The sequence below is a fragment of the Leptotrichia sp. HMT-225 genome (genome assembly GCF_030644325.1).
Taxonomy (GTDB): domain Bacteria; phylum Fusobacteriota; class Fusobacteriia; order Fusobacteriales; family Leptotrichiaceae; genus Leptotrichia; species Leptotrichia massiliensis.
In genome coordinates this window covers 692,056-749,726 of record NZ_CP130323.1, presented here as the reverse complement: position 1 = coordinate 749,726, position 57,671 = coordinate 692,056, and the positions used below count along the sequence as shown (strand labels likewise).

The 57,671-nt window shown below is 30.2% G+C and carries 70 protein-coding genes (2 of these 70 only partly in view); 3 read left to right on the top strand and 67 right to left on the bottom strand.

What is annotated here, in order from left to right; genetic code table 11:
* The 18 genes from QU666_RS03760 to QU666_RS03675 all read right to left on the bottom strand — a co-directional run.
* Positions 1-581, bottom strand: partial view of a hypothetical protein gene (locus QU666_RS03760; RefSeq protein ID WP_021770023.1) — the 5' portion only. The gene continues 22 nt to the left of window position 1, outside the view; the window shows 581 of its 603 coding nt (coding positions 1-581); its start codon is at positions 579-581; its stop codon lies beyond the left edge, outside the window.
* Positions 582-610: 29 nt separating this feature from the next.
* Positions 611-1,300, bottom strand: coding sequence for a hypothetical protein (locus QU666_RS03755; RefSeq protein WP_021770022.1), 690 nt, complete (start codon positions 1,298-1,300; stop codon positions 611-613).
* Between the two features lie 130 nt (positions 1,301-1,430).
* Complete coding sequence (locus QU666_RS03750; protein WP_021770021.1) at positions 1,431-1,865, bottom strand: lysozyme inhibitor LprI family protein; 435 nt, start codon at positions 1,863-1,865, stop codon at positions 1,431-1,433.
* A gap of 101 nt (positions 1,866-1,966) precedes the next feature.
* The gene (locus tag QU666_RS03745; RefSeq protein ID WP_021770020.1) at positions 1,967-3,394 is read right to left on the bottom strand and encodes a hypothetical protein; all 1,428 of its coding nucleotides are present in this window, start codon (positions 3,392-3,394) and stop codon (positions 1,967-1,969) included.
* A gap of 51 nt (positions 3,395-3,445) precedes the next feature.
* On the bottom strand, positions 3,446-3,925 hold the full coding sequence (locus QU666_RS03740) for an S-ribosylhomocysteine lyase (RefSeq protein WP_021770019.1): 480 nt from the start codon (positions 3,923-3,925) through the stop codon (positions 3,446-3,448).
* Between the two features lie 57 nt (positions 3,926-3,982).
* Positions 3,983-4,909, bottom strand: coding sequence for a D-alanine--D-alanine ligase (locus QU666_RS03735; RefSeq protein WP_021770018.1), 927 nt, complete (start codon positions 4,907-4,909; stop codon positions 3,983-3,985).
* Positions 4,910-5,696: 787 nt separating this feature from the next.
* Positions 5,697-6,635, bottom strand: coding sequence for an Hsp33 family molecular chaperone HslO (locus QU666_RS03730; protein WP_021770017.1), 939 nt, complete (start codon positions 6,633-6,635; stop codon positions 5,697-5,699).
* A gap of 473 nt (positions 6,636-7,108) precedes the next feature.
* Positions 7,109-7,288 carry a hypothetical protein gene (locus QU666_RS03725; RefSeq protein WP_021770016.1) on the bottom strand — a complete coding sequence of 60 codons (180 nt, stop codon included), beginning with the start codon at positions 7,286-7,288 and terminating at the stop codon, positions 7,109-7,111.
* 235 nt (positions 7,289-7,523) lie between these two features.
* Positions 7,524-8,111: a GNAT family N-acetyltransferase gene (locus QU666_RS03720; protein ID WP_021770014.1), complete on the bottom strand. Its 588-nt coding sequence runs from the start codon at positions 8,109-8,111 to the stop codon at positions 7,524-7,526.
* Positions 8,108-8,275, bottom strand: coding sequence for a hypothetical protein (locus tag QU666_RS03715; RefSeq protein ID WP_169718713.1), 168 nt, complete (start codon positions 8,273-8,275; stop codon positions 8,108-8,110). Before QU666_RS03715 ends, QU666_RS03720 begins: the two co-directional genes overlap by 4 nt.
* A 176-nt stretch (positions 8,276-8,451) precedes the next feature.
* The gene (locus tag QU666_RS03710) at positions 8,452-9,096 is read right to left on the bottom strand and encodes a hypothetical protein (protein WP_021770012.1); all 645 of its coding nucleotides are present in this window, start codon (positions 9,094-9,096) and stop codon (positions 8,452-8,454) included.
* A 126-nt stretch (positions 9,097-9,222) separates the two neighbouring features.
* Positions 9,223-10,239, bottom strand: a complete 1,017-nt coding sequence (gene lpxD / locus QU666_RS03705) for a UDP-3-O-(3-hydroxymyristoyl)glucosamine N-acyltransferase (RefSeq protein WP_021770011.1) — start codon at positions 10,237-10,239, stop codon at positions 9,223-9,225.
* A gap of 118 nt (positions 10,240-10,357) precedes the next feature.
* Positions 10,358-12,685: an outer membrane protein assembly factor gene (locus tag QU666_RS03700; RefSeq protein ID WP_021770010.1), complete on the bottom strand. Its 2,328-nt coding sequence runs from the start codon at positions 12,683-12,685 to the stop codon at positions 10,358-10,360.
* 8 nt (positions 12,686-12,693) lie between these two features.
* Positions 12,694-17,292 carry a translocation/assembly module TamB domain-containing protein gene (locus QU666_RS03695; protein ID WP_036071750.1) on the bottom strand — a complete coding sequence of 1,533 codons (4,599 nt, stop codon included), beginning with the start codon at positions 17,290-17,292 and terminating at the stop codon, positions 12,694-12,696.
* 273 nt (positions 17,293-17,565) lie between these two features.
* Positions 17,566-17,982, bottom strand: a complete 417-nt coding sequence (gene accB, locus QU666_RS03690; protein WP_021770008.1) for an acetyl-CoA carboxylase biotin carboxyl carrier protein — start codon at positions 17,980-17,982, stop codon at positions 17,566-17,568.
* 95 nt (positions 17,983-18,077) lie between these two features.
* Complete coding sequence (locus tag QU666_RS03685) at positions 18,078-19,082, bottom strand: biotin-dependent carboxyltransferase family protein (RefSeq protein ID WP_021770007.1); 1,005 nt, start codon at positions 19,080-19,082, stop codon at positions 18,078-18,080.
* Positions 19,082-19,828: a 5-oxoprolinase subunit PxpB gene (pxpB, locus tag QU666_RS03680; protein WP_021770006.1), complete on the bottom strand. Its 747-nt coding sequence runs from the start codon at positions 19,826-19,828 to the stop codon at positions 19,082-19,084. Before pxpB ends, QU666_RS03685 begins: the two co-directional genes overlap by 1 nt.
* A 21-nt stretch (positions 19,829-19,849) precedes the next feature.
* Complete coding sequence (locus QU666_RS03675) at positions 19,850-21,067, bottom strand: NRAMP family divalent metal transporter (RefSeq protein ID WP_021770005.1); 1,218 nt, start codon at positions 21,065-21,067, stop codon at positions 19,850-19,852.
* Positions 21,068-21,729: 662 nt separating this feature from the next.
* Between QU666_RS03675 and QU666_RS03670 the strand changes: the two genes are divergently transcribed.
* Positions 21,730-23,022, top strand: a complete 1,293-nt coding sequence (locus QU666_RS03670; RefSeq protein WP_021769641.1) for an OmpP1/FadL family transporter — start codon at positions 21,730-21,732, stop codon at positions 23,020-23,022.
* Between the two features lie 771 nt (positions 23,023-23,793).
* The gene (locus QU666_RS03665; RefSeq protein WP_021769643.1) at positions 23,794-24,177 is read left to right on the top strand and encodes a hypothetical protein; all 384 of its coding nucleotides are present in this window, start codon (positions 23,794-23,796) and stop codon (positions 24,175-24,177) included.
* Between the two features lie 10 nt (positions 24,178-24,187).
* Here the strand turns inward: QU666_RS03665 and QU666_RS03660 are convergent, their stop codons facing one another.
* Together QU666_RS03660 and QU666_RS03655 are read right to left on the bottom strand one after the other, a co-directional pair.
* Positions 24,188-24,892 (bottom strand): hypothetical protein, encoded by a 705-nt coding sequence (locus tag QU666_RS03660; RefSeq protein WP_021769644.1) that lies wholly within the window; start codon positions 24,890-24,892, stop codon positions 24,188-24,190.
* A 15-nt stretch (positions 24,893-24,907) separates the two neighbouring features.
* Positions 24,908-25,627 (bottom strand): queuosine precursor transporter, encoded by a 720-nt coding sequence (locus QU666_RS03655; protein WP_051285849.1) that lies wholly within the window; start codon positions 25,625-25,627, stop codon positions 24,908-24,910.
* A 370-nt stretch (positions 25,628-25,997) separates the two neighbouring features.
* Between QU666_RS03655 and QU666_RS03650 the strand changes: the two genes are divergently transcribed.
* Positions 25,998-26,150, top strand: coding sequence for a hypothetical protein (locus QU666_RS03650; RefSeq protein ID WP_021770147.1), 153 nt, complete (start codon positions 25,998-26,000; stop codon positions 26,148-26,150).
* Between the two features lie 80 nt (positions 26,151-26,230).
* Here QU666_RS03650 and QU666_RS03645 read toward each other — a convergent pair whose 3' ends face one another.
* From QU666_RS03645 to QU666_RS03420, 47 genes are all read right to left on the bottom strand, one after another.
* Positions 26,231-26,584, bottom strand: coding sequence for a hypothetical protein (locus QU666_RS03645; protein ID WP_021770148.1), 354 nt, complete (start codon positions 26,582-26,584; stop codon positions 26,231-26,233).
* Positions 26,553-26,903 (bottom strand): hypothetical protein, encoded by a 351-nt coding sequence (locus QU666_RS03640; RefSeq protein WP_021770149.1) that lies wholly within the window; start codon positions 26,901-26,903, stop codon positions 26,553-26,555. The genes QU666_RS03645 and QU666_RS03640 overlap by 32 nt, the downstream gene beginning before the upstream one ends.
* 22 nt (positions 26,904-26,925) lie before the next feature.
* The gene (locus QU666_RS03635; protein WP_021770150.1) at positions 26,926-27,252 is read right to left on the bottom strand and encodes a hypothetical protein; all 327 of its coding nucleotides are present in this window, start codon (positions 27,250-27,252) and stop codon (positions 26,926-26,928) included.
* A gap of 147 nt (positions 27,253-27,399) precedes the next feature.
* On the bottom strand, positions 27,400-28,389 hold the full coding sequence (locus QU666_RS03630; RefSeq protein WP_021770151.1) for a glycosyl hydrolase 108 family protein: 990 nt from the start codon (positions 28,387-28,389) through the stop codon (positions 27,400-27,402).
* 2 nt (positions 28,390-28,391) lie between these two features.
* Positions 28,392-28,814, bottom strand: coding sequence for a cytoplasmic protein (locus QU666_RS03625; RefSeq protein WP_232218488.1), 423 nt, complete (start codon positions 28,812-28,814; stop codon positions 28,392-28,394).
* 72 nt (positions 28,815-28,886) lie between these two features.
* Entirely contained in the window at positions 28,887-29,678 is a 792-nt protein-coding gene (locus QU666_RS03620) for a hypothetical protein (RefSeq protein WP_021770153.1), read from the bottom strand.
* A gap of 18 nt (positions 29,679-29,696) precedes the next feature.
* Positions 29,697-30,698: a hypothetical protein gene (locus QU666_RS03615; protein WP_021770154.1), complete on the bottom strand. Its 1,002-nt coding sequence runs from the start codon at positions 30,696-30,698 to the stop codon at positions 29,697-29,699.
* Positions 30,699-31,439, bottom strand: coding sequence for a hypothetical protein (locus tag QU666_RS03610; protein ID WP_021770155.1), 741 nt, complete (start codon positions 31,437-31,439; stop codon positions 30,699-30,701).
* Positions 31,432-32,613 (bottom strand): baseplate J/gp47 family protein, encoded by a 1,182-nt coding sequence (locus tag QU666_RS03605; protein WP_036071902.1) that lies wholly within the window; start codon positions 32,611-32,613, stop codon positions 31,432-31,434. Before QU666_RS03605 ends, QU666_RS03610 begins: the two co-directional genes overlap by 8 nt.
* 13 nt (positions 32,614-32,626) lie before the next feature.
* Positions 32,627-33,004 carry a hypothetical protein gene (locus QU666_RS03600; protein ID WP_021770157.1) on the bottom strand — a complete coding sequence of 126 codons (378 nt, stop codon included), beginning with the start codon at positions 33,002-33,004 and terminating at the stop codon, positions 32,627-32,629.
* Positions 33,005-33,013: 9 nt separating this feature from the next.
* Positions 33,014-33,598, bottom strand: a complete 585-nt coding sequence (locus QU666_RS03595; RefSeq protein ID WP_021770158.1) for a hypothetical protein — start codon at positions 33,596-33,598, stop codon at positions 33,014-33,016.
* Positions 33,595-34,731: a hypothetical protein gene (locus QU666_RS03590; RefSeq protein WP_021770159.1), complete on the bottom strand. Its 1,137-nt coding sequence runs from the start codon at positions 34,729-34,731 to the stop codon at positions 33,595-33,597. The genes QU666_RS03595 and QU666_RS03590 overlap by 4 nt, the downstream gene beginning before the upstream one ends.
* The gene (locus QU666_RS03585) at positions 34,731-35,066 is read right to left on the bottom strand and encodes a hypothetical protein (RefSeq protein ID WP_021770160.1); all 336 of its coding nucleotides are present in this window, start codon (positions 35,064-35,066) and stop codon (positions 34,731-34,733) included. The genes QU666_RS03590 and QU666_RS03585 overlap by 1 nt, the downstream gene beginning before the upstream one ends.
* Positions 35,063-35,656, bottom strand: coding sequence for a phage baseplate protein (locus tag QU666_RS03580; RefSeq protein WP_021770161.1), 594 nt, complete (start codon positions 35,654-35,656; stop codon positions 35,063-35,065). The genes QU666_RS03585 and QU666_RS03580 overlap by 4 nt, the downstream gene beginning before the upstream one ends.
* 11 nt (positions 35,657-35,667) lie before the next feature.
* A complete protein-coding gene (locus tag QU666_RS03575; RefSeq protein ID WP_021770162.1) occupies positions 35,668-38,667 on the bottom strand; it encodes a phage tail tape measure protein in 3,000 nt (999 codons plus the stop codon).
* A 1-nt stretch (position 38,668) separates the two neighbouring features.
* Entirely contained in the window at positions 38,669-38,905 is a 237-nt protein-coding gene (locus QU666_RS03570) for a hypothetical protein (protein ID WP_021770163.1), read from the bottom strand.
* Positions 38,906-38,933: 28 nt separating this feature from the next.
* Entirely contained in the window at positions 38,934-39,446 is a 513-nt protein-coding gene (locus tag QU666_RS03565) for a hypothetical protein (protein WP_036071906.1), read from the bottom strand.
* Positions 39,447-39,531: 85 nt separating this feature from the next.
* Positions 39,532-40,101 carry a Rha family transcriptional regulator gene (locus tag QU666_RS03560; RefSeq protein WP_021770165.1) on the bottom strand — a complete coding sequence of 190 codons (570 nt, stop codon included), beginning with the start codon at positions 40,099-40,101 and terminating at the stop codon, positions 39,532-39,534.
* A 118-nt stretch (positions 40,102-40,219) separates the two neighbouring features.
* A complete protein-coding gene (locus QU666_RS03555; protein WP_021770166.1) occupies positions 40,220-40,393 on the bottom strand; it encodes a hypothetical protein in 174 nt (57 codons plus the stop codon).
* Positions 40,394-40,469: 76 nt separating this feature from the next.
* A complete protein-coding gene (locus QU666_RS03550; RefSeq protein ID WP_021770167.1) occupies positions 40,470-41,018 on the bottom strand; it encodes a hypothetical protein in 549 nt (182 codons plus the stop codon).
* A 195-nt stretch (positions 41,019-41,213) separates the two neighbouring features.
* On the bottom strand, positions 41,214-41,813 hold the full coding sequence (locus QU666_RS03545; protein ID WP_021769673.1) for an N-acetyltransferase: 600 nt from the start codon (positions 41,811-41,813) through the stop codon (positions 41,214-41,216).
* A 3-nt stretch (positions 41,814-41,816) separates the two neighbouring features.
* Complete coding sequence (locus QU666_RS03540) at positions 41,817-41,981, bottom strand: hypothetical protein (protein ID WP_198012133.1); 165 nt, start codon at positions 41,979-41,981, stop codon at positions 41,817-41,819.
* A gap of 186 nt (positions 41,982-42,167) precedes the next feature.
* Positions 42,168-42,599, bottom strand: coding sequence for a phage protein (locus QU666_RS03535; protein WP_021769675.1), 432 nt, complete (start codon positions 42,597-42,599; stop codon positions 42,168-42,170).
* 14 nt (positions 42,600-42,613) lie between these two features.
* Positions 42,614-43,762 carry a DUF3383 family protein gene (locus tag QU666_RS03530; RefSeq protein WP_021769676.1) on the bottom strand — a complete coding sequence of 383 codons (1,149 nt, stop codon included), beginning with the start codon at positions 43,760-43,762 and terminating at the stop codon, positions 42,614-42,616.
* Positions 43,762-44,226 carry a hypothetical protein gene (locus QU666_RS03525; protein WP_021769677.1) on the bottom strand — a complete coding sequence of 155 codons (465 nt, stop codon included), beginning with the start codon at positions 44,224-44,226 and terminating at the stop codon, positions 43,762-43,764. The genes QU666_RS03530 and QU666_RS03525 overlap by 1 nt, the downstream gene beginning before the upstream one ends.
* Positions 44,210-44,590, bottom strand: a complete 381-nt coding sequence (locus QU666_RS03520) for a hypothetical protein (protein WP_021769678.1) — start codon at positions 44,588-44,590, stop codon at positions 44,210-44,212. Before QU666_RS03520 ends, QU666_RS03525 begins: the two co-directional genes overlap by 17 nt.
* Positions 44,590-45,069 carry a hypothetical protein gene (locus tag QU666_RS03515; RefSeq protein WP_198012134.1) on the bottom strand — a complete coding sequence of 160 codons (480 nt, stop codon included), beginning with the start codon at positions 45,067-45,069 and terminating at the stop codon, positions 44,590-44,592. The genes QU666_RS03520 and QU666_RS03515 overlap by 1 nt, the downstream gene beginning before the upstream one ends.
* Complete coding sequence (locus QU666_RS03510; RefSeq protein ID WP_021769680.1) at positions 44,999-45,244, bottom strand: hypothetical protein; 246 nt, start codon at positions 45,242-45,244, stop codon at positions 44,999-45,001. The genes QU666_RS03515 and QU666_RS03510 overlap by 71 nt, the downstream gene beginning before the upstream one ends.
* Positions 45,245-45,254: 10 nt before the next feature.
* Positions 45,255-45,563, bottom strand: coding sequence for a hypothetical protein (locus QU666_RS03505; RefSeq protein WP_021769681.1), 309 nt, complete (start codon positions 45,561-45,563; stop codon positions 45,255-45,257).
* Positions 45,563-45,736 (bottom strand): hypothetical protein, encoded by a 174-nt coding sequence (locus tag QU666_RS03500; protein WP_021769682.1) that lies wholly within the window; start codon positions 45,734-45,736, stop codon positions 45,563-45,565. The genes QU666_RS03505 and QU666_RS03500 overlap by 1 nt, the downstream gene beginning before the upstream one ends.
* Before the next feature lie 9 nt (positions 45,737-45,745).
* Positions 45,746-46,801: a major capsid protein gene (locus QU666_RS03495; RefSeq protein ID WP_021769683.1), complete on the bottom strand. Its 1,056-nt coding sequence runs from the start codon at positions 46,799-46,801 to the stop codon at positions 45,746-45,748.
* A gap of 11 nt (positions 46,802-46,812) precedes the next feature.
* On the bottom strand, positions 46,813-47,205 hold the full coding sequence (locus tag QU666_RS03490) for a hypothetical protein (protein ID WP_021769684.1): 393 nt from the start codon (positions 47,203-47,205) through the stop codon (positions 46,813-46,815).
* A 9-nt stretch (positions 47,206-47,214) separates the two neighbouring features.
* Positions 47,215-47,811, bottom strand: coding sequence for a hypothetical protein (locus tag QU666_RS03485; protein ID WP_021769685.1), 597 nt, complete (start codon positions 47,809-47,811; stop codon positions 47,215-47,217).
* 124 nt (positions 47,812-47,935) lie between these two features.
* Entirely contained in the window at positions 47,936-48,511 is a 576-nt protein-coding gene (locus QU666_RS03480) for a minor capsid protein (protein ID WP_021769686.1), read from the bottom strand.
* A complete protein-coding gene (locus QU666_RS03475) occupies positions 48,504-49,736 on the bottom strand; it encodes a hypothetical protein (RefSeq protein WP_036071393.1) in 1,233 nt (410 codons plus the stop codon). Before QU666_RS03475 ends, QU666_RS03480 begins: the two co-directional genes overlap by 8 nt.
* 14 nt (positions 49,737-49,750) lie before the next feature.
* Positions 49,751-50,953 carry a PBSX family phage terminase large subunit gene (locus tag QU666_RS03470; protein WP_021769688.1) on the bottom strand — a complete coding sequence of 401 codons (1,203 nt, stop codon included), beginning with the start codon at positions 50,951-50,953 and terminating at the stop codon, positions 49,751-49,753.
* On the bottom strand, positions 50,946-51,683 hold the full coding sequence (locus QU666_RS03465; protein WP_021769689.1) for a hypothetical protein: 738 nt from the start codon (positions 51,681-51,683) through the stop codon (positions 50,946-50,948). Before QU666_RS03465 ends, QU666_RS03470 begins: the two co-directional genes overlap by 8 nt.
* Positions 51,676-53,241, bottom strand: a complete 1,566-nt coding sequence (locus tag QU666_RS03460) for a DNA methyltransferase (protein WP_021769690.1) — start codon at positions 53,239-53,241, stop codon at positions 51,676-51,678. The genes QU666_RS03465 and QU666_RS03460 overlap by 8 nt, the downstream gene beginning before the upstream one ends.
* Positions 53,242-53,336: 95 nt before the next feature.
* Positions 53,337-53,528, bottom strand: a complete 192-nt coding sequence (locus QU666_RS03455; RefSeq protein WP_021769691.1) for a hypothetical protein — start codon at positions 53,526-53,528, stop codon at positions 53,337-53,339.
* A gap of 38 nt (positions 53,529-53,566) precedes the next feature.
* Positions 53,567-53,986 carry a hypothetical protein gene (locus QU666_RS03450; RefSeq protein WP_021769692.1) on the bottom strand — a complete coding sequence of 140 codons (420 nt, stop codon included), beginning with the start codon at positions 53,984-53,986 and terminating at the stop codon, positions 53,567-53,569.
* Between the two features lie 2 nt (positions 53,987-53,988).
* Complete coding sequence (locus QU666_RS03445) at positions 53,989-54,222, bottom strand: hypothetical protein (RefSeq protein WP_021769693.1); 234 nt, start codon at positions 54,220-54,222, stop codon at positions 53,989-53,991.
* Between the two features lies 1 nt (position 54,223).
* Positions 54,224-54,496, bottom strand: coding sequence for a hypothetical protein (locus QU666_RS03440; RefSeq protein WP_021769694.1), 273 nt, complete (start codon positions 54,494-54,496; stop codon positions 54,224-54,226).
* A complete protein-coding gene (locus QU666_RS03435; protein ID WP_021769695.1) occupies positions 54,493-55,212 on the bottom strand; it encodes a putative HNHc nuclease in 720 nt (239 codons plus the stop codon). The genes QU666_RS03440 and QU666_RS03435 overlap by 4 nt, the downstream gene beginning before the upstream one ends.
* Positions 55,179-55,355, bottom strand: coding sequence for a hypothetical protein (locus tag QU666_RS03430; RefSeq protein ID WP_021769696.1), 177 nt, complete (start codon positions 55,353-55,355; stop codon positions 55,179-55,181). Before QU666_RS03430 ends, QU666_RS03435 begins: the two co-directional genes overlap by 34 nt.
* A gap of 59 nt (positions 55,356-55,414) precedes the next feature.
* Entirely contained in the window at positions 55,415-57,262 is a 1,848-nt protein-coding gene (locus QU666_RS03425; protein WP_021769697.1) for an AAA family ATPase, read from the bottom strand.
* A gap of 119 nt (positions 57,263-57,381) precedes the next feature.
* Positions 57,382-57,456, bottom strand: coding sequence for a hypothetical protein (locus QU666_RS11770; protein ID WP_370528902.1), 75 nt, complete (start codon positions 57,454-57,456; stop codon positions 57,382-57,384).
* A gap of 32 nt (positions 57,457-57,488) precedes the next feature.
* A protein-coding gene (locus QU666_RS03420) for a Rha family transcriptional regulator (RefSeq protein ID WP_021769698.1) crosses the window boundary here: on the bottom strand, positions 57,489-57,671 show its 3' end. It continues 330 nt past the right edge of the window; only the last 183 of its 513 coding nucleotides appear in the window; its start codon lies off the right edge, out of view — the gene reads right to left on this strand; its stop codon occupies positions 57,489-57,491.

Genomic DNA, 57,671 nt, shown 5'->3' with positions numbered 1-57,671 from the left:
AATGTCCATTCTTTATTTACTTTTTTCAAACTTATTGTTGCATTTTGATAAGTAAATATTTTTGTAGTCTTAACTTTTTCTATTGTAAAATCACTCATTAGTTGGAATAATGTTGAAACCCATTCAGGTTTTATATTTTTCTTTGGTGTAGTTTTTAAAATTTCTATTGGTTTCCCAGTTTTTTCTTTAAACCTTTTAGAAACTACTCTCATCATTTCATCTTCACTAAAGTTTCTACTATCTAATTCAGGAATCTTTATTTCAAGATCTAAATTAACAATGTCACTTGAAATATATTCAATTTTTTTTATAGAATATTGTGTATCATAAACAAGCTGTTTTGCCATCCCATCAGTTAACGCTATTCCAAGTCTTTGACTGCTTTGTGTAGTCAATTCTGCCTCTCTAATACCCGCAGCCTTCTGTTTTTCCACAAATTTTTCAAAAGCCTTTTCTATCCCTGCATTATTTTTTTCAATTTCTTCTTTTTGAATTTTCACATTTGGCTTAACTTCCACCTTATAATTCGCAGAAAATCCAAGACTTGCTGTTAGTAAAAATAATATTAATATCTTCTTCATTTACTCATACCTCTTCTAATTTATTCACATTATTTTCCAAAATTTTCAAACATAGAATCAAAAATATCAAAACCATCACTTTCTAATGTTTCTTCGTCTTTATATTCCCATTCTTTCTGATTTCTTTCCAAAATCATTTTTCTCTTTTCAGTTTCATATTCAAATTCATTATTATCCAATCTTTTTATCATTTCATTTTGAGATTCAGACAAAATTATTACATTTGCTTTCAATTTTTCTTCATTGGACAATTTTTTGATTTTTTCCTTATCCAATTTATATCCCAATTCTTTTGAAACTTTATCTTCAAGTTTTTTGTTAAATTCTTCAGAGAACATAATTTCAAAAATATTCGGAGATTTTTCAATATAAATTATTTCCACTTTGTTTTTTGAAATAAAATTAATTTTTTCAATTTCATAAATTGTTTTTTCATAAACTTTGTTATTCATCAAAACATTAGGTACATTCACTTTAAAATTTTTTTCACCTGTTTCCAAATTAGTATTTTCCGAATATCCAATACCCTTATTTTTACTTTCTATCCTATCTGAAATTTCTTTATTAAAAACTTCAACAACTTTTTCACTTTGATTTTTCATTTCCTCTTCTGATAATTTTAAACTCTTATTTTTTACAATTTCAAAATTTTCTTTTTTCAATTCAAATGAAAAACTTAACGAAAAAACAACCAAAAATAAAATCAGTATTTTTTTCATAAAACTCCTTTTTTACAAACAATAAAAAATAATAAAAAAGTAAACTCAAGAATTATATTTTTTATGTTGTGTATTTTAACTAATTAATCTGAATAAAAATTTCAGTATATCTAAATTTTCTTATCCAAACTTATTTCAATTTTTCATATCTTTTAGATAATTCAATCGCTCTGCCTTTAGTCGAGTTAATCAATGATTGTGTATATTCCAAACCATAACCTGTTCCACAAAGTTTTTGTCCATTTACAGTTCCACAAAATTTATCTGCGGCATCTTTTGCCACTCTTTCTTTTCTTTTTATCCATGCTCTTTCTTCATTTCTAAGTTTTTCTTGTTCTTTTTTTGACAATTTTGACATTAATAATTTATAAACTTTATTTAATTCATCATTCCAGCCGTCCAAAATAACCGAAGATGCTTCTTTCATTTCAGCGTTACTTCCTCCAAAAGAATCCTCTACACTTTTCTCTTTAGTTTCCATCCTATTAATCATATCACTCGTATAACCAGCAAAACTACTAATTACAACCATCAAACTTGCAACCAAAATCATTACTTTTTTCATAAAAAATCTCTCCTTTTCACTTTTGAAATCAAACTTAAAAATTATAATTTTTCAATTCCTCAACAAGAGTGGTCTTTTTTCACTTCATTTAATTTAGAAAATTAAATTTTAGTTTTATAGCTTTCAATCAACTTTTGATATTCATTAACAACCCACTCACCAAATCCCAAATGAATCGCATCACTTATCCCATAATTTTTTATCTCTGATTTTTGAAAATACAACTTTCCATCTGGACAATGTTTTTCATGATACACTTGTATAGAAGTAGTTGTATACGTCACAATTTCTCCATCTATAACTTTTCGTTCTAATGTATCAAAATCTAGTAGTGGCAATATATACCAATTATTTTCATAATCATAAATCCATAAAATATCTTTTTCCGTTTTTAGTTTATATGGTGAATGCGTATTAAAAAATCTCTCCTTATTACTTATAATTTCAACATCATAACCCAATCCTATCATTTTCTTTAATAATTCTTCTGATATACTAAATCCAAGGTCATCATCATCCCAGTCTCTAGGAATATAAACTATATCAAAAATGTTATTTTCTACTTTTTTAAAAACAGGTGGAAATACATTTTTATGCTCTATTTCAGGCATTATCTGGAATTTTGGCAATTTTTTCCATTTTTCATCATTAAGCTCTATATTTAGAATAAATATTTTTTGCTTTCGGCTTTTCATAATCTCACATTTTTTCCAAGAATTCACTGTATCTCTAAAATATATTTCAGGATAACTTTCCAAAGGATGCATATTTGAATCATTTTTAGTAATATAAATATCCATTTCATCATCTAAAAATTGCATTTTATTATTTGTAATTGGATATTTATCAACTAATATTTTAATTTCATAATTTTCAGCTGTATCCGATAATTCCTTTTTCAATAAAGGAGATATATTTTTCAAAAATTCATTATATTGAATTTTATCATACAAAGGTTCTATTTTTAATTTTTCCAAAAGAATATCATCATACAATGTTTCTTCTGTATCCAAATAATAATCTTTAATGTATGAAGTTTTTATATTTTCATATATAATTAATTTCCATTTATTTTCAACTTTCAATTTTTCCATTTTTAAATTTATATTTTCAAAATCTAATAATGAAACATAAAAATCTAATTTCCCAATTTTTATCCATCTACTTAACAAATATTCTGCTCTTTCTTTTACACAATCAAAAGAAGAAGAATTTTCTATTATTTTATCAATTACTCCATTTGGAAATAACTTTTCATGAAAAATTTTTATAATATAACCATAACAATCGCCTACTTTTTTTGAACTAACTAAAAAATAATATTCTGTTGAACTTTCATAAACATATTCAAGTCCATTAATCTTTTTTATTTCTGCACTTTTTCCATTTTTCTGCATTAATTCTAAAAAAATAACTGCTAAACTAATTTTTTTCAAACTATTTTTTTCTAAACTCACGAATTGCTTCAATTTAATTAGAAAATCCAATTTATCTGGTAAAGTTTTTTCAAATGTATTTAATTCTTCCATCCTTTTATCACCTTATTTTTAAATACTTATTAAAAATGGTCATAGTGTTTTTTACTCAGGATAATTTAAATTTTCCTCTCCCAAATGCTCCAACGTTTCCTCCAAATATTTCTTAGCCTCATAATTAGCCATTGGCAAGTTTTGATCCAAGTAATTTCCACATTCTATAGCAGTCGCTCCTGGGATTGCTCCTTTAAATTCTGCCATAAATTTGTAAAGTTCCTTCATTAAATCAACAATGTCCTTTGATTCCAGTTTTCCTTTTAAGATAAGATAAAATCCTGTTCTGCATCCCATAGGCCCAAAATATACAATTTCATCTTTCCAAGTTGGATGATTTCTTAAAAATGTTGCTCCCAAATGCTCCATTGTATGAAGTTCAGCAATATTTATTACTGGCTCTCTGTTTGGTAATTTCATTCTTATATCAAAACTTGTCAAATAATTTCCATTAACTTCGTCTATTCTTGATACATAAATTCCTCTGTTCAATCTGATGTGATCTACTGTAAAACTTGCTATTCTTTCCATATTTTCCACTTCCTTTTTATATTTTTATTTTCTATATTTTTCAAATTTTTAAGCTATTTATCTTTCCACTTTTATTGAAGATTCTATTAATAAGTCCAATGTCTGTGAGTAATCATAACCTTTTGAAGCTGTACTTTTTGGCAATAGACTTGCAGATGTCATTCCAGGCGATGTGTTTACTTCCATAAAATACGGTGTTTCTTCATTTACCACCATAAAATCTATTCTTGCAAATCCTTCACATTTTAGCCCGTAATAACTGTCTTTTGCAAATTTATTAATTTCAGCCTGCACTTTTTCAGGAAATTCAAACACATATTCATTTGCTCCGCCTTTTGCATATTTTGATTCATAGTCAAAGTAATCTCCTGCAAGAGCCTCTATTCTTAGTGTTGGAAAAACTTCCCCATCAATCACAGGTACGCTTATTTCCACACCATGCAGAACTTCCTCAATCAATGCCTCCTTATCCATTCCAAAAACAAGTTCCAGCCCTTTTTCAAGTTCTTCCTGATTTTCCACAAAACTTACTCCAATACTTGAACCACCGTTATTTGGCTTTACTACAACACGATTTCCCAATTCTTTTTTTATTGTTTCAAAGTCAACAGTTTCGCCTGCACGTACACTTTTCCATTTTGCAATTCTAACTCCGTATCCAGCCACAATTCTTTTTGAAAATTCCTTATCCATACAAACCGCACTTGACATCACTCCAGGTCCGCTATATGCCACTCCCAAACTTTGCAAAATCGCCTGTATTCTCCCATCTTCCCCAAATACACCGTGCAAAGCGATATAAACAAAATCCAGATTCAAGTCTTTTACCTTCTCAAAAACTTCCTTTTCTGAATCAATCACAATATCAAAAACCTCATATTTATCTCTATTCAAGTTTGCTACAATTTCACTTCCTGTCTTTAAAGAAACTTCCCTTTCAGTTGAAACTCCCCCACGTATTACTCCTACTCTTAATTTTGACATTTTCTCTTCCTTTCCAGTTTTTTTTATTATTATTTTTACAATTATCTAAAATCATTTAAACTTACACTAAACCCCACTTAAAAAATAGCGATAAAATTCTATAATAATTAATTTAATAGCCTTGTTAAAAAAATCAAATCTAATTTTTAAGTATTCATATAGGAAATTTTTATTTAGATTATGAAAAACTTCTTGTTGCTAATAAATATTTTTTCTTTTTATAAAGCAAGGGAAATCATTCGCCATTTCCCCTCATTTCGCAATAATAGTTATTTTAACATATTTAACTAATGGAATATTAAAGAGAATGGCGAAAGTGCTACGCACTAACCCTGGCTCGTTTAAGCATTTTTTTGAAATATTCCCAAATTTCATTTGGGAAAGTAGCCTAAACATTTATTATTTGGATAAACCTAAATTACTACGAAAACGAAACTCGCTAACACTCACTTTCGCAAATAAATATTAGAAAAACTCTATAAAATATATTTGCTATAAAGGTTATGGCGAAAGAAACACATAAATGTGTTTAGTCGTTTTCATTCCAAAAAAATCACGACATTCTATATTAAATTATAAAGATTATTATATTTAAATTTTAGGTTTTAACATTTTGAAAATATTAAATAAGCGAAAAAGGGCATGGCGTCTGATGTCCTTACGTCAGAAAACATTTATTAATCATAACGTTTATAAATAAAATTACAAAAGACTTTGATTCCATGAATTTTCTAATTTCTACTATTTAAATGGGAAATAGTACTATATAATTCCAAGCAAATCTATTTTATAAATTTTTAAAATCTTCTTTTCCAAAATCATATTTTTTACCGCAAAAATGGCATTCTACTTGAATTTTGTCTTCCTCTTCCAGAATTTTATCAATTTCTTCTTTTCCAAGCGTGATTAATCCCTTGTAAAACTTCTCTTTAGTGCAATTACATTTATACTCCAGCTCTGATTTTTCCAAAATTTCAAAATCTTCCACATAAACCTTTTTATGAGCGCCATCAACATCAGTTTCTTCCTCAAATACCGAAATATCTTCATAAAGCAGTTCCACAATCTGCTCAAGGCTCATTCCACCTTCCAGAAGTTCAGTAATCGTCCTAATCTGCTGTAATTTATTTTCCAGTTTATCAATAAATCCGTCTTCCACACCTGGCAACAGCTGTATCAAATAACCTCCAGCCCTTTTTACTTCTCCATTTTCATCCAGTTTTACACCGAGTGCAATAACTGATTTTATCTGCTCTGACAAAAGAAAATAATGAGCAATTATATCTGCAATATCCTCTTCATTTATTTTTGTAACTCCAGAAAATGGATCACGCAGTCCCAAGTCCTTTATAACTTGCATTGTGCCGTTTCCAATAAATCTCACTTGCCCAGTTTCATCTTTTATAAAATTTCCATTTTCGTCAATTATCTGATGAAATTTATCTTCAGGATTTCCAATATAACCTTTTACTTCCCCTTTCATATTACCAGTTGCAAGCATATTTCCATAAGGTCCATCTCCATTTACTTTAACTGTCACTAAATCTTTCTCGTTTTTCAAATCTTTCCCCATCATAGCTGTCGCTGTCAATAGTTTCCCAAAAACAGTTGTCGCTACCGGATCAAGCCCATGAATCTTTTTTGCCTCTTTTACAATATCTGTCGTATCACAGACAAAAAATCTTGCACATTTACTTGTCCCTCTAATTATTTCTGATTTTCCCATATTTTTTCTAACATCCTTCTTTATTTTAAAATTATAATTATTCTACTCAAATCCAAATTCACTTAATTTTCATCAGCCAAATTTCAATTTGATTCAAGTATATTTTTAAAAATTACATTACTAGAATATCACATTCTATACAAAAAAACAAGATAATTCATTAAACGTATAGTTAGTCAATGTTATTAATCTTGAAAATATACTCGAACCCATTTAAAATTAAACTATTAAAAATTATACAACCTTAAGATTTGAGTAAATAGTCATAGCCTTTGAGTTCTATTTTAAAGTAGGTTTACTATAAAATTGATTTTCATCAAAAAATTAATGATGAAATGAAATTTGGATAGAATAGAGATACAATATTTGCCTAAAAGAAAAAACAGGAAAACATCCCTATATGGGAAGCCCCTGTTCTTTGCATATATTTATAGCTTATTTAACCGTCATTATCTGTCTCAATACCTTTACAGCTAATAAATCCTGTTTCCATATCTATCCTTGCAATAAAAATATCCATTTTCATTTTCATAACATTTTACACCTCTTTCAGCATCTTCTCGATTTATTCTATCCCATCTTTTTGCATCAAACAGTTCACACCCCACAACAGACATAACAAGTATAACCATCAATAAAATTTTCTTAAACATTAAATACCATCTCCTTTTATTTTAAATATCTATAACCAAATATATTTATTCCATTTTATATATTAACTATTTGTGTTCTTTTTATATTTTAATTATACAATATTTTAAGTTGGAATACAAATTTTTTATATTTCTTCCAAAAAATTTTAATTCCTTCCTAATAAAATATATAATTCAAATAAAAAAAGCAAAAAAATATCACCTTCCAAATCAACAGCAGTATTTTTCATCCAAATCAATTTTTCCTATCTAATTTCATCATCATAACAACCAATCCATCTTTAGAAATAAAATTATCTATCTTCTCAAAGCCAAATTTTTTATAAAAATCTACAAGTTTCTCTGAATTTCTACATTCCAGCCAGACATATTTTGCATTTATCAATTCCTTTGCTTCCAGCAATAACTCAAAAGCAAGAGATAATAAAAAATTTCCTTTTATTTGTTCACTTTCTGATAAATTAAAATTTTTCCCTAATTGTCCTAATAAATAACTGTTTACTAAGTAAAATCCATTACCAACCTTCTGTCCACTTTGCATTAATTTCTTTTGTTTACTATTACTTAAATTTTCAAATCTTTCATTCGGTAATATTAAACTTTTATTTGCTACTGAAAAATAACCTAACAAAGTATCATTATTATCAAAAATTAAATGTGTTGTTGAAATAGAACTTTTCTCAAAAAATATTGCTTTATTATGTAAAAAATCTTCTACATTATTATTTTTTCTACTACTAAATGTATTCAAAATATTTTCTTTTACATACTCTTCTGTATCATACTTCAACAAATCATTTATCGACAATCTTGATATTTTCATCTTTTCTTATCCAATATTCTTCTAATTCTTTTTTCATCTGTTATTTTTTCAGCCTTTACACCTGTTAATTCTGGTTTTCTATCATTCTCCAATGCCTTTATTAAGCCATCTATCTCCTTATCAGTCTTAAACTCTGGCAATCTTAAAAAACTTGATGTAGCCATTTTTATTCCTCCCTTTTTTATTTTTACACTACAATTATACAATAAAAATCTTTAAAAATCAAATTTTTTTAATTCTATTTTAATTAATACAAAAAATTTTTGTAAATAAAAAACAATCAGACTCACTTATAAAAGTAAAAGAATGATTGTTTTATTTAATAATTAAATTATTTTATTTATTTATTTTGATTTCTAAGTTCTTCGGGTTTTTGTGTTAATCCAGTTGATGGTCCTGTCTCTGGTAATTCTACCGCTGTTTCTTCTTCAGCTCCACCAAGTGTGTTTAAGTTTGATAATGTTGTGTTTAATTTACCAAGTAACACATCAATATTTTCTGCTGTTAAAACTATTTTTTCTCCATTAGCTGTTTTCTTAACTACAAATTTTGTGACATTTTTTGATTTTGGCTTATCTTTTGCTTCAAGTTCTTCTTTAAATCTGTCATCAACTGACATTAAATGAGAACCGTTTCCTGAAAAAGTTTCTTGTGTCATTTTTTTGAAAACTTGTAAAAATATTTTTTCAACATCCACATTTGTTACTTCTACTGTTACAATTGTTGTTTCATTATCTTGTTTTTCTGTCTTGACAATTTTATATTCAAGATTTTTTAATAATGTCTTGAAAAGTAATTCTTGAATTTTATTGTTGTACTTAACATCCAAGTTCCCCTCAAAACTATCATCAATTGCATATTTTGCCGCTTCTTTCATCTTTTCATCTTTTACACTCTCAATAAATTTTGACACTGTTTTGTCAGGTCCTGACCCACAGCTAACTATGCACAAAAGCATAAAGATACCTAAAAGTATTTTTTTCATCTATAACTCCCTTCTCTCTCTATTTATAATATTTTTTATTATCTGTTATTTATTCTACATCATTTGAATTAATAAGTCAAGGAAGTTTTCAAATTTCACAACTTTGATGTGCAAAATTTTATATTTTTATTTTTTTGCTTCCGTTTTTTCCAATTCTTTTTCCAACTTTTTCATTCGTTTTACAAGTTCAGGAACTTTTCCCATCGCCATTTTTATTCTCAAGTCTTCTATATGTTCACGAAGCGGATAACCTGACATTTGCTTACCATTCGGCACATCATTAGTTACTCCAGATTTTGCGGCAATCACTACATTGCTTCCAATTTTCAAGTGTCCTGCTACTCCAACCTGTCCTGCAAGAGTCGAATTATCTCCCACTTCCACACTTCCAGAAATACCAGTCTGAGCCACAATTAGACAATTTTCTCCAATTATGTCATTATGGGCAATATGAACAAGATTATCAATTTTTGTACCTTTTTTTATAATTGTATCTCCAATTGCTCCTCTGTCAACACACGAATTTGCTCCAATTTCAACTTCTTCTCCCAATATTACGTGTCCAATTTGCTCAATTTTTACATTGTTTCCGTTAATTTTTACAAATCCAAACCCGTCAGATCCTATCACAGCTCCCGGCTGCAAGATTGTACCTCTTCCAACTTTTGTAAATTCCCGTATTGTTACATTTGAATAAATTATACAGTCATCACCTATTTCAGTTCCTTCAAAAATTGAAACATTTGGATAGATAACAACATTTTTTCCAATTTTTACATTATGTCCAATATAAGTGTTTATTTTTGATACATTTGCACTTTCATCAATTTTTGCAGAATTTTCTATCTGATTTTCAAACGGCTGTAATTTAGGCTTGAAATAATTTAGCAATATCGGCATGAGTTCCCTAGGATTGCCTTTTACAACAATAAAAGTCTTATTTGCAGGTAAATTTGGCAAATCAGGAACAATCACAGCTCCTGCACTGCATTTATCCATATTTTTTAACATCTTTTCATCTGCAGCAAACGTTAATTCCTTCTCAGTTGAATGAAAAAATGGAGCAATTCTTGTAAAACTTAACTCAGCATTTCCTCTTATTTCTCCATTTATCAATTTTGCAATTTCTTTTATATCATACATTTTGAATCTCTCCTTGCTTTGATTGTTAACAGTTATGAAATTTTTATAAAATTATAGGGATGAAATTAATCACCCCCTATAATTATTTTTAGTTTATATTTTAGTTAGTCTGAAAAAACTAGAATGATTGTCCAAAGCTAAAGTAGAATTTACCTTTATCTTTTTTCTCACCTTTTTTCTCAGGATCCATTGGCCAACCATAGTCAAATCTTAATGGCCCAATTGGAGTATTCAATCTTACCCCAACTCCATAACCTTTTTTAAGATCTTTAAAGTCATGAGCATCTTTTCTGTTTGGTTTATAGATTTTTTTACCTGTAATTGGATCTCTTGAATCTTTTTGCCAAGCATTTCCTATATCAAAGAACGCTACTAACTGTAATGTATCATTAATTTTTGTTCTATTTTCAATAGTTGCATGGAATTTATCAAATCCATCAAACGCACTGTAATCGTATCCACGTACAGATTCAGCTCCACCTATGCTAAATCTTAATGCTTCTGGAGTTCCACTTCCTGTTGTTCCCCAAGCTGCTCTATACGCCATTATATTTTTTTCACCAAAGAATGTTGGATGATAAGCTCTTAAATCTGTTTCAAACTGATCATATTTTCTAGGATCTTTTATAAGTTCTCCTCTTTCATACGACATTGTTGCATAAAATCCTTTTGTAGGACTGAACTTATTATCTCTTGTATCTAAAGTAACTGTTGGTCCCATTGCAAACAATTTATATTTATCATTTACTTTTTTATTTCCAAACAATTCTTTATAATTATCATATCTTGCAGAGAAACTTACTCCAATATCTTTATTAAGACCTTTACCAATTGTCCAACGAGTTCCGTATTTCTTAACTTTTTCTACTTCATCAGCTTCAGCATTGTCATCTACTGATTGAGTCCAATAAACTGCTCCTCCAAGTTGAACTTGTTCAGTTCCTTTTAACCAAGGATCAAACCAGCTAAGTTCAAATGTCTTATCTCCTTTATTTGAAGCTGAAAGTGTAAGTGAAGCATCTTGTCCTCTTCCTAAGAAGTTTGAATCTGATAATTTAAGTTCTCCTACTAATCCAACTGAAGTTCCGTAAGAAATAGTTCCATTAATTGACGTAGTTGGACGTTCTTCCACAAGTAATTTTATAACTCTTGCATTTGGATCATCTTCTTTTCCTTCAATTGACGGTACTATCTTAGTAAACATTCCTGTTCTATAAAGTTCTTTTACTGTACTTTCAATATTTTTCTCTTGGAAAATTTGCCCTGGTTTTAATTCTTGATATCTTTCAAATACATAAGGTTTTGTTCTTAAAGTCGAACGTTTTGAGGATTGTCTTTCGTTATCATTTTTTTCTGGTGCTTTTTCAAATGTAACAGAATCAACAACTCCTTCTGTCAATCCGATATTTACAACTCCTTCATTTGAAACATTTATTGTTTCAACTCTCGCTAAAGAATATCCATCTTTAGCATACAATTTAAGAATTCCATTATCATCTGGATTCAATAAATTACCATTTAAGATTTCTCCTCTTTTTATACCTAATGCTTTTTCTAGCTCTTCATCTTTATAAAGAGTATTTCCTTCAAAATTTATACTTTGTACATCTGGATTTTCTTGAACTTGGTAAACTATAGAAACTGTATTATCAGCTTTTCTGTCAATTTTTGGTTCAACTGTTGCAAAATATCCTGATTTGAATATTTTTTGTGCTCCATCCACTGCTCTTTGCGGTATAAAAATATCTCCCGCTTTAATTGGTAAATCTTTTAAATGTTCTGCCTTATCACGTTTGTTTGTACCTTCAATATCTACATTTGCTACTGTATATTCTGTTTCTTTTTGCATTTCTTCTTGCATTCTTTGTCTTTGCAGAACTGTTCCAGCATTTTCTACTTCTGCAACTTGAACTTCTATATTTACCACATTTCCACGAATTCTTGGAATAACATTAGCTTCTGCTACATATCCCAATCTTTTAAGTGCTAAATAAATATCACTTAAAGTTTTATTTGAATAAGTATCTCCTGTTTTTACAGGCATTTCAGGTATTAAAACATCTGGTGTAATTTCATTCAATTTTGTAAATTGAATTGCTCCAATTGTTAAATCTTCTCTTGCCTGTTCCTGAGCTTCAAAGATGTTGTTATTTTTTCGATTTCTTCTTGCTTCTTTTCTTTTTTCTTTTTTTCTTTTTTTCTTCACTTTTTCTGATAATTGATTAGCCATATCAATTTCGTCTTGACTATATCTAATTTTAACATCTGATATCTCATCATTTTGCTCTTCAGTTCCAGTAGTACTTGTTGTTGTACTGCTATCGGCTAACTCTTTTCCAATTATCCCGCTTTTTTCTTCAGCTTGCGACAAATTATTTACAGATACAAATAATGTTACCGCAATAATCAAAGCATAAATTTTATTTTTTACTTTTTGTTTTGACATTTTTCCTCCTATTTTTTTAATGTATCAAGTTTTTTCTTCCTAAATATTTTTCTTAAAATATCTCCGAATGTATTACCTCTAGTTGAAAAATCAATTCCAAAATAATAATTTACTCTTGCTCCATTGCTCATATTAGTGCTGGCTCTACTTCTATTAATACTCTCTCCTCCAAGCCGTAAATCTAAGTTGTTTGTAACACTATAGCTTAACCATGCGTTATATCCCATTGGTTTTTTTTCCTCAGATTTTGAAGTCTGGTATGGAAATTTAAATGAAGCATTCCAGAATAACTTGTCTTTATAAATATTATCCTGAAGTGTAACTGTTGTTGCAGCACTGTATTCTCCTGTTCTGTTCGAATGATCCACATTTGTTGAAACAGAAAATTTTGATATTCCAAGTGCCTCACTAATTTTACCAGTTACTGACGAAAAAATCAACTCATTTAATGCACTATTAACAAGAGAACCTGCAACTACTAATCCGTCAGCTGAATTTTCTTCAGTAGCTCCTCCTTTTTTTTCGCCATTTCCAACTACAGTATTAAATGCGAGCAATGACACAATTTCTTCTTTTGATTTCCCTGATGATGATGAAAATTTAATATCAGGTTTACTTACATTTCCACTTACATTTATTTCTATTCTATCTCCGTTTATTACTGTACTTGCATCAAATATTACAAATGGATCCGATACGGAGCTCGCTGCACCGTTAGTAGATGGAGCAAATCTTATTTGTGCACCATCTATTTTGAAATCATTTCCATTTACAGAAAATGATCCTCTTGTAATAGAGTAATCTCCATCTATTCCAACTTCACCACCAGAATATGAAACTTCTGAAGAACCTCTTATCGTTCCTTTTATATTTCGTACAATACTTACATTTGGAATTTTTAGTTTAACATTATTTCCAGCTATTACATTCAAACTAACTGTATACTGTTTTAATATTTTATCAATAACTTCTTCTACAATTCCCTCAACAATTGTCTTATCTTGAGCTTTCTTAGTTTTAGCTTCCTCTGATAAGTTTTCTGTTTCAGATTTTGAATTAAAGTCTGGTAATTCTCTTATTTCGGCATCATCTACAACCAAATCTCCAAACAATCTATTTTCTGTAAATATCAAGTTTCCTGTAAGTGCAAAGTCAATTCCTTTTCCGTAATGAAGTCCAACTTTATTAAGTGCAGCATTTAATTCAAATTTTCCTAATTCTAGACGTTTTGTCTGCATAAAATCAGCAGGAATCGTTGGAACATCTAAATCTCCTGTCACTTTAAAAGTTCCTCCATTGTATCCACCATCAAGACGATTTACAACAAATTTATTATTTTGTAAATCAATATTGGCATTTACATTATCCACAAGTGTTAATTTATCTTTTGTCTTATAATTAAAATTATCTAGTAAAATATGCCCTGTTGTAGAATTATTTGAGAAAATTGCATCTATATTTGCAATCCCTCTCGCCTGCTCAACATCTTTATTAACTCCTAAGAAGTCCAAATTAAAGTCTTTAGCAAGCATCGAAACATTATACTGTATAGGTGTAAATTGAATATATCCGTTTAACAATAATGGATTGTGTTCATATTCCAAATAAAACTGCCCAATGTTTAAAGCCTTTTCATTGGCTTGTAAATCAATATCCACTTTATTCACTGGAAAACCACTAAGTTTTATTTCATCTGACTGTATTTGAAGACCTGTTGTAAAGTTCTCAAAATTTCCACGATACATAAATCCGATGTCTATATCTCCACTGTATCCCTTATTTTTCAAATCCTGCACTGAATCAAGCGAAAACTTCTGTTTTTCCAACTTATAATCAATATCTACATTTGCCAAATCAAATTTAGTCTGTGTTTCAAATAATGTTTCTTCATTATCTCCAACAAATCTAAGTTTTTGCAAATCGAATGTCCCATATTTGAATAACTTGTCTACATTTCCATTAGAATATTCAAGTTCTGCAACAATCTGCGGAATTTTATAAGTTTTAAAACTCATATTCCCAAGAATTACTTGTCCTGCCAGATTAAAATTATTCAAATCTCCTTTTAAACTAAGATTTGATTTTGTTCCAAAAGTCAATTCCTTCATTTCCAAAAGTTTTGGAATATCAGGTTCGTTTAAACTAAGTCCAATATCTGAAATTCCAGTTTTCAAATCATATGTTCCATACAGGCTATTTTCACGTAAAGTTACATTTTCGAAATTTACAACCCCATCCTTTATTCTAAGATATGCATTTGTGTCACCTATATAATTTGAATTTATTGATGTTATTGCAGATGGCATTGTTATTTCTCCTGAAAGTTTATCAATTGTTCCCGATAAATTAGCATCCAATGTTCCAACTTTCAAATTAACCTTAGGCCCTGCAGTATTATAAATCATATAATCTCTTAATCCTGCATTTACATCCATTTTCCCAGTTTTCATATCAAATTTTCCACTAGCATTCAAATTTTCATTTTGGATACTTGTAATATTTACAACGTTATCTTTTATTCTCAAGTTTCCACTGACATTTTTAAGTCGCTGGTAACCAAACCACAGTTCATCCATATTTGTATTAACTGTTATATCCATATTTGCCAAATCATTGATTTTTCCACTTGCATGAAGATTTTCATATTCTCCAATATATTCTCCATACGGACTGTAAAGTTGATATGATCCAGAAATTTTATCTCCACTTCCACTAATTCTAGCTGTAAGTGTTGCAGGCAATTTCGCTTTATCTAATCCTTTGAAATTATAACCATTTGCTCTTAACAATTTTGCAATATCTATATTTTTAGGTAATTTCAATGAATAAGAATGTTTCATATTCGAACTTGTAGTTCCCGAAATATTTACTATTCCACCACCTTTTATTCCAGCTGTTCCACTTATATTGTAATTTCCGTTATGAATTTTTACATTGGCATTAATAGTATTTACAAACGGCATTGACAAATCCTTTATTTTCGCATTAATTTGTCCTGAACGAAGCATATTTTTTTCATTAAACTTCACAATTAAATTACTAACATCAGGATTAACTGTATAAGTCTTTCCACCATAATTTACAGTGAAATAACCACTACTATTGGCATTTACCACAACTGTCTGTGTATGTGGATTTACTGTATATCTTCCATTTAAAACATTGGATCTTACTGTTCCTGTTACAATATTTTTAGAAGATATATCAACCCTTCCAGTAACTTTCTTGATACTAAAATCTGATCCTAGATTATTTAAAACATAATCTCCTGTTCCAGTTTTCTTTTTCAAATCATACACAAATTTTGAAACTTTAACATCTTCATTCACTTTAAATCCTGAAAAATTTTCATTAAATACAAATGATGTATCAGTTAAAGTCAATTTTTCATCAGCAATTTTCATAGCAGTTTTTATATTCTGAAAATTATAGTTTGAAATTTTTATGTTATCTGAAGAAAATTTTCCATCAAGTGTAGCTTTCTTACTTTTGGTATTAACATTTACTTCAAGATTTCCAGTAACATTACCTTGTGCTGTAAACTTACTATCTTTAATTATCTTATATCTTGCAACTTCTTCAAAAGGTAAATTCTCAGTAACAAGTTTTAAATTTATCTTCTGATCTTGAACGAGATAATTTAGTACTAGAGATACTGGGCTTCCGCTTAATTTTGTGTCAGCATTTACCGTAATTTTGTCTTTTTTCAAATCAATTAAGGCATTTACCCCTTCAATATCGCCATCCAAGTCAACATATTTTAGTTTTCCATTTCGGATTTTCAGATTTCCTAAAGCGTTCATTGTCTTTTTAGCTTTATCATTTTCCAGTTTCAGTACACCATTTAATATTCCAGATTTTGCACTAATCATATCAAGTGGCACATACTGCCCCAGTTCCTCTGTTATTGCGACATTTTCAAAACCAAAATTCAGACGAAATTCCTTTCTTCTCTCATCACTGTTCTTCATCTTATCAAACATCGAATAAATCGACTGTTTTGACTTGATAAGCTGTTTTAATTCAATCTTTAATGTTTCCACTGTTCCATCTTCATTTTTATTTCCCAAACCTTTTGCAAAAAGTGAAAAACCACGAGATTTTGTAGCTTCCAGCCGTCCATTTACTTTTGTCAATTTTTTTGATATTTTTTTATTAAAACTTATATCTGTATAATTTAAAGTTGCATTATGAATATGAAGCTTTCCAATTCTACTCGTAGGATCAAATGTTTTTGGTTTTTTCGGTTGTGGCTTTATAACGTGAAAAATATTAAAATCATTATCTTTTCTACGCTCCAAATTTACAGTTCCATTGTAAATATCAATCCTATTAAGCCGTGTTGGCATAAGAAGACTTATTCCCGCAGTAGTTTTTTTCCCGTCAATAACAACATTTCCAGCCATATCTTTAACTTTAAGATCATTAACCTGAAGTTTATTAAATCCTATCAGTTTAACATCTTTAAACTCAACATTTAATCCGCTACTTTTCAAAATCGAAGTCAGCATACCCTTAAAGTTTTTGGTAGAGATATAAAACTTTAATGCAAATAAAGACAATAGAAGAAAAATAAATATAATTAAAGATTTCTTTATGTATTTCATCTCACGTTTTTTTACCTCCTCTTCTAGTATTTTGAAAAGGATAATTATTTTCATTGTCCTAATTTTCCATTTTTTTTAACATTTCTTTCTAATTTTTATAATCAAAAGAAACTATCCTTTTTATTTTACCACAATTTTACATAAAAATCTATTATTATATGTGTTTTTTTAACTTAGAGTTGTTTTTTTAATTTTATTAAAAAACAAAAGAGCTATCTCAAACTTAAAGATAACTCTAAAATTGTTACTTTTTTATAATATTCTTATTCTAAATTATATTTTTTTTACTCTAAATAACGGCTGACCGTATTCCACTTTCTGTTCATTGCTCACGAGTACAGCTTCTATTTCACAGTCAAAATCACAGTTTATTTCATTCATTAGTTTCATTGCTTCTACAATACATACTGGTTGCCCTTTTTTTACAGTATCGCCTACTCGCACGAAAGCTGGAGTTTCTGGAGAAGCTGCTGAATAAAAAGTTCCTACTATTGGTGAAGTGATAAAACTTTCCTCATCTGGCTCTTCCACAATTTCGACTTTTTTTTCTATATTTTTTGAAATACTTTGAATTTCTATATTATTTTCACGCTTTAAATTGATTTTTAAATTTCCTTCTTCAACTGTAATTTCTTTAAGCGTTGATTTTTCTATAATTTCTACTAATTTTTCAATTTGTTCTAAATCCATTTTTATTTTCCTTTCTGAAAATACGCTCAATTCCTTTAACAGAATAATAAATAAAACAGGATATTGAGCTAAATTTTTAACTTTTAAACAATAAATTAATCAAATAAAGTCTCAAGTCTTTTGGACACAAATCTCACATCCAGCACTTCCTTACAAGGTGCATGAATTTTTTTTCTAAATTGTGTAAATTCATTCATTTCTTCAATTAAAAGATTTTGTGCTTCTTCTACACTGATTGCTTTGAAACGAATTTTATGATCTGCTTTTCTTTGTACCAATTTTGGCAAATCCACTGTTACAACTGTCGCTATTTTGGGATATCCTCCTGTTGTCTGTCTATCTGCTAGTAAAATAATTGGTTTTCCATGCGCAGGAACTTGTATTGCTCCTAATGCTATTCCATCTGATATTATGTCAGCCGATTCTTTATGTGCAATATAAGGCCCTTCTATTCTACAACCCATTCTATCAAAATCATTTGTAATTGTAAATTCACTGTTTAAAAATGTTTTTTTCCCTTCTTTTGTAAAAAGATTATCTTGCGGTCCCATTATTACACGAAGCACTTCATCTTCCTGATTAAATTCATCCAGATCAAGCGTTCTTGAAAGAAAATATGGCAAATACCGCCTTCTTATTCTAAAAGAAATATAATCTCCTTCTTTTAAATTACGTCCTTTAAATCCACCAATCCTGCATTTCATATTTGTAGAACGACTTCCCATTATTACTGGGATATTTAAGTAGCACGAAAAAGCTATATAACCTCTTACACCTGTTCTTGCACCTTGAAATTCAAGCACATCGCCTTTGTTAATATAAATCGCAGTGTACATTGGGGCAGGCTTTTTATTAATTAATGGCTGAAAATCACCACCTGTTATTGCAATTATTGTTTCGCTTGTAAATTCAAGTGTCGGTCCAATCATTGTAAATTCAAGAACAGCCTCATTTTCAGGATTGTCAATAAGCATATTTGCAATTTTAAAGGAACGTACATCCATAACTCCAGATGTTCCAAAACCTTGACTCTGATACCCTGTTCTTCCAATGTCCTGAACAGTTGTTAAAAGTCCGCCTTTTAAAACTCTAAAACCCATTATTTCACCTCCTCTATATACACAACACACTCATACTTATCCTCATTTACTTCTTTTTCAATTTTTTCAAATTCTTCTTGTGAAATTGGTACAAAACGTATGTAATCTCCTGCTTCAAATAAAATTGGAACTTTCCTGTCAGGATTATATGTTTTTACTGGGGTTTTACCTATTAATTGCCAGCCTCCTGGTGATTCCAGGGGATAAATTCCAGTTTGAGCTCCACCAATTCCCACGCTTCCAGCAGGAATTTTTATTCTTGGATTAGCCAGACGCGGAGTATGAATTTTCTCATCAAGTCCACCTAAATAGGAAAATCCCGGTAAAAATCCAAGCATATAAATCAAATAATCTTTTGAACTATGGATTTTTATAACTTCCTCAACCGAAATATCTGCGTTTTTTGCTACAAACTCCAAATCAGGTCCGTGTTCTCCACCATAGCAAACTGGTATTTCATATATTTTTTTAGTTTTTACCTTTGTATCTACGTTTAATTTCATTATTTTATTCACTCTATTCAATAATTTTGCATATGTAATAACACGTGGGTCATAATGTATAAGAAGTGAACAAAATGCTGGTATCATATCCATTACCCCTTCTATATGCTGTTCCTTTATCAAATACGCAAGTGATGTAATTTTTCTATTAATTTCAGGCGATATAGCTTTTGGAAATTCAATTAAAATAGCTGAATCTCCTTCGGGAAGTATTTTTACTTCTTCCACCTGTTTTCCTGTCATTCCTATACCTTCTTTCTGTTTTTAACTAAATAATTTTGCTAAATTTCCTAACGAGGCTATTCCTAAATATGCTGTAATTAATACAACGATAATTCCCAATATTAAAAGTACTTTCGGATGTTTATAATTTTCTCCCATAATTGATTTTTTTTGTGAAGCAATTAAGCAAATTCCCAAAGTTACAGGCAAAATAAGTCCATTTAATGAACCTGCCAAAATTAACAATGTTGTAGGATTTCCCGCAATTGCCATTATAATTGTTGAAATTATAATAAATCCTATTATTACCCATTTTTCATGTTTTTCAATATTTTTATTAAATGTTTTTAAAAAAGATACTGAAGTATATGCTGCTCCAACAATTGAAGTAATTGCCGCACTTAATAGAACTAAACCAAAAAATCTATATCCAATTTCTCCAGCTCCTTGACGAAATGCATCTGCTGCAGGATTTTCAGCCGCCAAAGTTACACCCTTAATTACTACTCCCAACACTGCTAAAAATAATAGAACCCTTACAAGTGTTGCAATTCCTATTCCCATAATTGAGCTTCTATTTATTTCAGCCAGATTCTCTTCTTTTGTGATTTTTGCATCAATCAATCTATGTGCTCCTGAAAAAGTAATGTATCCTCCAACAGTACCACCAAGCAACGTCAAAATCGCAGGAATTAAGTTTGAAATACTTTCACTTGGTACAAAAGTATCTTTAACAGCCAGGCCTATTGGCGGTTTAACAATTAAAATAACAATAAATATTACAACTATCATACATCCACCGAGCACTTTTGTAAGCATATCCATAGCTTTTGTTGCATTTTTTAATAAAAATATTGTTATCGCAACACCACCAGAAATAAAATATCCAGCCATTTTAGGAATACCAAGCAAAGCATTAAAACCTAACGCACTTCCACCTACATTTCCAATATTAAACACAAGCCCTCCTAACGCTACAAGAAATGCTACAAAATATCCAAGTCCTGGAAGTAATTTATTTGCCACATCCTGTCCACGCAGTTCGCTCACACACAAAACACGCCACACATTAAGCTGCACGATCATCGCAAGTAAAACAGATACCAATATTACAAACCCAAAATTTGCCTTCACATCATTCGTAAATTTAGCTGTTTGTACTAAAAATCCTGGTCCAATAGCAGATGTTGCCATAATAAATGCTGCTCCCAGTAGTACACTGCTATTTTTTGACTTTTTCTCTACATTGTTTTTACTCATAGTCTTTACCACCTTTACTAAAATTTTTCCTTCAACCTAATTTTCACATTGATTCGTTCTAAAATTTAAGTTTTTATTGTGAAATTGGTTTTAGAATACTTATCTATGCTATAATTATAGTATATAAATTATATATTGTCAAAGGTTTAATCATATATTTTTTTTATGTTTCAATATTTTTTTATAATGCTTAATTTATTTTACAAAAAATTTTATTTATGTATAAAATCCATTTAAAAATAAACTTATACTAAATCCCATTTAAATAACGAACTTAATTACAAACTTTTTTAATAAAGGATATAAAACTAGTATTTGCAAATAGTTAAAATCTTAAAAATTCTATAATAAATATACAAAAAATAATAAAAATCAATTTAGTTGAATAAATATGAATTAGCTATTATACAACCCTATTATAAAAATTTATTCCTATGTTTAACAGGGTTTAGTATTATAAATTACAACTATTCTTTTAATCTTAAATTTGACTAATTTTTATAAATTCAACGTAAAAAAATAGAATATATTTATATAACTTATATACTAAATAATTTTGTTGACTTTTTATATAACGCATGTTATATTATTATGTACTTAGATTTTTATTATTATAATTTAAAGTATAAAAATAAATTATTAATACAAAAAGGAGAACTTTTATGAAATTAAAAATAGCAATTATGTCAATTTTATTTACAATTTTTGCAAATGCAGCAAGTATTGACTATTTATCAAATAACTCAGCATCATACTTTCAAAATCCATCTCAAACTGGACAAATTTCTGTAGAAGGTGTATTTTACAATCCAGCAGGAACTGTATTTTTAGACGATGGAACTTATATTAATGCAAATTTACAAAATTCATTAATTGAAGAATCAATGACATTAAAAGGAAAAAAATTTAAATCAGACAGATATGCAGGAGCACCATCATTTAACCTTTTACACAAAAAAGATAACTACTCTCTTTTTGGAAACTTAAGTGTTATTGCAGGGGGAGCTACTCTTCGTTATAAAAGCGGTGTAGCAGGAATTGAACTCGCTGGTGAAACTTTTAATAACTTAACAGGTGGTAAACTTGGAGCAACTGTTGTAAAAAATCGTTTTACTGGACAAAACCGTTACTATCAGCTAATGCTTGGAGGAGCATATAAAATTAATGACAATTTCTCTATGTCAGGAGGATTAAAATATGTTTATGCTCACAGAAAACTTGATGGAGAAGCTCAATATGACTACAATACTCGTGTAGGTGCAGCAATTGGACTTAGCAAAAACTATTTATCAATGAATTCAAAACGTAATGCCAAGGGTATTGGAGCAGTTATTGGATTTGACTACAAACCAACTGACACATTAAACTTTGCCATAAAATACGAAACTCCTGTAAAATTAAAATTTAAATCAAAAGCACAGGAAGACAACAAAATGTTACTTGCAAGACGTTCTCTTGGAATTTCATTCTTTTATCCTGAATATGCAGACGGTGTACATTCAAGACGTGATTTACCAGGAGTATTGGCTTTAGGAGTATCAAAGGATATAAATAAATGGACTCTTTCCAGCGGATATACACATTACTTTAACAAAGCCGCAAAAATGGATAGATTCAAGTACAACGACGGATATGAACTAAACTTCGGAGTAGATTACAGAATAAACGACAAATTCACTTGGCACGCTGGATTCAATTACGCAAATACAGGAGCCAAAAGAGAATCATTCTCTGATGTAGAATTTGCAATAAACTCGCAGATTTACGCAACAGGAATAACTTATAAACCAACAGAAGCTTCAGAATGGAAATTCGGAATTGCCCATGTAAACTACAATGCTGCCAATGGAAAACGTGAACAAACTTCACTTCCAGGAATCTACATTGATAAATCAAAAGTAAAATATGACAAAAATATAAATGTATTTACAGTTGGTTACACACATAAATTCTAATTTAAAAAATTATCAATTTTATAAAAACTTTAAAGACAATCTAAAAAATTTGTTTTTAAAGTTTTTTTATTGTATAATCTATTTAAAACCTATTTTTTTAAAATCAACAATTAAGTTATTTTCTAAATTTTTTTAATTATTTTAGTTAATAATGGTTTTTCCTTTATTTTTATGTTTTTTATCTTTTTAAAGCAAGGGAAATCAATCGCCATTTCCCTTGTAACCCTGGCTCGTCTAAGCATTTTTTCGAAATGAAATTGAAACTCGCTTTTTAATAAAAGTTATTATCAACTCTTAAACTAATTATAACTTAAATTTTTTGAAAAAGCTCAAACAATCAATTTCATTCCAAAAAAATCACGACACTTTTTAGTTTAATTATAATGGTTAATTTAACTAAAACAAAAATCTCGGAAATTTATAACAAATATTATTTTTAACAAATTTTGATTAATTTTCATTAAAAAATTTTAAATTATAACAAAATAAACTTTTTTAATTTTAATAAATTGACGGAGCTTTTATTTGTTCAACTACGACTGTTTGACGACTATAAGGAGGAGTTTCGGAGTTGGGCAAATAAAAGTCGTAGTCTAGCCATAGGTGCAGGATTTGCGGCAATGAGCAATCCTGCGAAAATATAAAGAGAAGGAACATAATAAAAATAGTAAAAATCGTTATTAACTAAAATAATTAAAAAAATTTAGAAAATAACTTAATTGAATATTTAGAAAAAATTTATATAATTAAATAAAGAAAGAAGGAAAAAAGATGATTTTTTTAGATAAGGCTATTTTATATTTAACACAAAATATTGAAAAACCACGTGAAATAATTGAAGAAGAACTTGAATTTGTAATAAAGCAAAGTATTTTGAACTATTTAGTGAATGAAAAAGGGATAGATATTAGTGAACTTTCTGATTTGAATGTGACACTTGTTATAGATTTTGAAGATGATTTAACTAACAATCGGAAAAAGATGATTGTGGAAGAATATATGTTTGAAATAAATCATAAAAATAACCCGCTAGTTCGTACTTTTAGACTTGGAACTGACAATGAGCATTATGTCCGAAGTGATTTAAAGGAACTGGAAAATGAAATTGATATGTTTGAAAACGGAATTGGAGTTTCAAAAAATAAAGGGGAATAATACCCCTTTTTTATTGTACATACACTCCAAAATCTTTATTATCAACTAAAATTTCAATATTCTGATTTTTATTCAATTCTGGATAAATTTCTGTCAAGAACCATTTTACAAGTTCTTCATCCCGCTCCACTTTTGTATCATTATTCACAAATACACTTAAGGCTATTTCATCAAAATACTCCTGAGCAAGTTCTATATCTCGTAAAATCATTTCTTTTGTCTGCCCTTTTATACAAATCATAAAAAGTCCCATCTTATATTCTTTTTTTATTTTTTCCAAAACTTTATCATTTGTAATAAAATTTTTGGTAAGTACTTTTGTTCTAAATTCATTATCAAAAGTTTCCATTCCAATAGCAAACCGCACTTCCTGCTCACTAAAATATTCCCTTATTTCATTAAGCCTGTTTATATACCCAAAATACGCTTCAAAATACAATATTTTTATATTTTTCTCACGACAAACTTCCTTAATTTTAGAAAGCGTAAAATCATTCAGTTCAAAAACAGAGCCAGAGTTTATAACCTGTAAAACTCCTTTTTCACCAGTAATCTGATTAATCGCCTCTAAATTTACTCTGTTCATTTCCTCTTCATTATCTGTATTATCCAAAATATAATTACAAAATGCACATTTTCCATATGCACAGCTGAATCCTTTTAAAAGTACTATTTCTCTAGGATTTTTTTCTTTTATTACACTATATCTTATCATTTTTATTCCTTTTCATTAATCTTCACTTACTTTTCCGTTATTTTTCCAAATTGTCGCAATATATACAAACGGTGTATCCAATAATGCAATTACTACTTTTAGGAAATAAGTTGAAAATATAATTATAATTATTTCTTTCATTGAATAAACTCCTAAAAATGCCATAAACGAGAATACTATATTATCAAGTATTTGACTTAACATAGTGCTTGCATTATTTCTAATCCAAATATCTTTAAAGCCTGGACGCAATTTTCTGATTGCCTGATAAGACCAGATGTCAAATGCCTGTGAAGCCGCAAATCCAGTTACACTTGCTATTGCCAGTCTTGGCATAAATCCAAACACTTGACTCAAAGCCCCTTGCATAGTGTCAGACGGTGCTACCTGTATTTTTAGGACAATTTGCATAATAAAAGTTGTAAACAGCATTGAGGCAAATCCTAGTGAAACCACTTTTCTAGCATACTTCTTTCCTTCATTTTCAGAAAGAATGTCTGATGCCAAATAAATCCCGCCAAATGCAATATTTCCCATTGTCGTATCCACACCAAATAAGGTCATCATCTTCCCAACCTGAATATTTGCAATAACTATTGAAAGCGGTACAATTGAAAGTAACCCTGCCTTTCCCCAAAATCTATAAGCCAAGATAACCGCTGTAAAATTAAGCAATAGGTATCCTAACCACATTAATTCATTTACTCCAAACTGAAAGTTTCTAAAAAATTCCAAAATTTTCCTCCTTATAATTTTTATTTTTTATTTAATTAAATTTTCCCTATTTTTTTAGACAAATAAAAAACACACACTATCCTTTTGAATAATATGTGTTTCCAAAAGGTTTTTTTTAGAGATGGATTTTCCCAAACATCATTATATTTTTTATTACTATTATTTACAGTTATTTTTACTGGCTTTTATTATACAAGCATTTAGCAAAAAATGCAAGAAAATAATAATTTTTAAAAAATTTGCCCCTTTTTTGCCCCCTAATTGATAAAATAAAAATTCTCTACCAATACCACAAATATCAATAGAGAATAACATAATCCTTTGTAAATTTATTTTATCAAATCCTTACTAAAAAATCAAGGAGTGATAAATGAAAAATTTAAAAATCAAAAACTTAGATGAAAAAGACATTCAAAATTTGAAACAAATTAAAATTATAGAGCTGGAAGAGATGGAAATTCAGGATTTGAAAATTCTGAAAGTTAAAATTGAAACAGCCATAAAAACAAAAGAGAGTGATTAGGCTCTCTTTTTATTCTATTTCTTACTACAAAATTCCTATTTTTCAAAAAAAAGATAGCCATTTCTGGCTACCTCTATAATTTATTTTCCTTTGTTTGTGTCACTCATCTTTTTGTTATAGTAATACAGTATAATTAATGATATTACTATGCTCAACATAACTATTATAATATTTTCTATCAAAGATTTTTCCCTTAACGACTCTATTAAAGATATTTTTTGTGTCTTGTTTTCCAGTATCAATTTTTCTATATTTCTTTTGTACTGCCAATCTCTCTGGGCTACAGACAAAATTGAACTGATAGTATAAAGCACAATTAATTTCACTATTCCTTTGTTTGCAAAGTTTATTTTTTGGCTTTCCTGAAAATCTTTATGCTTTTTATCTTTAAATATCAAATCCCTAATCGTCTTTTTTGTCCCAGCTATCGCCATTATTCCCACCACCTAACCATTTATCAATAAGCCTATCCAATGCCTTAGGCACTTTATCCTCAAGAACTTCAATTATCAATTCTACAAAATAACCTACAACAATTATCAGTAACATCACTACAATATCTATTTCAGGAATCTTCTTTAAGAAACCCAAATACATCAAAACATATAAAGCTAATGCCATTATTCCGTATAGAATCCTAATTGCTATTGGATTTATTTTCAAATGGTTGTTTACTCTGTATAATAAATTTCCTAGCGTTCCTAAAATCAATCCGTACACTATGAATACCAAATCGACTAAATAATTTTCCATTTCTGCTCCTTATTTCTGAATTTTAAAGTATGTTTTTGTTTCCTGCTTTTTCTACATCGAAAATTTGTTGTAATATAACTTTTAAGTCAAATGTTTTTCTAGCTTCTTTTAAAACTTCTGTCAAAACTTCTTCGCCAATCTCTTCAGCAAAGTTAGGAATAAATTTTCTGTCAATTGATTTTTCTTTTTCCAATAATTCTTCTAATTTATCCCAAAAGCCTTCATACACCTGATTAAATTTTTCTGCTCCAGCTTTTCCTTTTGCAACTATCTCTGTTTTATAGATTAAAGTTTTTCCTAATTCCAATATTTTACCTGTCAAATATATTTTTGCTGCTAATTTATCCATTTTTATCTCTCCCTTTTCTTATTTTATTAAGTATCAATTTTAAGCTAGCCAACAAGCCCTACAATCAATTTTATCTTGCTAGCTAACCATTTATACCAAAATTATTTTTAACGTTGAAATTCAGCTTGTATTCAAGCCATTTGTACATTACTTTAGTTCAAAATGTGGCGTATCGTTCATTTTCCAATTTCCTCCCCACTCAATGTTAATATTTTTGCTTTTTGCTACTGCCAAGATGTGATTTGCTATTAATTTCAATTTCTTCTCATCATACCCTTCTTCAGATGTGAATTTTCTATATACACCATTTTCAATAACTCCGCAAGGAAATATGTCAACTGCGTGTCCATATCCATCAGCTTTGATTTGATGGTTTGATTTTGCTTTTTTCCCATCGCAATTTGTTACAATTCTGCCTGGCTTATTTCTTCCGATTTGATATAAAGCAAACTGTTCTTCCGTTGTCCTAGCTCCGTCTGTAATTCTAAAATCATAAGGGCTATCTGTAATCGCGGTTTTCATAACTTCAACCAGCTTTGGATGTACTTTTTCCATTTTATCTAGACTTGACTGGGCAAAAGAATATTTTTTATTCTCTGTTACTGTATTTTCCTTATCCCAATCTTTCAAATACTCCTCCTTTCTCTGAACTCTGTTTAACCAGCCTGTCAAAAATCTTTCTTGCGTTCTATCAGCTTCAACTTTTCCTTTGTAATAAATTCTCTGCAAGTTGTGATAAACTTCCAAAAATTTTTCAGGATCTGCTGCATTCAATGCTTCCAATGTTTTATTTCCAATTATTCCGTCTACATCAAGATTTGCATTTGTCAATTGATTTATGGCAATCTGTGCGTTTTTTGTTCCATTTCTGCCGCTATTTACAGCCCAATCGCATATAGATAATGCCACTTTATCATTTACAACTTTATCCAGCTTGTTTCCTAAGTAATATTTTTTCAGATATATATTTTTTGCAAAATCTATTGTTAAATCTTGCATATCTCCCTTATACCCAAAGTCTCTTGCTTCTTCTTCAATGATTCCGTATTTTGTTTTTCCTCCCTTATCATTCTTATCATTTGAATATCCGCCCTCAACTTTTAGTAGATAGTCAAAAATCTTTTCAAATCTGTTCATTTTTATTCCACCTTTCTTCCTAATAATTCCATATCTTTTAAATACTTATACAACTTTGCAGGGCTGAACTGATAGCCAACTCTATCCTTTAATGATTTACCTTTATAGGTCAACGTGAACTGCAAAGCATAATCGATAGCGTTCAGGCAAAACTCACTGCAAAAAAATCGATTATCGTCCTGCACCTTGTCAGCATAGAAAAATTGCCCTAAAATTCCTAAATAATCATAGCCCTTACCTTGAGCTGTTCTAAAAAATTCAATCACATCTTTGGGATCGATATTTTTATCAAGCTCGTAAATTTCCATATTTTTCTGATACTCAAATTTCCTTGTTCTAACTCCTCCAGGATTAGATAAAAAAATTTGACCATTGTAAATAAATTCAACATGTGAATATTTTCCAAGCGTCCACAAGGCTATCAAATGCCCTATTAATCTCCTAGGTTTATGGAAACATATATATAACTTGTCTTTTTCTAACTGCATAAATACCTCCTAACCTTGCTTTATTTCACTTTCAAACAATTTGTTATATTCAACTTCAGCATTAAATGTTTTCAGATCCTCAACCGTCTTGTTTTCCAAACTGTGCGACAATGTTGTCTCGGCAACCATTGAAACGGTTGTGTGCTTTCTCATTATTTCCGACATCTCTATGAACTTCTGCACCGAAACATTTACGTACTTTTCAGAACCGTCTTCTGTATAAAATTTCCAATTATTATACTCTGAATTCATCAAATCACCCATTACTTGAGTGAAGTCCAGTTTCTGACCCTTAGCAATTTTACCCATAAGTCCGAGAACAAACCTAAGAACTAAACTGAATAATATTTTGGTTATATTACTTTGGTCTATTGTCCTGTTATGTTGTAAATACTTAGTTCCTTTCACTTCAAACTCAAAGGGCTTTTTTTCCCTTTCAAGCCTTAATTCATAAAGCTCCTGTTTTAATTTTTCAATCTTCTCTTCCTTCTTATACTTGATCTGATTATTTTCGATATACTCAAATTCAGATAACTCAACTGTTTTGATTTTTCCGTCCTCTACTAGTTCATTTTCGGCTAAAATATATTTTCCAGCCTTGTAAAGTTCCTCTTTTGTAGATTCTCTTAATTTCCCTTTTTCTAAAACTGGATTTTGATATTCAATTTCTGAAAAAATATGATTTTCTTTGTTAAAATCTGGGAAAAATAAAGTTGACTCTTTTTTGAAATCTTCTAAGTTTGAAATAATTGGTCTTCCGATTATCTCCAATGTATTTTTATCGTATATATTTATTATCATTTTCCCTCCTATTTTTTATTATTTAGTTAAATAAGTAACATTGAAGTATAGAGCTCCCTTGATACTCTGATGCCCACGATAAATTACTCTGCCGTCAGTTTCGATTTGAACACCAGCATTTTCAGTTGTTCCCAATTGTCCAAGCGGGGCAACTGTGTAATGCAAAGGTCTGAATTTTTCGGGAAGATTAAAAAGCACTGTACCCGCAGTGACACCTTTCCAAGCATCATTACTATCCATTGACAATATACACAAACGCCCGATTTTAAAAACTTTTGCTTGGGTCAAGTGTCCGAAAATCACATGTGTTTCAATTGTGTACAAATTTTCCACTCTATCTGAAAGTGGTTTGTTGGAGATAGCTCTGAATTTAGAACTTTCGTTGTAAGTCAGGTTAGTATTTTCTATACATTCGTAATAAAATTTTGTAACGTTATCAAAGTAAAATTTCCCTTTAACTTTTGCTCCTGTATCTTGAATGTTTCCACCAAATTCTATCCCTAGAATTTCGGCTAATCGATTGCCTTCTAGGGATGTTCCTAATGTTGTGCCATACAATGTACTGTCTGATAAAACAAAAGAATTATTGCTATAATTTAACAAATATTCTTTTTTATCTTTCAAAACTCCTTTATCCAATTTTTTCGCTGAATTTTCTTTAACTCTGTAAATCGGATATTCTACGCCACCCAATTTTAAAAATACATCATCGTATTGATTTTCTTTGTCTATTCTGATTAATAATTTTAATCCATCGAATACTCCAAATTCTTCAATTCCAACCAACATTACCTCATAAATATCTTTATTTGTACCTGATGTTCTTGTTGCGTTTAAAGTGTGTACCAGTCCTTTTTGTAAATCGTTCATAATTTGAGCCGTTAAAGTTGTACCGATTTGGCTCGCGGTCTCCTCGCCTTTCCAAATGTGTCTCACTAATCCTGCTCCGACATCATTGGCGTTTTCAACTTTGTAAACATCCAAATTAGATCCTATCCAGTCTTTTATTTTTTTTAACATCTATCTTACCCCTTCCTGTGTAATTACGTTCATTTTAGCCAAATTACTTTCATAATTTTTTTGCTGCAAAATTTCATCATAAAAACTATCTTCAATATTTAACATTCTTTTTACCCCTATAAGTGCTCCATTTGAAATATAATTTGCTGTCTGCACTCTATATTTAAAATCAATTGTTATTTCAACTCCTTTTGCTCTTATTTCAAGCAAAATACTTAAAACGCTTTTTTTAACATATGTTGGCAATCTTTTGTTCAAAACTATATAAATGCTTCCTGCTTTTTCCTTGTAAAACTGCGTTTCAAATTTTCCTTTAAAACTTCCATTTTTTATATTGAGATCAATATCTTTATTATTAGTTTTTACAATTCCTTCTTTAAAAATAAATATATTCTGCTCATAATTTTCAATTATAATTTTTAATACACTTATTATTGTTTCAAAAGTAGCGTTTCGGCTTTTTCTTGAAATTTCAGCAAGTATTCTTTTCCTGTATTCCTCATCATTTTCTCTTGTATTTCTTTTCAAATTAAACGATATTCCAAACTTATCCAAAACATATCCAGTTGCCTTCATAATATCCAGAGACTTTAGCAGCTCATATATTCCTTTACTCACTTGCCTTATTTCTTCTAAATAAAGCTCCAGCAAAAAATAATTGTTGCTTTCCTTGTCCCTTTTATACATATGTGGAAACTTGCTGATTATCTCATCTGTATATTCTTTGCTATCTTTATACATAAAGCACCTCGATATTATTTTCATTTATTTGAAATTTTTGACCCACAGGAACATTGAAAACTTTATCAAAATTTTGAATTGCTACACTGGATTCTGTTAATCCCATTTTTAGATTAATTTTTCTTATATCGTCAATTCCTAAAATTTCTGAATACGTTTTTAAATAGCTGATAGATTCCCCTGTCCTGAGATTATTAATATAGTTTAATATCTCTTGCTTGATTTGTGGTGTCCAACGGTTATCTCTTTCATCAGAATTTTTTGTTTCTAATACTTCAACTTTAATTAATAGCGTACTGTATTTAATAATGTTGTACGTTATTTTTCTTTCAAACATATCCCTTTTTATTTTTTTTTCAAACGTTTGCGCATTAGAATCTGCGAGTGTTAATATTCCATCCGCTTTCAAATCCAGTATAGTTTCAAAAATTTTGTTATCAGGAGTTCCTTCAAGAAATATCTTAATAGTTCCAGCTTCTGTTGCTGGCTCTGTTTCGGGATCTAGTATTAATACATTTTTTACATTCTCCAATGCCATAAGTCCGTTATACAGTGCTGAATGTGTTGCAGTCTGTTCGATTGTTTGCTTTCTTTTTAACCTTGCTCTGTAAAGGCTATCACTTTCATCATCTGCTCCACCAATTACATCAACATCATTTGTAATCTTAGCAACCCCACCGTATTCGGTTGTAAATGAAACATCACTCGTGATATTACTCTCGTTTCCAATTTCAACCGCTTGAATAAATCCTACTCCATAATATTCGTTATTATCCAATTTATCCAATGTAACATTGGATAATAATCTGTATTCTTTTTCAGCATATTTTATAATAGTTTGTGCTGGTATAACTCTATTCTTTTCTCCTGTTATTTTTACCTGTCCAGTTGCGTACGCCCCTGGATTTCGTGGAGTTCTTAATAAAGTTCCAAAGTAATCCAAATATACACCTGTTGCCGTATTTAAATTCGTTTGATTATTGAGTTCCAAAAGTTCTTCCCATAATTTTGATAACTCGAACCCTATCGCCTCTGAATGAATCCCCTCAGGAGTGTTAAAATCCAAAGTATATTCATTGTCCTGCAATCTTGCTTTGTACCGTTTTTCTACATCTTTCATAATATCTGAAAAACTTTTTAATACAAACCCTGTATCCGTTACTCCAAAATCCATTATTCCTCCTTTCCTAAATTGCCAAAGTCTTTCCATTTTTCAACAATATTTCTACATCAAAATTATAATTTCCAGTTCCATTTTTAAAATCGCTTTCAAATTTTATTATTTCTGCTACATCTTCATCTGCCAAAATAGTTTCTTTTACTTGAGTTTCAATATTGAACTTTTCCAACAAGTTTCCTATCTGTCCGTTATTTTCATTTCTTTTAATCCAGTAAATACCTTCGTTCTTGTGCAAAAACCACTCATTAAAGAATAATCTCAACTTATTCTCAAGCCTTAGCCTTATTTTTTCTATTTCAGAACTCAATATTATATTTTTACCCATTACAACATCAATTTCTTTGTTGTCGTCTTTTTCAGTTTGCCAACTTTCAACACTTTTCATTTTTACCTCCTAATCCAACGGCATACCACCGTTAGTATGAGTTAAGAATGATTTGCCGCCAATCGTAGCGTCTCCGCTCACTTTCAAATCCCCTTCAATGCTTACCGCTCCACTTATATTTATAGAGCCGCCTTTTATACTAACTCCACCATCATTTATTGTTACAAGTGTTCCACCGTAAGCAATGAAAAAGTCATTTGATATATTTTTTTCTGCATCGCTTGTTATCTGCCCAACTACAATAGCGTTATTTATGTCAAATTTAGCACTCGAATTCGGTTCACAAGGTTCAGAAGCATTTCGTGCATTAAATGTATCGTGTTGACAAAATGCTACCAAAACCTTGTCGTTTACAGATAGCGGAGCATTTATTTTACATTTGCTACCCCAAAATATTGGAGCAATCGGCACATTTTCAATTACTTCTACTTCATCACGAGTTCCAAAAAGTTCAGGAATATCAAGCATTTGTATACTGCAACTCATATTCGAGTTATCCACCTTTACAATTTTGGCTATTGCAAGAGTATTTAAATTATCGAAACTTCCATTTATCATATTTTCAATATGATCCCCCACTGTCTTTTTTCTCATTTGTTACCTCCTACTCCATAAGTTCTTACAATTCTGTCCCAGTCTTTTTCTTTTTTCTTCCCACTACTTTTTGTGCTAGTTTTCTTATTATTCTTTTTAGAATCTTTAGAGTTTTTTCCTTTTTCTTTTTTGTTTTTATCATCTTTATCTTTCTTATCTTTTTTCTTAGATGATTTTTCGTTTTTACCTTTTTTGCCTGTAACAATCTCAATTTCATTAGCCTTTTTAGTTTCCTTATCATCAAATTTAGTTCTTATTTCCAATTCTGTATAGGCATCTGTTTTAAAGTTCATTACATGCTTGCCTTTTGTAATAAGATACTCCCCTTTAATTTCAAGTTGTTCAAAAGCCTTTTTCAAATCAAGGTTAATTTTAAATCCTTCCTGGAATCTATGGTCAAATATTGCTTTCAAAGTATAAGTTCCGTCATTTTCCTTGACATCTTGAAACCTGTTTGGGTCGAACTCTAAAACGCCCCTGTTTATCTTGTCTCTTGGCTGAAACGTTACAACTCCATTTGTTATAAAGAAAACGCTTTTTGTGTCTTTTGCCAGTTCCTTGAAAATATGCTTGACATTGTTATGTAGAGTTTTGCCGTCCTTATAATCAATATCTTTCCCAAGCTCTATTTTTCCAGCCTTTAATTTATCCAGCTTTGATAAAATAAGTTTTATGATTGTGCTTGCCTTAGTCCCTTTTCCAGCCTTTAAATTAATTTTTGTATCCTTGTATTCGTCGTTGTAAGTGTTGCAAGTTATCTCAAATTTCTTGTCAGCATTGTTCCAGCTTCCTTTCAAACTTTCAATAATCCCTTTATAAATAACTCCAATATCCTTGTTTTTTCCATCGTTCCAATATCCTGCTTCAATAACTACTTCCACACCTTTTTTCAGTTTCTTAATCATTTCGTCTGTTAAGTTGTAGATAACTATTTTAGCAATATTCGTACTTTCGGTAATATCAAACTCTGTTTCTATCTCAAAGTCAGGCGATGAATCGATACCATTTTCAACTTGAAACCTTTCAAACTCAATTTCTTCTGTTTCACTTCCGTTTTTTACTTTAAACGTTACTTTTGCATATCTGTCCCACAGAATATAATAATTATTGCTATTTTGTGTATTTTCAGCCATTAAACCACCACCATAATATCTTGCAGCACTCCAGCCGCTTCCGTTGTAAACTCAACATCAAAGCCATTTAAATTAATCGGCAAGGCTATCATCTTAACATTTGGAAATTCCTTATATCTTCTCCTGCATATCAGAAACAAATCTTCATAAGTATTAATTCTCTGTCCAATATGCAAATCCTCGTTATCGCTCTTTATATCCAAATACCAAAGCCCCCTGATGTTATAAATATCCAACGTTGTTACAAGCGTCTTTTCTCCATCATCAAGCAATATTTTATAACTGCTCTTGGCGTTTTCTTTATACGCAATGTCAAAACTGTATAATTTTTTCATTCTATAACATCTCCCGCTCTAGGATCAATTTCAAATTCATTTTGCATTGATTCGTTCAAAGTAACTTCTGTAACTTCCCTGTTCTGCGTACTTGCTTCAGGAACGTATGCCTCTGTTGTTGTTTTTCCGTCAGCTGTAGTAAATTTAAGCAAATTTATTTCTTTCAGATTTATTGAAACCTTAATGCTTGTGTGGCTTTCGTAATTTTCGGCATAGCTGACACTTGTAATTGCAAGAGGAGCATAAACTTTATTTAATTTAGTGTACATAAACATTGTGTAATTTCTTTTTCTTGATTCTTTAACAAGTTTTTCAAGCTCATCTTTCCACTCTTTACCATGCAAAATAACCTCTATTTTTAAAGTGTACGGATTTACAAACATATTTTCATTGAAATTGTCTTTTAAATAAGATTTATACCCTGTTATTTCATTATCTTGGCTGTAATCAGTTGAAAGAACTAAAAGGGGTATAGTGCCTAAAAATCCATTAGGCTTAATACCAAAATATTTCAAATACAGTTTTTCAAGTTTATCTTTCTGAACTTCAAATTCAGCAAACTTTGTCTTTAAAAAATCTAATACTTGCATCCTATCCCCCTTTACACTATCCCTAATTTTTCAAGTTCACGTTTCAATTCCTGCAATGTTTCATCAGTCCCATTAACATTGAATACAAAATGATTATTATTTGTAACAACTGCTCCTGTTTCTTTTGCACCACCACGTGTATTTTTCTTGATAGATTTTAAGTTATTCAACATATCAAGAGTTGTTGTGTTTCTTGCGACCATAGAGCCATTAGGCAACCAAATAGCTTCATCTCCGTGTTCATCAATAGCGGTCATTCCTCCGCCGCCTTGAGCTTGGAAATTGTTGGTTCCAACTGCTTTATGAAAAAAGCTATTTACATTTGAAGCTTTAGGTAAATTTTTATTGTGTTTGAAATGTGATTTATTTAAAGAATTATTATAACCGTTTTGATAGGCTTTAATTCCTCTTTCAATTACGTGTCCAGGCATATTATTCACGATATTTTCGCCCATTCCTATAACATTTCCACCAAGTCCTTGTAAATGGCTACCTACACCACTCCAATTTAAATGGAGTAAATCATTAAATGCTCCTACCAAATGCGAAACTGCACCAATAGCATTGTTTATAAAACCAATTATATTTTCAATTGCTCCACCAACTACAGCAACTATTGCAGCCCAAATTCCATCTATAATTGCTCTTGCTGTTTCATTTTCTGTATATAATTTAATCAATCCTGCAATAAACAATCCAAAAGGACCACCAATAATAATTCCTATAACCAATCCAATGTGATCTTTAATGAAATTCCAAACCATTTCCACAACCATTCTTATATTTTCATTGTCGTTCCATAACTTTTTTAACCATTGTCCAAGTTCACCTAGTTTTTCGCTTATCCATGTTGCTGCCTGAGATACAGCTTCACAAATCATTTGCCAAGCTAAATCAACTCCTTGCCTAAATGCTTCATTTTTGTTATATAAATCCATTAACCAAAAACTTATAAGCATAATCGCACCGATTATTAACATCGCAATTAAAACATAAGGATTCATTGCAGCAACAGCGTTAAAGGCAGATTGTGCCGCAACCAAAGCCCACAAAATTCCAACTCCTGCAGCTAAAACTAAAAATACTGTTCCAAATAATCTTATTTTTTCTTTGTTTTCTTCTACCCATCTTCTCATTTCTTGAAGTTTCACAGTTAAATCAAAAATATTTTTCTTAAAATCTTTTAATTTCCTTGCAACTTCTTCAGCAGTCATTCCCATAAATTTAGTTTTGTCCGTCGCATCTTGTTGCTTTGTATTAAATCCAAATAAAGCACCTAAAATTGACATTATTACATCGCCTAAAGCACTTAAGGCATAGGTTAAATTTAATAGCACGCCTTCCCATTCTTTACTGACTGCTTCGTTTTCCTGTAAATAATCCTGCCATTGCTTAAACAGGTTAAATATTACAACTAATCCAACTGCCAGCAATCCATAAAGAACTAATTTAAATAGACTTACTTTCGCAATCGCTTCCTTTATTCCTGTGATAAACGGTCCGATACTTGCTTTTAATTTTTGAAAAACTAATTCTCCTACAACCAAAGCTCCTAAAACAGAAACTAACTGTAACAGCCAAGGGGCTTTTTCGGCAACCATTCCTATTGCTTCGGCAATTCCCATAAATAGCCCTGCAACTGGAACTAATAAAGGTTCTAGCGAGTCAAATACCGCTGCAAACGTGCTTGACATTGTTCCCATTAAAGTTTCAACTGCTCCAGCACTTCCTTGCATCATGAACTTACTTAATTTTTCAGCTGCTCCACTACTGTTTTTTATTTCGTTTTGAAGTTTTTTCAAGTCTTCGATACTTCCATTTAACAATGTATTTACTGCTCTTCCTCCTTGTACTCCGAATATAGTTTTCAGTACTCCAGCCTTATCAGCATTTCCCATTTTGTCAGTTACGCCTTTTAACCGTTCCAAAATAGAAGTCATATCCTGTAAATTTCCTTTTTCATCTGTAACCTTACCAATCAATTGTTCTAATTTATCTCGTTTTTTAAAATCTTTCATACTTTCAAACATTTGATTTAATCCTGTTCCAGCTGTAGAACCTATTAACCCGTTATCGTTCATTTTACCAAGCATCGCATAAACCGTTTCCATAGGAACTCCTAATGCTTTTCCAGAAGCTCCAACGTATTTAAAACCTTCAGCAAGTCTTGGTAAATCTGCGGCAGTATTTTTAGATGTAACAGCTATCATATCAGTTACTTTTTGTGCTTCTTTTGCGGATAACTGATAAGAATTCATGTGCATTTTTACCATTTCGAGTGCTGGTGTAATATCTGAATTAAACGCTTGAGCCAAGTTTGCAGCCGACGGAATAATTTGTTTCATTTCATCTTTTTTTATCCCTAAAGTTGCCCCTGCATTTATAGCTTGTGCAACGTCCAGATTATTAAATTTAGTCGCCCCACCAACTTGTTTTGTAAGTTTCCTGTACTCTTTTAAATCAGTACCATATCCTCCAGTCTTAGCAGAAGCTCCTCGCAGTTCATAATCAGTCTGTCCGTATTCCTGTAACGCTTCCATTCCAGCCTGTGTAATAAAACTTCCAGCCTTATACAACGCTCCGTCACGGACTTTGTTTAAAAGTCCCTTAACTCTTTTCATTGCATTGTCAGCACCCTTTGCAACATTTTTTAAAGGATCTTTGACTGATTTCCCAACCGCTTCCTTCGCCTTGTTCAGCTCATCCATTTTCTTTTTGGTTTCCTGTGCCTGTTTCTTCACGTTGTCTAGTCCGCTCTTAACATTCTTTCCAGTTCCAAGTGATTTCATCATATCCTGTGCCATTTTAAGCTGTGATTTTAATTGATTCCCCTGTGATTGCAAATGTTTCTGCATGTGTTGAATCTGCTTGTTGAAATTATTTAAAGTAACTTTATCTAATGCTTTGGCTAGCCTTTGGGCTTCCTTTTGCATAGACTGTATCCATTGCTTTGCGTTCTTGTCTTTTATTACAAATTCCAACTCATAAGTAACTCCTACTCCGCTAGCCATTTTATCTTCCTTTCTTCATTTTCTTTTGTTCCCGCTCTTTTATTTTCTGTATTTCTGTATCATAGAAACACATCTTTAAAAATGTTTCAAATTCCTTTTCAGGAATATCATTTTTGTTATATCTTTCTAAAAATTCGAATGAATTAAAACTTTTAAAGTTATCATTTAATTCAAGCTGAAATGCCAAGTTTTCAACTTCTGTTATGTTTCCCAGCATTTCATCCTTATTAATATACATTTTCCCTTCATAGAAAAAAGCAGGATTTCTATTTAAGGAAGGGATTTCTTACCACTTCCGACAGGAAAGTGGCTAATTCTGCAATTTCACTTGCTGGAAAATCTTCAATTTCAAATTTTGGAAGTAATTTATCATTTTGAAAATCATTTACTACATCAGCAAACAAAAATACACCTTTACCAGTCACAGGATCAACTTCCATTTTGGAATACTTAATCGCTTGTTTTGTTGTTGGATATTTACAAATTACATCTTGAGGTTTTCCGTCCCAATTAATCAAAGTGTGATGAAATAATTGATTTGGACGCAATCCGCCTTGTTGTTTCAATCTGTTTCTTTCGTTCTCATTTCTTCTCTCTTTTATTTCCTCTGCTGTTTCTTCTGTTGCAATAGCTTCAATCGTTGCCGTTTCATTCTTAATTTCTTTATTTTGAACTGCTGTATTCTCATTATTTTGAGCGATAGGTGGCAATCCAGCCATTTCTCTTGACATATTAATTGCTTCTGCTTCTGCTTCAGTATATTTTCTTTCTAAATTCATTTTCTTTCTCCTTATATATTTTAATTTTATTTTTTGTAACAAAAAAATCACAATCAAATTAATGACTGTGATTTAATGTTTCTATTTAATTTTCAATTTGGTCTAGTAAATTTTCAACTTCAAATGTCATTCCAGAAAGTTTGTCAATCTGATTTGTTATCATTACTAAGTCCTGAGAAAGTTTACATATTTTTCTATAAGTATCACTTCTTACTTCGTTAGCCTTGTTTGCAATTTCTTTTATCTTAGCCCAATGAACTGCTTTATCAAGTGGTATTGAAACTTTGTCACTTTTCGGCATTGGCAATAATCTTTGTTGTTTTAGCAATCTTTCCATTCTGTTAAATTCGTTTATGTAAGCCAGTTTGAATTTATTGTGTCCTTGTATATTGAACATATAAAGAATAAATCCATCTTTTGCTAAAAGGTATTCTTTGTATTTTCTCTTTTGGTTAGAAACCCTGTATTCATTAGGGAAAATTAGAGAACGGATATTTCCGTTTTCTTGATATTCCTTACTTTCAACCAACTTTTCAATACTTTCCAAAATATCCGAATGTCTTCTCTTTAATGCTTTTGCAACAACTCTACTACTTACAACCAATCCATAATTTTCGTTTCTTTCAACTTTTACTAAATCCATAATGTTTTCCATTAAATTTCCTCCTAAAATTATTTGTTTTTTAAGAGGGTTTGTGGTAAAATACTATTGGTTAGAAGGTATTTTACCTTAGCCCTCTATGTTTTGTTTAAATCCTTAATAGAGGGCTTTTTTATTTATCAAGTTCTTTTTTAACCAAATCTATACCTTTTAAAATAATAGCTGTTCTTGTAATTTTAAGATTTTCAGATAATTTTTTTAATTCCAAATCTTCACTTTCTGTAAGTTTTATTTCCAGCCTTTTATTTCTTGGATTATCACTTTTTGGTCTTCCCATTTTTTTCATTTTTCACCTACTTTCTAGCCGACTATTATTATAATATAAGCCGACTAAAAAGTCAAGAATTTTTAAAAAAATTTTTTTATTCAACTTTATATAATTGAAACAGCAAATTAGAAATCTCAACCATATTTTTAGAATCTTTTATCTCAATAGAATAATTAGTTGCATCGAATCCTTTTGTTATTATATGAATTGTCATTTTTGCATTTTTAACTGAACCTATCAAAGCTCCAATTCCACCAGCTACTAAATATCCGCCAATCGCTCCAGAAAGTGAAGTGGTTTTTCCGTCTTTTTCAATTCTAATGTCTTCAATATCTTCTGCTTTTATATATTTCCAAAATGTTGAATAAGTATATATTAATATACTTTTGTTTTCATACAACACTAAATATTGCATACTTTCTTTAAAGATTTTTCGATTTGAACTATCAAAAAAATTTATTATGTTATTTAATCTATCTGCTCTCCAATCTGCACCATAGAAACGTGCATACCATCTACTGAACCTATTTTTTACAATAAATTTTTCATCAACATTGTATTCTTGTTTTGTTTCAATAATTCCTTTCATTTTTTTATTAAAGAACCATACAAAAATAATTATGATGATTAACAATAATATCATTTTAATTCCTCCTTAAAAATAATTTACTATATTATACACTATTTCTAAGAGAAATTAAAGAATGATTTTAATTATACCATTATCCCAAACTTAAAAAACAAATATTTTAGTTTTCACAGTCATTATTCAATTGCCATTGTCCTGTATTTTTGCATAAAAAAATCACAGCTAAATTAATAACTGTGATTCGTAAAATTATTTTTTTAATTTCATTACCAAAACTTTCAGCCCATTTCCTGAAATAAAATTTTCAATTTCTTCAAATCCAAAATTTTTATAAAAAGATAACAATTTTTCATTGTCTTCACATTCTAGCCAGACATAACGAACATTTACTATTTTCTTAGCTTCCATTAATGAATCGTAAGCTAATGTTAATAATTGAGTTCCGTCTATATGTTCTTCAGCTTTTATTTGTTCTGAATGGTTTTTGCCAATCTGTCCCAACAGATAACTGTTGACTATATAACCATCTGTTGTTAATCTTTTTCCGTTTTGGCAAAGTTTTTTTCTTTGGCTTTTTGATAACGCTTCATAGTTTCTTTTGGAAACAAGTAAAGGTTTGTTTGCTAAAGAAAAATATCCCAACAAAACAAAATTTTCATTAAAAACTAAATGCGTGCTTGATAAACCTGCTTTTTCAAATTCTATTGCTTTATTATGTAAGAAATCTTCGATATCTTTATTGTATTTATTTTTAAAATTCTTTAAAATATCTTCCCTTACATGTTTTCTGTCTTTTAACTCATCCAACAAATCTTGTAAAGAAACAATTTTTACATTCTCTATATACATAAATTATTTTTTGCCGAATATCTTTCGTATTGTTTCTGGATTGCTTATGATTTCGACGTTTTTAACAGGTTTTCTATTGGGAGATTTTTCATTATTCAAAGCCTTTATTAAACCATTTACAGATTTTTTATCAAAAGTCATTTCTGTTGTAAAACTTTTTGTAGCCATTTTTTTCATCTCCTTTTCATAATTTATTATAAATTATACCTTATTTGTAGCAAAAGTGCAACAGAAATTTAAAATTTTTGCTTAACATTGTAGCTTTGAAATGCTACAAATCACAGTTATTATATTTAATTGTAATTGTCCTTTCAGCTTTAACGAAAGAAATATTTCCTTGGTTAAACAATCCTCTTATATCACAAGTTCTCTACTCTCTGCTTCAAACTCCCAAGCCCTAGCTTCAGTACCACTCTCATTCGCATACTTTAACCCAGCCTTTTTCTTAAATGAAACACCGTTATAAATGTAAGTTTCATTTGTATTTGTATCAGTAATTACCATAAACATCGGAAACAGTCCTTTATTCGCTTTCCAAAGTTTGTGCAACCTTTCCATTGTTCTATGTTCTTCGCTTCCATAAGCCAAGCTCAGCGTAATAGATACACTTTCATCTACCGATACGTTTACCACTTTCTGTCCACAGCTCGCAATCATAGAGCTTGAGCTTTCTGTATTAGGATCATCTTCAAAACCATCTTCATGTCTGCAAGTAATCGCATAGGGAATTCCTGCGGCAGTAAGTATGATTTTGACATTAGCCACGTTATATTGTTTTGCTGACATATATCTTTACCTCCTTATTTGTTAAAAATAATTTCCCCGTCTGTTGTAACAGCTCCAGTCAAATTTACTTTTCTAGCACCATTTAAATAAGTGACTCTTAAATCGAAATCAAATTTTCCTTCTCTAAGCGATTCTTGTGTAAAATCACTCACTATCAAATGCCCTAAACTAACCTCTACTTCGTTTCCGTTCTTATCTTTTTGTGTTATCGTTCCAAAATAGCTTCCAGCACTATCTACCATGAACATTCCAGCACTTGCACCTTGTCTACAACGTTCTTTTATTACTGAATAAACCATTGCTTTTCCTGTATCATCTCCTGGTATTTTGTCTTTTTTCACTTGGAAAACTGTTAAATCTTTTTTAAGTCCATCTCTAAACCAAATTTCAATCAATTTTAATTCAATAAATTTTTTGTTATCTGAATTAATCCCATTCACAATATGATAATATCCTCTTGTTGGTTTAGATAAATAATTCAATCCAGCGTCCCAAAATGCCTTTTGTTCGGTCTTTGTGAAATTCTCTTGCACAAATCCATTAATCTGTGTAGAATGCACAATATAACTCCCTAAACCCTTGTAACCTATCGTTCCACCAGCTAATGCCCCAGTAAGCCAGTTTCCTTTTGCCAAGTTCTTAGCCCCTTCAATAACAAACGCTACATTATCAATATTATTATCCGTCTGTAGTGCTACGGCTTTGGCTGAATTTCCTAATTTTTCATAATTTACAGCTATAAAGAACTGTTTATCCTTATCAGTTTTTGCATAAGCTATAATGCTGTCTATATAATTTTTCTCTGCGACTATATCCATATTAGTAATCCAGTTAGTAACCTCGAAAGCGTCCTCATGATCCACGTAAGTTTTCATAAGTTCTGTAAATGTAGTTGCTGTATTGTTTCCGTACACTACAACATTTAATGGAGTGTATGATTGTGAATAGGCACTTGCTATTAACTTATAAAAAATATGATTCTCATCTAATCCACTCACATTCAGCTCCAATAAATCCTTTGGCTCTGTAATATAAGTTGGCGATATTGCGAAGTCTTTTGTAAAAAACATTAAACTTCTGACATCAGCATAAAATGCTCTGTTATTTTCTGATTTTATTTGTACATTATTCAATGTATTCAAATCATTTCTTTCTATTGCCATTATTCCTCCCTAAAATCTTTATTTATATAATGTTCTGCAAAATAGCTAAATTGCAGAACTTGTTTGTAATATTTTCTGCCCATAAAATTGAAAGGCGTTTCCTGTATCTTGTATACTTTCCGTATTTTTCTTTTATGTTTCCTCTCGTCAAAGTAATCGTTTGTTGCGTTTGTATTTGCCAAAAACATATAAAGCATATCAAAATCATTATGTTTCTCTCGTGATTCCAAAGTCAAAAGTGCCTGTATTTCCTCATCATAACAATATTTATCGTTTCCAAAAGGAATAGGACTTCCTGCATCTTCAATATACAGATTATAGAAAACAAGTGGAAATTTAAGTTTTTCATACTGTTCAGCCGAAATTTCATCACGTTTTTCTTCGTTAATAACTTGATTTATGCCGAACTTTTTACAAAATTCTTTAATATCGTTTACAACCTCTTTTCTAATTTCGCTTGTCATCTATATTCAGCTCCATTCTCAAAAACTCTCCATAATTTTCTTCAATATTAACTACCCTATAAATCACACCGTTGTGTTTTATTTTCATATTTTCAGAAATTTTGAAGCCGTCTGTATCATTCAAAATGTAATATCCTTCTTTTTTGTTTGATAAAAAACTTCCGTCCATACTTTGTGGAAACGACGAATTATGTTTTGGCGTTAATACAGCCATTTTTACAGTCTTTTCTATTTTATCTTGAATTGGATTTCCTAAATCATCAAATTCAACCTCAGAATCTTCCAAATACACAGTTACATCATCGGAAAACTTCCTTATAACTTTTAGAACTTTTCTAATAGCCGCCCTAACTTTCCTGTCCACTATCCGCCACCTCTCCCGACAATTCTACCGCCATTAATCTTTGCGGCGATATTACTTTTAAAATGCCCTGTTTCAATCATCGGATTGTTAAATCCTTTTCTCATAATTGTCGCAGGACTGTTTGCTGGACTTTTAATTCTTTCAATCATTGCTTTATACTTTGTACTTGCCTCTGTTCCAATTTTATTAGTCATCGCCGCAACATCGAAACTTCCGTTTATAATCTTTGCAACTCCTTCTTTAAAGTATCTAGCCGCCATTGGCTTAAACTGTTCAAAAGCCTTTTGGTTATAATTCCATCCTGGGACTCCACGACTAGATCCTGTATTAAGAACATTAGACAACCCAAAAGCGTCAAAACCACCTTTAATGCTATAATTGGTTACTGTTCCAACTTCAATTTTTTGCTTATTCATCGCCAGCAGCTTTTCCAGATTCTTGTTTTTCGGCTTCTCCTTTATTTTCAGTTTGCACGGCATTCTTATCACCCAGCTCTATAATTTCAACATTAAGTTTTCTTTCCTCAATTTCCTCTTTCGCAATATTTAATCTGCGAGGTGTCAAATCAAGTTCATTATCGCCTTCTTTAAGCAATATGTGATTTAATTTGACAAGCAGAACTTCCCTTTTTTCCTTGTTTTTAAAATTAAACATGATCCGCTCCTTAAACTATTGATACAGTTGTTTCATTTTCATCAATTCCAAGTGTTTTTAACAACTGTTTATACATCATTAAATATTGATTGTTTTCACCCGTTTCTTCAATTACAATGTTAGATACTTGAACTTTCGTAAAATCAAAGTCATCTAATGAAGTGAGCAAATATCCAAAAAGATATATTTTAAGCAATTTTTCTTTTTCGCTACTATGTTTTTCTTCAGCGACTTTATAAAACTGCTCAACAACTCCTACATCAAAATCAGAAGTTTCAGGAATATATTTTTTCAGTTCCTCCAAAATTTCATCTGTCATTACTCATCAACTCTTTCGCCGACAAGTTTATTTTCTGATAAAGTTTCAAATTCTGCTTCAGTTAATTCCAGCTTATCGCCAATTTCATATCTAACATCGTTGTATCTCAAAGGCGTTAAAGCTACTGCTTCAACAATAGCTTTTGCCTCTTCCTTTTTATTCTCTTTTGCCATTCAATTCACCTACCCTACCGTTGCTATGAACATACTGTTTATTATTGATGGATTTGGAGCAACTAAATCTTCAATTACAACGTTTACATTATTTACAACCCCTGCCGATTTTGATTCAGGCACAACTTCCACAGTTGCAAATGTTCCTGCTATATCCACAACTTCTCTATCTCCTAACAATCCAAGCAATTCATCAGTTTTTGCAGGAGTCGGTCCATATTCCATTGTTCCTAATTGTCCGTTTGGAATTAATGTAATGATATTGTCTGGAAATACATTTCTTGTTGTTTTTCCAACTTTTATTTTTTCGTCCCAAATCAATATTGTCATTCCGATTACATCCTCAATAGTAGATTTAATAAGTGCTGGAGTAACCGTAACAATAATATTCTTAAATAATGCTTTTACAGTATCGTGTTTTTTTAGTGCATTATACGTAGCTTTTGACATTAAAGCTATTTCTACGTTTCCTCCGCCTTCTTCAACCGTTTCTTTCCATCTTTCTAAATCTTCAAGCGGTTTTGCTGTTGCAGCACTCCAAATATTAGTTCCTGCTAACGTTTCTTTGTATTTATCAGCAAGTCTATAATTAATTGTCTGTCCTCCACCGTTTTCATCAACAAACGTTACTTTGGCTGTTGATAAAAATTGTGAAACTGTATAAGCTGCAATTGCTCTTGCACTTCCTAAAAATCCTTTTGCTCCCGCAAATTTTTCAAAGATTTGTATTGAATAATTATCAATAATTGATTGATTATTTGTATTCAAAATTTCTAGCAATTCTTTTCTGCGTTTTTCGTCAAGCTTCATACCTTCCCTAAAAAACTGCTTATCCCCTTTTGTTGTTGTTTTCAAATCCCAGTCTCTAAACATTACATCCGCATCCAGTTGGCTGCTTTGTAATACTTCAACCGCTCCACCGTCTAAACTTCCAAACGTATTTATATCAAAAGTGTTTGAAAATACAGCTGGAAACATTGCTTCTACTAACGTAGTTCCTTTTACTCCTGCATAATACTTATTTAAACTCTTTGCGTTTAATAAATCTGTTAAATTCATTGGCATTTCTTAACCTCCTATTTTCTATCCTTATAAATGTAAGTTAGCCCTGCTGGTAACTCCGCTTTTGTAACCGTAATTGGCGTAGGATGTTCTTTTCCTACTGCAATTAATTTATCTAAATATGCAATTCCTTCAAGCGAAACTGTTGCTTGCTCATTGTCGTTGTAATATTTAAACTCAACATCATGCAATAACACAGCTTCCGCCTGCGTTCCTGTCCCTGTCGGAATTACAAATGCTCCTGTTTCTCTTAAATCTTCTCCATTTTTTGCTTTAACAAGTGTTCCAGCTAACAAATACTCTTTATTGGTATTTTTGTCTTTGTAAATGTAATTAGCAAAATCTGATTTTAATATTTTCACTTGCACATTCAGTTTTTCTTTGTGCATTACTGTTCTTTTTAACATCTCAACCTCCTAAAATTTTGTAAGATCTGTTTCGTTGTTTTTGTTTTTTTCAATCATTCTGTCAACAAAATCTTTTTCATCTTTCTTTTTATCTTTCGGATTAAATCCTCCGTTTGTTATAGAGTTCTTTTTCAAGAAATCTGTTGTGAACTCTTTTTCTTTAGCTGCTACATTCTTAACCGCTAACTCAAGACTTTCAATTGTCATATCTGGCGTAATTTGGACTAAATCGGCAAATTGCGGACTAATTTTTAACTCTGTTACCAACTCGTTTTTTCTAGTTCTTAAAGTTGTTAGATTTAATTGTTTTTTAGTTTCGGCAAGCTCTTTTTCAATTTTTTCTTTCTCTAAATTTGCCAATTCTTCAGCAGTTTTGCCGTGCTTTTGAAATTCCTCAAGTTGTTTATTGCTGTGTCCAAGCTGCGATTTCAAGGAATTGATTTCCTTGTCTTTTTCAGCTTGTGCTTTTTTAAAATTCTCAATTTTAGCTTTCAAATCATCAAGCGTTGGCTCATTACCACCTGAACCAGCTCCATCTCCATTGCCTTTTCCGTCTCCTGGTTCTTCATAATTTAAATTGAATCTTTTTTCTAGTTTTTTTAACATTTCATTTCTCCTTATTTTTTAGATTATTTGCTGTAACTCATAAATGATTTACAGTATTGATACTCTATAAATTTTTGAGATTTGACATCAAACAACTCGTAAATGATTTGTAATCTTTCAACTCTCAAGAATTTTGATTTATGTTTTCAATTTCCTCTTTTGTATCAGGAAAATAAACAGTAGCCCAACATCTGCATGCCGCTTCTTCCCCTGGAACTATTTCAGCATTATCCCAATTATAGATAACTCCGTCTCTTGCTTCGTGTGTCGGTCTAACACGTTCATCTCCCATTGTGTTCCACTCAAAATATTCGCTTTCGATTGCGATTATTTCTCTCAAAAAATCTTTGTAATAATTGCCAAGCATATTTCTAGCTCTAAATTTAGCGTTATTACTCAATTTATCTTTTAAATCAATTTTTTCCTTGTTTTCTTCAATATAATTATTTAAATTATTTTGCCAGTCTTTTATTTCTTTTATCTGTTTTACAGCTATTTCTGTATGTTTTTTCACATCTATATCTTTCGGTTTCTTAAATTTTTTCTCGTAAGAAATACTATAATTAACAAATATTTTCATCAAGTTTGAATAATCAACATCTATTTTTTTACCACTAAATATGGAAAATGCTGTTCTTCTAAAAAAATTAAATAATCTTTTCTCCACTTTATAATCCCATTTAAAATCCATTTTAATCATACAAACCACTCAAATCTTGCAAAGTATCATCTGTCACTTTTTCTATTAAATTTTTAAGTTTATACTCTTCATCAATGTCTTTTGCCTTGCTTATCACATCGAGAGCTAACGATAAAGTAGTTAATTTAGAGCTCTTTTCATTTTCCATAAATGTATCAAAATATGTATAATTATTTTCAGTCAATTCATCTGAACTTCCTGACAATTCCAATGCAATTTTGTCTAACTCTAATAAACTTTTTATGAAATCCTCTCTAAAACTTGCCACTTTAGTTTTAAGTCCGTTGTTTTTTAATAAATAAGTTTCTTCGCTCACATTTTGAGTTGCTGTATCTACCAAAAGATATTCAGGAAATAAGTTTGACAGTCTTTTTTCCAGTCTAGCTATGTCATTTTGCATTTCACTAATTAAAGGATTTGTTAATTCGATATATTTAAAACTAGCTTCCATTTCTTTTGAATTTTGGGTGTTGATAATTCTTTTCTTTTTATATCTCGCCTCTTCCAAAAGCTGTGCATTTTTCTTAATCTTTCCATTACTAGAATTAACATCTGCAAATTGTTTTACTCCATTTGCGTGAAGCCAAGGGTCTCCGTGTATTCCAAATATTCTCCCAATGTAACTTTCGGTTTCATTGATTTTATCTATAATATTTAATGCTTCAATTATATTGCTGTCGTTTTTAAATTTTGAAACAGGGATTTTATCTAAAATAAAAGGACTTTCAACTGTATCACCATCTATTTTTTCAATTCTTTTAACAGTTCCAGTATCAAGTTTTATATATTCCCTCGAATACTCCCTACTTTGCTCTTCTCCGTTTTCATCAAAATAAACTTGTTCCCCTTCAACTTTAAATTTCTTAATTTCTCCAAACACTTCTGAATATTCAACATCGTCTACATTGTGCAAAATATATCTAATTTGCTCGTCAGGAGTTAATATAACTTCAACAAACACTTCTTCATTCAAATACATCTCTTTAGCAATTTTTTTACCGAAAGTAGTCATTTGATTGATTTCCCAAATTTCTTTTAATTTGTCATTATCGATTCCCAAATCCTTTAAAGCTGTATTTGATAAAGCCTTTACAATATCTCGGATTGGATTGAATATTTCTACAGTTCCGTCGAACAGTCCTGGCATATTCTTATTCAAATTCGATTTGCTGTATTGTTCCCTGTCGTAATAAGTTTTAATCCTTGTTCTTTCCTCTCTAGTCACATTAGCCCTCCTTCCTAATATAAATAAGCAATTCCGCCTTCATCTTTTTTTAAGCTATATAAAACATATCTTATTGCATCCATTACATCGTCATTTTCTTTAAGCGGTTCATCATTTTTACCCCAAACATACGAGTATATCTCACTCTCAAACTTTCCTTTGAAGGCTTTCTTTGTAATTTTTAGCTTATTCCTTTTATACATAGCCCCAACCAAATCAATACCTTCTTTTACATCTTTTTTAGCATTTTCTGCATTTATTCCAAAATCTAATAACCCTTGTACATATTCAGTTCTAGCACTATCGCAAAATACTCTTGATACTTGGTACTCTTTATATTTCTGTAAAATAAGCATTTTCCAGTAATCAAAATACTTATGCTGTTTCGCTATAACTTCAACGATATAATAATTATCTTCAAAATCCACTCCAATAACTACCAATGTTCCATAATGTTCGAATCCCCAGTCGACTCCAATGTAATATTCCTTTATTTCAATATTTTCTATGTCCTTAATTATATTTTCTTTTTCAGAAAAATCTGCAAATACAACACCTTCTTGAGCTACCCACAATCCTAAAACATCTCTGTCGTAAGTTGCTCCTCGTGGAGTTGTCTTTTTAATAGAATCCACGTATTCTTTATTAAGAAAAACGTTATCATCAAGTTTAAAATTACTAACTAGAATATTTAATCTGCCATTTTCCAATCTATCTCCAGCGTTGTCGATATAATCCTTTTTAACAAAATGAGCAGGATTGTCAGGATTGGTATCAATAAATATTTTTGCACCTTCCCCTGATGTTCTTGAGAAGGCTTCTGTTATAAAAGTTTGGTGTAATGCTGTTGCCTCATTTATATAAGTACCATGAGAAGTCATACCTCTCATTTTTTTCCAGCTATCTGCCTTTTCTCCGCCAAATAAACAAACATTATTTCCAAAAAGTTTGAAACTTCCGTCTTTTTTTGGCTTAAATTGTTTTCCTAACATCGTTTCCCAGTCGTTCAAAACGTTTCTCCAAATACTTCCGCTAGTTGCTCCAATTATGATAAAGTTAAGATTTTGATTAGCGAATGCTGCAATATGTGATAACATCAGAAGATTATTTAAAAATGTTTTTCCACTTCTTTTTGCTCCTGTTAAAATTGTTATTCTCGGCTGTTCTTTATTAAACGTTTTTAATACTTCATACTGTTTAGGAGTTAAATCATTCATCTTTTTCAACCTTTTCTGTTATATTTTTTAACAACTCAATCATTTCTCTTTCTTTTTCCAAATCCTTAGTATCATCTTTTTTAATTTTAGTCTTTTCAATTTCTAATTTCTCTCTGGATATTTCTTCTTCAGCAAGCTGTCTATCAATCTCCAGAACCTCATAAGCAGTCAACATTTTTCCGGTTCGCATTAAATCATTTCCCATTTTTTTAATAGTTGTGTACGCTTTTTCGTATTCTTGTACTTTTTTAGTATCCATTTCTTGTGAATTTATTTCTTTGGTTGCTCTTACCACCAAATTTGCTTTTGCGGTCTCTGTTCCTTTTAATATCCTGTATAATTCGCCTTTATAAACTTCATCAGCTATTTGTTCAAGATACTTTTCTGTACGTTCTTTTCTTAGTTGTCTAATACTTTTTGCTTTGTTATAATAAGTACTCTTTTTTATTCCATGTTTTTCCAAAATTTCTTCTTTGGGAACATTATTAATTATGTCTGCTTTTATCTGGGTTTCTTTTTCATTTGCACCCTTTTGCTTTGGGGGTGCAATTTTCTTTTTTGGGGGTGCATTAGTTAAGGGTGCATTTATCTGTTTTTTTTTCCAGCCTTCTCTTTTTCTCCAGCTCTTCACAGTGTTGATGCTTTGATTGTATTTTCGACACAGTTCTGTGATTCCTATGCCGTTTTCATATTCTTTTCTTAACAGATCTCGTAAATATCGTTTATCCATTTTTATATTCTTCCCAATTTACAGTTTTTCCATTTATCTTTATTTCTTCCTCTCCTGTAAATTTTAAATATCTTTCTATAATTACTTGCACCCACTTGGTTTCTGATTCCATTAAATACGCTTTTCTATTTAATTGTTCACAAGCTATTAATGTACTTCCGCTACCTCCAAATAAATCTAATACTCTTTCATTTTCTCGGCTGCTGCTTTTTATTGCTCTACAACAGATGAATTGAGGTTTGGGAGTCGCGTGTCCTCCAGCATCTTTTATTTCTTCTTGAAATTCCGCTTGTTTGACTGAGCCATTTTCATACGTCCAAACGTTATTCATGCTATCGTGTGTATTGTCAAAAAAAGGTCTTGTCTCATTAAATTTTTGTTTTATGATTTCGTATTCCTTTCTTAATTCCGAGTACTCTTTTTTGAAAGCGTCGTACTCTTTTCCGTAGTTTTGCATTTTTTTATAATTTTCTTCAGTTGGAAATAACCACTGGCTTTTTGTAAAATAATGTTTTCCCATTTGGTTGTTCAAAACTTTTTTCCACACTTTAGTGCCGCCACATTTTTTAATTTCTTGTGCTAAATATTGCCTAATAAGTTCCCATCCTTCGTAATGGTTTTCTGAATTATCATTGAATCCTTGTACACTGTTCATTACAAATAGGCACTTTTCATCTGCTCTAGTGTACATTTTTAAAAATGATGTTTTTTGCCCTTGACTGTTCCCTTTATTCCAGGTAATCAGATTTCTGAATGTTATTTCGTTGTTTTTGATTTTTGGTTTTAGTATATTTGAATATATATCCATTAACGGCTCATCTATTCCCCAGCAGTACCAACTGCCATTTTCTTTCAAATTTTCAAACGATAAAGGAATCCATTTTTTATTAAATTCCAGTAAATTATCAAAATTTAAGTTATCGTTTGCCACACCATCCTTTTCTTTTTTCATTCCATACGGAGGATCTGTAAATACCAAATGAGCTTTTTTATTATCTAACAAGAGTTTTATTTGTTTTGAAACAGTACTATCTCCACACATTACTTTATGTTTTCCTAACTCAATCAAATCTCCTGTTTTTATTACAATATTTTCAGATTCAGCTATCTCCAAATCATCTTCAATAATTTCGGTTTCGTCTTCTTCCATCTCTTCGATTTCGTCTTCCATTATTTCTTCTAACTCCACTTCACTGAAGCCTAATAAATTTAAATCAAAATCAGCTATTTCCAGCTTGTTCAACTCGTACTGTAATTTTTCGATATTGAACTCTGTATTCATAGTTAATTTATTGTGAGCAATAGCATAAGCTGCTTTTTGCTCCTCTGTTAAATGATTTAATCTGATTACTTCAACTTCTGTATATCCAAGTTCTTTTAATGCCAAATATCTTCCGTGTCCTTCGATTATTATGCCTTTTTCATCAATAGCAATTGGATCATTAAATCCGAATTTTTGAATACTGTTTTTAATCTGTTCAATTTGCCGTTCAGGATGTTCTTTTGCATTTCCTGAATACTCAATTATTTCATTGATATTTATTCTCTCTATCTTCATTTTGCCCCCTTTCTTTGATTTTTAGACAAAAAAAGAGCCACTAAACAAATAGACTATTTCTAATCTATCTATTCAGTGGCTCACTCAGCTGAGGTTTATTTGCCCCTATGATATTTTGTTGTTGTGTATTGCCTGTCTTTTACTTTACCTTTTTTTATATATATAGTAATTTTGATATTATCTTCAAAGGTTTTTGCTGTTTTTAAATCTTGTAATAAATACAAAACTTCTTTATCTTTTAAAAGCTCATTAATATCTTCTTGTGTAAGTTCTTTTTTTGTGTTCAATTTTTACCTCCTAATTATAACCTATTTTATTGCTTTTTTCAAGTGTTTGAGTTTTGTTTTTTCTTGAAAAAATTTAAAATTTTAAACAATAATTTTTTTTGATGTTTTTTATCCGTTTCTTTTTGCTTTTGTTCCTGTTTTTCCTTTTCTTCGAGATATTTTGCCGCAAACTCAAGAAATCTTTTCCCTTCTTCTCGAATCATTTTCTCTGTAAATCCTCTTATCAATTCTAATTCCACTTCTTCTGTAAATTCTCTTTCAAAAAGTACAATTACTTGGTTGTTTTTAAATTTTTCTGGAAAGTGTTTTCTTAAAAAATTCATTTTAAATTTGTGAAATTCTTGTTGACCAAATTCTGTTAAATTTTCATAAAAAACTTTTTTTTCATCTATTAATTCATAATTTCCCACTTGTCCACTCCTCTTTGCCAATGTTGTTTTTAATTTGCACTCGTCCATTTTTACACTCTAATTGCAAAAAATACAATCAAATTTATTATTGCATAAATCAGCAGAATATTTAAAAACCAAAATACTAAAAAATACATCACATTGTAAGGTGTATAATTAATTTTAGTTATTCCTCTTAATTTCTTTTTTACATCTTCAACTAAAGCATACAGATAGCTGACTAAAAAGAAAACTAAAAATATTGTAACTGCCGCACTTAAAATTCTCGTTATTATTTCCAGCATTTTAATCCTCCTCTGTTATCACAATCGCATTATCAATTGTAACTCTGTGATTATTTTCGCTTATTAAGTTTAATGATATTCTTCCGCTCTCATCCGAATCTCTTACCCTTATCAGCCCTTTGTATTCCTTTAACAATTTTCCGTCAAGAGTATAAATTTGCACTGTCCTTTTTAGCCCTTTCGTATCACTCTCCCAATCTTTTTGAGTATCTTCCCATCTTGCACAACTTCCTAATAATCCTAAAATTACAATTCCTAATAATAATTTTTTCATATCTCCTCCTTAAATGCCTTAAAATGATTTTTGTAAATCTTTTTCAAATCTTTTACAAGTTCCACATTTAACCACACCCCTTCAATATAATATTTATTCTTAAACGTTTCCTTGCCTGTTGCGTGGAATTCCTGATGATGCTTGGCACATAAACTCATAAACGGTGTTTTTAATCCGTCACAGTTTTCATATCCTCCTATGCTTGCTACCGAGTTCCAATGATGTAGTTCTATTGTGCTGTACTCATTATGTTCTTTTCCGCATATACAGCAAACTCTTTTTCTCAAGCAGGCAATCACATATCTTTCAGTCATCTTATCTATTTCCAGTATATGCCTGTATCTTTTATCTCGCTTGTTCAAGATATATAAGTTAATATCATTTTCCAATGCCTGCTCTATTAAAAATGCTATAAAATCATTTGCGGTCTCCATATCACATTTGGCAGTAGAAAATTTATTCAAATCTCTGCTTATTGCAAATTGTTCTTTCTGATATTCTTTCATATCCAGCATAGTCCAGCCTAGTTCATCAGCAAATTGCTTTATTAACACATGTATCAGTCCGTTCTGTGCCTTAGACAATTTTTTTACAGGAATAACTTTGATTGGAAAATTATTAAGACGCTCTTCCAGCTGTTGCTTAAGTCCTGGATAAACTTTTTCTACGGCTAATGTTATTGTTATCTCGCTATTTTTGATTTCCGTGTAAGCCATTTCTTCTTAGCCTTCCTTTTCTTAATAAATTTAATACTTTTGAATAAATTGGCATTCAACTTCATGAAATTAAAATCACTTTCATCTACTTCAATTCCACTTAGTAATCTAATTTTTATTTTTTCCAACACATTCTCATCCATTTTTCCTCCATAAAAAAATCACAGCTAAATTAATAACTGTGATTTCAATTTATTTCAATTTACTTCAATTTTGATTTTATTTGGTTTATAAGAATATGAATATCCTCTCCCTTTCTATTTAAATCTTTTAATTCTTCATAAAATATTTCTTTTTCTTCGGATGTTGCAGAGTAATAAAACTCTATTAATCCTGTTTTTATTCCATTCGGATATTTATCTAAAATTTCTTTTATTTTAGGACTATAATAACTCTCCAATACAATATCTTGTTTTCCCTTATCCTTTGACCGATGTAATATCCATTTTTTACTTTCTCTTTTACCATATTCATTTTTATATTTTTCAAAAAATTTTCTTCCTTCATCATCATTATCAAAAATTACAGTATAATTATCTGTAATTCCACTAAATAAACCTATTAAAATACTAAGATTTGTAACTCCTACACCAGGAATAATCTTTATATTTGTATCCAACAATTCAATTTCCTTTAGCATCTCTAGAAATATTTTATCTGTCATTCCTTCTGTTATTATAATTTTTTCATTAAAATGTAATAATGGAAAATTATCTATTTTTAGAGCATTTATTATCGGTGTCATTTCTCCTAAATTTTTATTGTCTTCAATTTTAGTGATTCTTTCTAATATCACTTTTTCATTTTTTCTTTTTGCTATATGAACTTGATTTATTTTTATTACTTTTGGATTAACCATATTTTCTAAATGTGTTGTATAGAATATTTTGTTTTCTAACGATAATTCTTTCAATATTTTTACTAATTCTGACTGAAAAGTTGTATGTAAGTATACTCCTGGCTCATCCAATAAAATTATACTCCCATAATTTTCATCACTTATATGTTTCCAATTATATTTCATTTTAATGAAAAAATTGAAAAACCACTGAAATCCTTTAGAACGCATATTTACTGGAAATACCACTGTTCTTGGTCTTCCGTTTTCTCTTTTTTCTCTCAAATCATTTATTAAAAATTGGAATTCTTTATCTTCGTATTTTAAATCAATTTCTATAGTTTTAAATTCTTCTTTTATTCTGTTTTCGTGCATTTTATCCCATAAATTGGCTAGATTTTCATTAAGTTCATATTTTATATCTTCCAGCATTGTCCCTTTATCTGATAAAGTGCTATTCAAAAAGTCATTTACATTCATTTTATTTCTAGAAAATATTTCCTTGATGTACAAATACCAATCATCGTTTTCTTTGATTCTATTTGGAATCGCATCTTTAAAATCATCAATATATACTATATGAGGTAAATATTTTAAAATTGATTCTCCTATTAATTGTTCTATTTCTTCTTTTGGTATATAAAATAAAAGTTCTTCGATTGAATAACCATTTACTGATATTGTTTCATTAAACTCCTTGATTTTTAATTGTGAAATTAAATATCTATTATTGTACATACCATTTTGAGTAATTGAAAATTCTCTTGCGATTTTTAAACTATCTTCTTTTATATCAAAAAATACATTTTCCATAAAACTTAATAATTTATCTCGAATAAAATTTAAATATTGATGCTTTTTAAATTCACTATTATCTTTGTATCGGCTGTTAGAAACAAAATAATCTTCTTTTTGTGTAATTATATATCCTATTGCGTTCTCTATCAAATCGTTTTTATTTATATTTTCTATTTCGGCTTCGATAATAGGATTTTGTTTGTTTTCGAATTTGTTTTTTATATAGTCATAATTTATAAATTCGCCACTATATTGCTTGTCATTAAAGCAATCAAATGCAAATAATGCTTGTAAGATAGAGCTCTTTCCTGTTTCATTTAAACCTATTATTGGAACCAAATTTTGATTATCCAATTCTATTGTTAGATCTTTAATCGCCTTATAATTTCTTATTCTAAATTTCTTATATTTCATTGATTACCTCCTGTTTCTGATAATATTTATTATACCTAAAAATCTAAAAATTTCAAAATTATTTATCACAGTTATTATTCAGTTGTCATTGTCCTTTTATCAACTTAATCTCTTCTATCTCAATTCCTTAATTCCGCTTTTTCTATCCAGTTCTGTACGTATGCCAGTGCTTCAGTTAAGTCTTTTCTCTTAATGTCACGGTAGCTTGCAACTCCAAACCTGTCCTTTAAATCTCTGTAAATCGCAGGAAAGGAAACATTAAATTTCTGTCAGCGTCTATCACATCCAGCCTTTGATAAACTCTTATCGAAACCGCTTTTTGTAATTTTCTTTGTTCTGTGTGGTCTATTCTTATCTCGTTATCAACTTTATTTTCTACGATGTCAATTCTATGCTTGACGCTTTTCAT

Bases quoted from the DNA above. Each gene is read 5' to 3' on its own strand.
- QU666_RS03515 (WP_198012134.1), bottom strand. From the start codon at position 45,069: ATGCCGTGCAAACTGAAAATAAAGGAGAAGCCGAAAAACAAGAATCTG.
- QU666_RS03590 (WP_021770159.1), bottom strand. From the start codon at position 34,731: ATGGCTGAAAATACACAAAATAGCAATAATTATTATATTCTGTGGGAC.
- QU666_RS03450 (WP_021769692.1), bottom strand. From the start codon at position 53,986: ATGGACGAGTGCAAATTAAAAACAACATTGGCAAAGAGGAGTGGACAA.
- QU666_RS03735 (WP_021770018.1), bottom strand. From the start codon at position 4,909: ATGTCAAAATTAAGAGTAGGAGTAATACGTGGGGGAGTTTCAACTGAA.
- QU666_RS03445 (WP_021769693.1), bottom strand. From the start codon at position 54,222: ATGCTGGAAATAATAACGAGAATTTTAAGTGCGGCAGTTACAATATTT.
- QU666_RS03745 (WP_021770020.1), bottom strand. From the start codon at position 3,394: ATGGAAGAATTAAATACATTTGAAAAAACTTTACCAGATAAATTGGAT.
- QU666_RS03500 (WP_021769682.1), bottom strand. From the start codon at position 45,736: ATGGCAAAAGAGAATAAAAAGGAAGAGGCAAAAGCTATTGTTGAAGCA.
- QU666_RS03510 (WP_021769680.1), bottom strand. From the start codon at position 45,244: ATGTTTAATTTTAAAAACAAGGAAAAAAGGGAAGTTCTGCTTGTCAAA.
- QU666_RS03435 (WP_021769695.1), bottom strand. From the start codon at position 55,212: ATGGCTTACACGGAAATCAAAAATAGCGAGATAACAATAACATTAGCC.
- QU666_RS03675 (WP_021770005.1), bottom strand. From the start codon at position 21,067: ATGAGTAAAAACAATGTAGAGAAAAAGTCAAAAAATAGCAGTGTACTA.
- QU666_RS03505 (WP_021769681.1), bottom strand. From the start codon at position 45,563: ATGACAGATGAAATTTTGGAGGAACTGAAAAAATATATTCCTGAAACT.
- QU666_RS03650 (WP_021770147.1), top strand. From the start codon at position 25,998: ATGAAAAATTTAAAAATCAAAAACTTAGATGAAAAAGACATTCAAAAT.
- QU666_RS03640 (WP_021770149.1), bottom strand. From the start codon at position 26,903: ATGGAAAATTATTTAGTCGATTTGGTATTCATAGTGTACGGATTGATT.
- QU666_RS03495 (WP_021769683.1), bottom strand. From the start codon at position 46,801: ATGCCAATGAATTTAACAGATTTATTAAACGCAAAGAGTTTAAATAAG.
- QU666_RS03740 (WP_021770019.1), bottom strand. From the start codon at position 3,925: ATGGAAAGAATAGCAAGTTTTACAGTAGATCACATCAGATTGAACAGA.
- QU666_RS03615 (WP_021770154.1), bottom strand. From the start codon at position 30,698: ATGTTAAAAAAAATAAAAGACTGGATAGGATCTAATTTGGATGTTTAC.
- QU666_RS03665 (WP_021769643.1), top strand. From the start codon at position 23,794: ATGATTTTTTTAGATAAGGCTATTTTATATTTAACACAAAATATTGAA.
- QU666_RS03720 (WP_021770014.1), bottom strand. From the start codon at position 8,111: ATGAAAATATCAAGATTGTCGATAAATGATTTGTTGAAGTATGATACA.
- QU666_RS03595 (WP_021770158.1), bottom strand. From the start codon at position 33,598: ATGAGAAAAAAGACAGTGGGGGATCATATTGAAAATATGATAAATGGA.
- QU666_RS03695 (WP_036071750.1), bottom strand. From the start codon at position 17,292: ATGAAATACATAAAGAAATCTTTAATTATATTTATTTTTCTTCTATTG.
- QU666_RS03585 (WP_021770160.1), bottom strand. From the start codon at position 35,066: ATGAAAAAATTATACAGTTTTGACATTGCGTATAAAGAAAACGCCAAG.
- QU666_RS03660 (WP_021769644.1), bottom strand. From the start codon at position 24,892: ATGATAAGATATAGTGTAATAAAAGAAAAAAATCCTAGAGAAATAGTA.
- QU666_RS03550 (WP_021770167.1), bottom strand. From the start codon at position 41,018: ATGATATTATTGTTAATCATCATAATTATTTTTGTATGGTTCTTTAAT.
- QU666_RS03560 (WP_021770165.1), bottom strand. From the start codon at position 40,101: ATGGAAAACATTATGGATTTAGTAAAAGTTGAAAGAAACGAAAATTAT.
- QU666_RS03525 (WP_021769677.1), bottom strand. From the start codon at position 44,226: ATGACAAGCGAAATTAGAAAAGAGGTTGTAAACGATATTAAAGAATTT.
- QU666_RS03645 (WP_021770148.1), bottom strand. From the start codon at position 26,584: ATGGCGATAGCTGGGACAAAAAAGACGATTAGGGATTTGATATTTAAA.
- QU666_RS03620 (WP_021770153.1), bottom strand. From the start codon at position 29,678: ATGATAATAAATATATACGATAAAAATACATTGGAGATAATCGGAAGA.
- QU666_RS03460 (WP_021769690.1), bottom strand. From the start codon at position 53,241: ATGAAGATAGAGAGAATAAATATCAATGAAATAATTGAGTATTCAGGA.
- QU666_RS03540 (WP_198012133.1), bottom strand. From the start codon at position 41,981: ATGGCTACAAAAAGTTTTACAACAGAAATGACTTTTGATAAAAAATCT.
- QU666_RS03470 (WP_021769688.1), bottom strand. From the start codon at position 50,953: ATGAATGATTTAACTCCTAAACAGTATGAAGTATTAAAAACGTTTAAT.
- QU666_RS03630 (WP_021770151.1), bottom strand. From the start codon at position 28,389: ATGAACAGATTTGAAAAGATTTTTGACTATCTACTAAAAGTTGAGGGC.
- QU666_RS03670 (WP_021769641.1), top strand. From the start codon at position 21,730: ATGAAATTAAAAATAGCAATTATGTCAATTTTATTTACAATTTTTGCA.
- pxpB (WP_021770006.1), bottom strand. From the start codon at position 19,828: ATGACAGGAAAACAGGTGGAAGAAGTAAAAATACTTCCCGAAGGAGAT.
- QU666_RS03570 (WP_021770163.1), bottom strand. From the start codon at position 38,905: ATGTATATTAATAAGGATGAAATGCTGGGAAACATAACAGAAGTTGAA.
- QU666_RS03755 (WP_021770022.1), bottom strand. From the start codon at position 1,300: ATGAAAAAAATACTGATTTTATTTTTGGTTGTTTTTTCGTTAAGTTTT.
- QU666_RS03430 (WP_021769696.1), bottom strand. From the start codon at position 55,355: ATGGATGAGAATGTGTTGGAAAAAATAAAAATTAGATTACTAAGTGGA.
- QU666_RS03465 (WP_021769689.1), bottom strand. From the start codon at position 51,683: ATGGATAAACGATATTTACGAGATCTGTTAAGAAAAGAATATGAAAAC.
- QU666_RS03485 (WP_021769685.1), bottom strand. From the start codon at position 47,811: ATGTTAAAAAAACTAGAAAAAAGATTCAATTTAAATTATGAAGAACCA.
- QU666_RS03710 (WP_021770012.1), bottom strand. From the start codon at position 9,096: ATGAAAAAAATACTTTTAGGTATCTTTATGCTTTTGTGCATAGTTAGC.
- QU666_RS03600 (WP_021770157.1), bottom strand. From the start codon at position 33,004: ATGAAAAGTGTTGAAAGTTGGCAAACTGAAAAAGACGACAACAAAGAA.
- lpxD (WP_021770011.1), bottom strand. From the start codon at position 10,239: ATGTATGATATAAAAGAAATTGCAAAATTGATAAATGGAGAAATAAGA.
- QU666_RS03555 (WP_021770166.1), bottom strand. From the start codon at position 40,393: ATGAAAAAAATGGGAAGACCAAAAAGTGATAATCCAAGAAATAAAAGG.
- QU666_RS03715 (WP_169718713.1), bottom strand. From the start codon at position 8,275: ATGGCTACATCAAGTTTTTTAAGATTGCCAGAGTTTAAGACTGATAAG.
- QU666_RS03580 (WP_021770161.1), bottom strand. From the start codon at position 35,656: ATGCAAGTATTAGATTTTTTAAAGACAAAGTTTGCTGAATTTGAAGTT.
- QU666_RS03535 (WP_021769675.1), bottom strand. From the start codon at position 42,599: ATGTCAGCAAAACAATATAACGTGGCTAATGTCAAAATCATACTTACT.
- QU666_RS03605 (WP_036071902.1), bottom strand. From the start codon at position 32,613: ATGGATTTTGGAGTAACGGATACAGGGTTTGTATTAAAAAGTTTTTCA.
- QU666_RS03575 (WP_021770162.1), bottom strand. From the start codon at position 38,667: ATGGCTAGCGGAGTAGGAGTTACTTATGAGTTGGAATTTGTAATAAAA.
- QU666_RS03425 (WP_021769697.1), bottom strand. From the start codon at position 57,262: ATGAAATATAAGAAATTTAGAATAAGAAATTATAAGGCGATTAAAGAT.
- QU666_RS03750 (WP_021770021.1), bottom strand. From the start codon at position 1,865: ATGAAAAAAGTAATGATTTTGGTTGCAAGTTTGATGGTTGTAATTAGT.
- QU666_RS03610 (WP_021770155.1), bottom strand. From the start codon at position 31,439: ATGTATAAAGATAGCAAAGAATATACAGATGAGATAATCAGCAAGTTT.
- QU666_RS03635 (WP_021770150.1), bottom strand. From the start codon at position 27,252: ATGGATAAATTAGCAGCAAAAATATATTTGACAGGTAAAATATTGGAA.
- QU666_RS03725 (WP_021770016.1), bottom strand. From the start codon at position 7,288: ATGTTTAAGAAAATTTTATTGATGGTTATACTTGTTATGTCTGTTGTG.
- QU666_RS03545 (WP_021769673.1), bottom strand. From the start codon at position 41,813: ATGTATATAGAGAATGTAAAAATTGTTTCTTTACAAGATTTGTTGGAT.
- QU666_RS03530 (WP_021769676.1), bottom strand. From the start codon at position 43,762: ATGGCAATAGAAAGAAATGATTTGAATACATTGAATAATGTACAAATA.
- QU666_RS03480 (WP_021769686.1), bottom strand. From the start codon at position 48,511: ATGATTAAAATGGATTTTAAATGGGATTATAAAGTGGAGAAAAGATTA.
- QU666_RS03730 (WP_021770017.1), bottom strand. From the start codon at position 6,635: ATGGGAAAATCAGAAATAATTAGAGGGACAAGTAAATGTGCAAGATTT.
- QU666_RS03440 (WP_021769694.1), bottom strand. From the start codon at position 54,496: ATGAAAAAATTATTATTAGGAATTGTAATTTTAGGATTATTAGGAAGT.
- accB (WP_021770008.1), bottom strand. From the start codon at position 17,982: ATGGATTTAGAACAAATTGAAAAATTAGTAGAAATTATAGAAAAATCA.
- QU666_RS03685 (WP_021770007.1), bottom strand. From the start codon at position 19,082: ATGGGTTTTAGAGTTTTAAAAGGCGGACTTTTAACAACTGTTCAGGAC.
- QU666_RS03565 (WP_036071906.1), bottom strand. From the start codon at position 39,446: ATGAATTTAGAAAGAAAATATACTGAAGCAGAAGCAGAAGCAATTAAT.
- QU666_RS03700 (WP_021770010.1), bottom strand. From the start codon at position 12,685: ATGTCAAAACAAAAAGTAAAAAATAAAATTTATGCTTTGATTATTGCG.
- QU666_RS03490 (WP_021769684.1), bottom strand. From the start codon at position 47,205: ATGTTAAAAAGAACAGTAATGCACAAAGAAAAACTGAATGTGCAAGTG.